Genomic DNA, 56514 nt, shown 5'->3' with positions numbered 1-56514 from the left:
AATGTGGCGGAAGCGTAGAGATTCGAACTCTAGGATAGTTGCCCATCGACGGTTTTCAAGACCGTTGCCTTAAACCACTCGGCCACGCTTCCAGCTGTTTTGCGGCGGCAATAATACCTTAATGTAACAAGCTGTCAAACTCTCTGTGTCGCGGCTTGCGACAGCTCTGATATGCTCTGCACTATACGTTCCACTACCGCAGGTCTCGGACCGCGGTCTCACCCCAAAGGAGTGCGCCATGCGCGAACAGGATTACGCCGTCCAACACGGCCAGCAGGTCGAGCAGCAGGAGGTCAGCAAGGTCCTGCGCAACACGTACAGCCTGCTGGCCCTTACCCTCGCCTTCAGCGGCATCATGGCCTTCGTCGCCCAGCAGATGCGTGTCGGCTACCCGAACATCTTCGTGGTGCTGATCGGCTTCTACGGCCTGTTCTTCCTCACCAACAAGCTGCGTGACTCGGCCTGGGGCCTGGTGTCCACCTTCGCCCTCACCGGCTTCATGGGCTTCATCCTCGGCCCGATCCTCAACCGCTACCTGGGCATGGCCGGTGGCGCCGAAGTGGTCAGCTCGGCCTTCGCCATGACCGCCCTGGTGTTCGGCGGCCTGTCGGCCTACGTGCTGATCACCCGCAAGGACATGAGCTTCCTCAGCGGCTTCATCACCGCCGGCTTCTTCGTCCTGCTGGGTGCCGTGGTGGCCAGCTTCTTCTTCCAGATCAGCGGCCTGCAACTGGCGATCAGCGCTGGCTTCGTGCTGTTCTCGTCGGTCTGCATCCTGTTCCAGACCAGCGCCATCATCCATGGCGGCGAGCGCAACTACATCATGGCTACCATCAGCCTGTACGTGTCGATCTACAACCTGTTCGTCAGCCTGCTGCAACTGTTTGGCATCATGGGCCGCGACGACTGATCGAATCGGTTGCCAGCGCCACAGGAAAAGCCCGCTTCGGCGGGCTTTTTCGTGCCCGCTGAACCGCGGCGGGCACCTCACAAACATTGACTCAAAAGTCAGCTTATTAGCGCCTTCCTCCGCGATTGTGCGCCCATCGTGCTTGCCTCTACCGCAATGGCCGTTCTGCCCGTAGAATGCGCTCCTTTTTCCTTCCGGGGCGGCATTTTCCCATGAGTTCACACGAACACGGCCCAGGCGCGGCGTCGCCTGCCAATGAACTGGTCCTTGGCCTGGAGGACAAGCCTCGCCTGCTGATCGGCCTGCTGGCGGCTCTGCAGCACTTGCTGGCGATCATCGTGCCGATCGTCACGCCGGGCTTGCTGATCTGTCAGGCGCTAGGCGTGTCGGCGCGTGATACCAACCTGATCGTGTCGATGTCGCTGGTGATCTCGGGCATCGCCACCTTTGTCCAGTGCAAGCGTTTTGGGCCGTTCGGCGCCGGGCTGCTGATCGTGCAGGGCACCAGCTTCAACTTCGTCGGCCCGCTGATCGCCGGCGGCGCGCTGATGGTCAAGCAGGGCACGCCAGTTGAAGGCGTGATGGCGGCGATCTTCGGCGTGGTCATCGCCGGTTCGTTCGTGGAAATGGGCGTGTCGCGCATCCTGCCCTTCGTCAAGCGCCTGATCACGCCGCTGGTGACCGGCATCGTCGTACTGATGATTGGCCTGACCTTGATCAAGGTCGGCTTGATCAGCATGGGCGGCGGCTTTGGCGCCATGGCCAACGGTACCTTCGCCGATGGCGAGAACCTGCTGCTGTCGGGAGTGGTGCTGGCGATCATCGTCATCCTCAACCGTGTCCCGGTGGTATGGATGCGCAGCTGCGCCATCGTCATCGCCCTGGCGGTGGGCTACGCCCTGGCCGGCTACCTGGGCCGCCTGGACTTCACCGGCATGCACCAGGCCGCGCTGTTCCAGGTGCCGACGCCGCTGCACTTCGGCCTGGGCTTCTCCTGGTCGCTGTTCATCCCGATGCTGGTCATCTACTTGGTCACCTCGCTGGAGGCCATCGGTGACGTGACTGCGACCAGCAAGGTTTCGCGCCAGCCGGTCGAGGGCCCGGTATGGATGCAGCGGATCAAGGGCGGGGTGCTGGTCAACGGCGCCAATTCGCTGCTGGCGGGCCTGTTCAACACCTTCCCCAGCTCGATCTTCGCCCAGAACAACGGCGTGATTCAGCTGACCGGCATCGCCAGCCGCCATATCGGCATCTGGATCGCCGCCATGCTGATCCTGCTGGGCCTGTTCCCGTCGGTTGCCGGGGTGATCCAGGCAGTGCCGGAGCCGGTGCTCGGCGGCGCGGCCATGGTGATGTTCGGCGCCGTCGCGGCCTCGGGCATCAATATCCTCGCCAGCACCCGCCTCGACCGCCGTGCCCTGCTGATCATCGCCGTGTCGCTGTCGCTGGGCCTGGGCGTGGCCCAGGTACCGGAGTTCCTCGCGCATATGCCGGCGGCGCTGCGCAACGTGCTGGAGTCGGGTGTCGCCACCGGCGGCATCTGTGCCCTGGTGCTCAACTGGTTCCTGCCAGAAAGCAAAGACCAGGCCTGAGCCCCGCCAGCCAGAGCAGAAGCCCGTGCCCACCCGCACGGGCTTTTTGCTTTATCATGGCCGCATTCATTTGCTCGAGCCTTACATGAAATTCGCCATCGCGGTCTTTTCCCCGGCCCATGCGCCCTCCTCGCGCCGCGCCTTGCGCTTTGCCGAGGCGGTGCTGGCCGGCGGGCATGAAATTGCCCGGCTGTTCTTCTACCAGGACGGGGTACACAGTGCTTCGGCCAATATCGTCGCGCCCCAGGATGAGCTGGACGTGGCCGCGCAGTGGCGTGCCTTCGTCAGCGATCACCGGCTCGACGCCGTGGTGTGCATTGCCGCCGCCCTGCGTCGTGGGGTACTCGACGACACCGAGGCCAACCGCTACCAGCGCCCGGCGGTAAACCTGCCAATGCCGTGGGAGCTGTCCGGCCTGGGCCAGCTGCACGAAGCCGCGCAACTGGCCGACCGCCTGGTCTGCTTCGGAGGTGATTGAAATGGCCAAGTCCCTGCTGATCATCAGCCGCCAGGCGCCGTGGAGCGGCCCGTCCGCTCGCGAAGCGCTGGATATCGCCCTGGCCGGCGGCGCCTTCGATTTGCCGCTGGGCATGCTGTTCCTCGATGACGGCGTGTTCCAGCTCGCCGCCGCACAGCAGCCAGACGCCGTGCAACAGAAGAACCTGGCCGCCAATCTCCAGGCCCTGCCTATGTTCGGTGTGGAGGAGTTGTTCGCCTGTGGTCACAGCCTCGCCCGCCGAGGGCTGGACAACGACGCCCTGTCACTGCCGGTGGAAGTGCTCGACAACGCCGCGCTGACCGCACTGATTGCCCGTTTCGACCAGGTGGTGACGCTCTGATGACGACCCTGCATGTAATCGCCCATTCGCCCTTCGGTGACGAGCGCCTGGCCAGTTGCCTGCGTCTACTCGGCCCGCAGGACGCGCTGCTGCTGTGCGGTGACGCCACCTACGCGCTCCAGGCCGGCACCGAGCCCTTCGCTGCCCTGCAGGCCGCCAATCTCGGCGAGCGCCTGTTCGCCCTCGCCGAAGACCTGCAGGCCCGCGCCCTCGACAGCCAATTGGCCAAGGTAGTGGACTACCCCGCCTTTGTCGAGCTCACCCTGCACCACGACAAGGTCAACAGCTGGCTATGAGTACCCTGACTGTCGGCGATCGTAACATCGCCCTGGACAAGGACGGCTTCCTGGTCGAGCTGCAGGACTGGTCCCGCGAAGTCGCCGAGGCCCTCGCCACGCGGGAAAGCATCGCCCTGACCGCAGACCACTGGGAAATCCTCGAGCTGTTGCGCCAGTTCTACCAGGAGTACCAGCTGTCACCGGCCACCCGCCCGCTGATCAAGTACACCGCGCTCAAGCTCGGCGCCGAGAAAGGCAACAGCCCACACCTCAACCGCCTGTTCAACGGCACCCCCGCCAAACTTGCCGCCAAGCTGGCGGGCCTGCCCAAGCCGACCAACTGCATATGACCGAGCCACAGCTGAACGAAGCACGCCCTTTGACCCTGGAAACCCCGGCCGAACACCCGTTCGCCGAGTTCGTACGCATCCTCGGCAAGGGCAAGCGTGGCGCCCGCGGCCTGACCCGCGAGGAAGCCCGCGCCGCGATGACCCTGCTGCTCGAGGGCAAGGTCGAGGACACCCAGCTGGGCGCCTTCCTGATGCTGCTGCGGCATAAAGAGGAAAGCGCCGAAGAGCTGGCCGGCTTCACCGAGGCCCTGCGCGCCCATCTGCACGCGCCCCAGATCACCGTCGACCTCGACTGGCCCAGCTACGCCGGCAAGAAGCGCCATCTGCCATGGTACCTGCTGGCGGCCAAGTGCCTGGCGGGCAACGGTTTGCGGATCCTGATGCACGGCGGCGGCGCCCATACGGCGGGCAGGCTGTACACCGAGCAACTGCTCGACCTGCTGGGTATCCCGCTGTGTCGCAACTGGACGGTCGTGGAGCAAGCCCTGGACAGTCGTCGACTGGCCTTCTTCCCGTTGCAGGACTGGGCGCCACAGCTTCAGCGCATGATCGACCTGCGCAACACCCTGGGCCTGCGCTCGCCCATCCACTCCCTGGCCCGGGTGCTCAACCCGCTCGGCGCCCGCTGCGGCCTGCAGAGCATCTTCCACCCCGGCTACCAGGCGGTGCACCGCGAGGCCAGCCGCTTGCTCGGCGACCACACAGTGGTGATCAAAGGTGACGGCGGCGAGATCGAGGTCAACCCGGATGTCATCAGCCACCTGTACGGCACCTCGGCCGGCGAGGCCTGGGACGAGGAGTGGCCGGCCCTCAGCGCCCAGCGCCATGTGAAGCCGGCCAGCCTGCAGCCCGAGCACCTGCTGGCGGTATGGCGTGGCGAGGCACAGGACAGCTATGGCGAGCTGGCCGTGGTCGCGACCATGGCCCTAGCCCTGCGCGGGCTGGGCCAGGACCGCGAGCAGGCGTTCAGCCGCGCTCGCGACTACTGGACCAACCGCAGAAGCATCGAATAAGCCGATAGATAGGGCGCAGTCTTTGCGCTATTTATTCGAACGCTTTTCACTAGACTGAGCTCCAACGACAAACGACTTTGTTCCGAGGAGCTTTGCAATGGGCCTTTTGATCGATGGCCGCTGGCATGACCAGTGGTACCAGACCAGCCAGGATGGCGCGTTCAAGCGCGAGAACGCTCAACGCCGCAATCAACTGCCCGCCGCCGAGGCCGGCCGTTATCACCTGTACGTGTCACTGGCCTGCCCCTGGGCGCATCGCACCCTGATCTTCCGCGCCATCAAGGGCCTGGAACCGCTGATCGACGTCTCCGTGGTCAGCTGGCTGATGGGCGAGCACGGCTGGACCTTCGACCAGCAGCAGGGCTCCAGCGGCGATCATCTGGACGCATTGCAGTACCTGCACCAGCGCTACACCCAGGACGACCCGCACTACACCGGGCGCGTAACCGTGCCGGTGCTGTGGGACAAGCAAGAGAAGCGCATCGTCAACAACGAGTCTGCCGAGATCATTCGTATCTTCAACAGCGCATTCAACGAACTGACCGGTAACACCCTGGACCTTTACCCCGAGCCGCTGCGCGCTACCATCGATGGGCTCAACGAACGTATCTACCCGGCCGTGAACAACGGCGTGTACCGCGCAGGCTTCGCCACCTCGCAGGAAGCTTACGAGGCCGCCTTCGACGATGTCTTCAACGAACTGGACCACCTGGAAGAGCTACTGGGCCGCCAGCGTTACCTGGCCGGTGAGTACCTGACCGAAGCCGATGTGCGGTTGTTCACCACGCTGGTGCGTTTCGATGCGGTGTACCACGGGCACTTCAAGTGCAACCTGCGCCGCTTGAGCGACTACCCGAACCTGTCCAACTGGCTGCGCGAGCTGTACCAGTGGCCGGGCGTGGCGGGCACGGTGAACATGGAGCATATCCAGAAGCACTACTACATGAGCCACAAGACCATCAACCCGAACGGCATCGTGCCCAAGGGGCCGTTGCAGGATTTCGGCTTGCCGCATGACCGGGAGCGGTTAATGGGCAAAGGGATCTGGAAGGCTTGATAAAGCTGGGGCTGCTTTACAGCCCACCGTCGGCAAGCCGGCTCCCACAGGGGCTTGTATGATCCTGTGCGAGCCGGCTTATCGTGGCGATGGGCCGCAAGGCGGCCCCAGTCATTTCAGGCGTCTTGCGCGCCTTCGAACCACGCCAGCTTCTCGCGCAACTGCACCACTTCCCCGACGATCACCAGGGTCGGCGCATGCACTTCGTGGCGTGCCACCAACGCTGGCAGGTCGGCCAGGGTGCCGGTGAACACCCGCTGGTTGCGGGTGGTGCCCTGCTGCACCAGCGCAGCCGGCGTACTCGCCGCACGGCCATGGCGGATCAACTCGGCGCAGATGGTCGGCAAGCCGACCAGGCCCATGTAGAACACCAGGGTCTGGGCCGGAGCCACCAGGTCATTCCAGGGCAGGTTGCTGGTGCCATCCTTCAGGTGGCCGGTAACGAAGCGCACCGACTGGGCATAGTCGCGGTGGGTCAGTGGAATCCCGCCATAGGCCGAACAACCACTGGCTGCCGTGATGCCCGGTACCACCTGGAACGGAATACCTTCGTCGGCCAGCTCCTCGATCTCCTCGCCACCCCGGCCAAAGATGAACGGATCGCCACCTTTGAGCCGCAGCACGCGCTTGCCCTGGCGAGCGAGGTCGACCAGCAGGCGATTGATCTTGTCCTGCGGCACGGCATGATCGGCGCGGCGCTTGCCGACATAGATGCGCTCGGCGTCACGCCGACACATATCGATGATGGCAGGAGCCACCAGGCGGTCGTACAGCACCACGTCGGCCTGCTGCATCAGGCGCAGGGCGCGGAAGGTCAGCAGGTCCGGATCGCCCGGCCCCGCGCCCACCAGGTACACCTCGCCGCCCTGCTGCACCGGCGCGCCATCGACCATCGCCTGCAACAGGCGCTCGGCCTCGGCGCCCTGCCCGGCCAGCTGGCGCTCTGCGATCGGCCCCTGGAACACGGTTTCCCAAAAGCCACGACGCTGGTTCACGTCAGGGTACAAGGCCTTGACCTTGTGACGGAAGCGCGCCGCCAGCCCAGCCAACTCGCCGTAGGCGGAAGGGATCCAGGCCTCCAGCCTGGCGCGGATCAGGCGCGCCAACACTGGAGCGTCGCCGCCGCTGGAAACCGCCACCACCAACGGTGAACGGTCGACGATGGCCGGAAAGATCACCGTACACAGGGCCGGCGCATCCACCACGTTGACTGGCAGGCTGCGCGCCTGGGCCTCGGCCGAGACCTGGGCGTTGAGCGCCGAGTCGTCGGTCGCCGCGATCACTAGCCGACAACCGTCCAGGTCCGGGGCCTGGTAGCCACGCACCAGGACTTCGCCCCCGCCCTCTCGGGCCATTGCGGCGAGCTGGCTGTCGACCTCAGGCGCTACCACCCGCAGCGCGGCGCCAGCATCGGCCAGCAGGCGCGCCTTGCGCAAGGCGACCTCGCCGCCGCCGACGACCAGCACACGGCCACCCTGCAGCTTGTGGAACAGCGGCAGGTAGTCCATTCAGCGAATGACCTCGACGCCACCCATGTACGGTTTGAGCACCTCAGGCACACGGATCGAACCGTCGGCTTGCTGGTAGTTCTCCAGCACGGCGACCAAGGTACGACCGACGGCCAGGCCCGACCCATTGAGGGTGTGCACCAGCTCCGGCTTGCCGGTTTCCGGGTTGCGCCAGCGGGCTTGCATGCGGCGCGCCTGGAAGTCGCCGCAGTTGGAGCAGGAGCTGATCTCGCGGTACTTGTCCTGGCTTGGCACCCAGACCTCCAGGTCGTAGGTCTTCACCGCGCCAAAGCCCATGTCGCCGGTGCACAGCGCCAGTACGCGGTACGGCAGCTCCAGCAGCTGGAGCACGCGCTCGGCGTTGGCGGTCAGGCCTTCCAGCGCTTCCATCGACTTGGACGGCTCGACCACCTGGACCATCTCGACCTTGTCGAACTGGTGCTGGCGGATCATGCCGCGGGTGTCACGGCCCGAGGCACCGGCCTCGCTGCGGAAGCACGGGGTGTGGGCGACCAGCTTCAGCGGCAGCTGCTTGGCGTCGAGGATCTCACCCGCCACCAGGTTGGTCAGCGACACTTCGGCGGTCGGGATCAGGTAGAAGTCAGCCTCGCCTTCGCGGGTGATCTTGAACAGGTCTTCCTCGAACTTCGGCAGCTGGCCGGTGCCCTGCAGGGCCGGGGCCTGCACCAGGTACGGGGTGTAGTGCTCTTCGTAGCCGTGCTCGCCGGTGTGCAGGTTGATCATGAACTGCGCCAGGGCGCGGTGCAGGCGGGCCACCGGGCCACGCAGCACGGCAAAGCGGGCGCCGGACAGCTTGGCCGCGGCCTCGAAGTCCAGGCCACCGCTGACCTCGCCCAGGGCGACGTGGTCCTTGATTTCGAAATCGAAGGCCTTCGGCGTGCCCCAGCGGCGCACTTCGACGTTGTCGTCTTCGCTGGCGCCGACCGGCACGCTGGCGTCCGGCAGGTTGGGGATGGTCAGCAGGATGCCGTCCAGTTCCGCCTGGATGCCATCCAGCTCGGTCTTGCCGGCGGCCAGCTCGTTGGCCATGCGCTCGACGTCGGCCATCAGCGGGGCGATGTCCTCGCCCTTGGCCTTGGCCTGGCCGATGGACTTGGAGCGGGCGTTACGCTCGGCCTGCAGCTGCTCGGTGCGGGTCTGCACGGCCTTGCGACGCTCTTCCAGCGATTCGATGCGCGCGACATCCAGGCTGAAGCCACGGGAGGCCAGGCGGTCAGCCACTTCCTGAAGTTGGCCGCGTAACAGTTTGGAATCGAGCATATCGTTCTCTCGTTATAAGTAGGTGTTGGTTCAGAATCGGGTCAGGGACAGGCCAGCCCAGGTCGCGAGCAGGCCGCCCACCACGCTGATAATGGTATAGCCCAAGGCCAGCGGGACCTGCCCGCTTTCCATCAGGCGCACGGTATCGAGCGAGAAGGAGGAAAAGGTGGTCAGGCCGCCGAGAAAGCCGACGATCAGCCCGGCGCGCAGCTCGACCGGCACCAGCGGCTTGTGCAGGAACAGCCCGTACAATAGGCCGATCAGCAGGCAGCCAACCAGGTTGACCGCCAGCGTACCGGCATAGAAGTGTCGCGGCCAGTGGGCCGTGACCCAGTTGGCAGTGGCGAAACGCAACAGCGTGCCGGCGATGCCGCCGGCGCTGACTGCGGCAATCAGTGCAATCACGGTTTTCTCCGCTGGCGGGGGCTGGCGCGATCGAGCTCGGCCAGGTGCTTGAGTTTCTCGCCGATCTTCAGTTCCAGGCCACGGGGCACTGGCTGATAGTACTGGCGCGGTTCGAGCTGCTCGGGGAAATAGTCCTCGCCGGCGGCATAGGCGTCCGGCTCGTCGTGGGCATAGCGGTACTCCTCGCCATAGCCCAGTTGCTTCATCAGTTTGGTCGGCGCGTTGCGCAGGTGCAGCGGCACCTCCAGCGAGCCGTGCTCGGCGGCCTCACGCATCGCCGCCTTGAAGCCCATGTAAACGGCGTTGCTCTTCGGCGCGCAGGCGATGTAGGTGATGGCCTGGGCCACCGCCAGCTCGCCCTCGGGGCTACCCAGGCGCTCCTGCACGTCCCAGGCTGCCAGGCACAGGCTCAGGGCGCGGGGGTCGGCGTTGCCGATATCCTCGCTGGCCATGCGCACCACGCGCCGGGCGATGTACAGCGGGTCGCAGCCGCCGTCGAGCATGCGCGCATACCAATACAACGCACCGTCGGGGTTGGAGCCGCGCACCGACTTGTGCAGTGCCGAGATCTGGTCGTAGAACGCCTCGCCACCCTTGTCGAAGCGGCGGCGGCTGTCACCGAGCAGGCTCTGCAGCAGCTCGACGCCGATCTCGCCGCCATCTTCGGCCAGGTCCGAGGCGTTCTCGAGGAAGTTGAGCATGCGCCGGCCATCGCCGTCGGCGGCGGCCATGAGCATCTTGAAGGCTTCGTCACCCACCCGCAGGTTGCGCTTGCCCAGGCCGCGCTCCTCGCTCAGGGCGCGATCGACCAACTTGCGCAGCGCGGCCTCGTCCAGGCTCTTGAGCACATAGACCCGTGCCCGCGAAAGCAGCGCGTTGTTCAGTTCGAAGGACGGGTTCTCGGTGGTCGCGCCGATGAAGATCAGCGTGCCGTCCTCCACGTAGGGCAGGAAGGCGTCCTGTTGCGACTTGTTGAAACGATGCACTTCATCGACGAACAGGATGGTGCGCCGGCCATACTGTCCGGCCTGCTGCTTGGCCACCTCGACGGCCTGGCGGATCTCCTTGACCCCGGCCAGCACCGCCGACACCGTTTCGAAGTGGGCGTCGCAGAACTGCGCCAGCAGCCGCGCCAGGGTGGTCTTGCCCACCCCGGGCGGGCCCCAGAAGATCATCGAGTGCAGCGCACCCTGCTCCAGCGCCTCGCGCAGCGGCTTGCCGCGCGCCAGCAGGTGCTCCTGGCCGACGTACTCGTCCAGATTCGACGGGCGCAGGCGGGCGGCCAGGGGCTGGGCGACGGGTTCGCTTCGAAACAGGTCCATCACGGGCTCCGCTTACTCCTTGATGACGTCCGCGCCCTTGGGGATGTCGAACTGGAACTTGCTGTCCGGCACCGCCTGGTTGGCCTTGACGCCATTGAACAGGATGTTGGTGCGCTGGCCGACGCTGTCGATCAGCTGCATGTCATTGATCAGCCCCCGGCGGAACGACACGCGCAGCGAGTCGAACAGGGTGTCCTTGGTCTTGGGCTTCAAGGTGAAGTCCATGACCTCACCCTGCTCCTTGGAGGTGATGTCGAAGCTCTGGCTGATCTTCGACACATCGCCGGACAGCAGTAGCGCCGGGGTCTGGTTCAGGCGCACGTCGAGCTTCTTGACGGTGGCCTGCTCCAGGTCCGGGTCCCACAGGGTGACGTTCTTGCCGTCCGACACCACCACCTGCTCCTGGGGCGCGTCGGTGTGCCAGTAGAACAGGCCCGGGCGCTTGACGGTCATCTTGCCGTTGGTCTCCTGCAGGCTGGTGCCGCTGGCATCCAGGGTCAGCTGGGAGAAATTGGCCTCGATGGTCTGCGACTTCTCCAGCAATTGCGTCAGGCGCTGGACGTCCTGTTCGCCGGCGTGGGCCGACAGGCTGGCCGCAGCCAGGGCAGAAACCAACAGCATGCGAATCGCGCGCATGGAAATCCTCATTGCACAGTGAAGGGGCCGGGCGCCGTCTATGGCGCCCGGCAGGTTGTTCATCAATCGCGTGGGCCGCCCGGGGCAATCACTTCCCGCGAGCCGTTGCTGTTCATCGGCGTGACCACACCGGCCATTTCCATCGCCTCGATCATGCGCGCGGCGCGGTTGTAGCCGATCTTGAGCTTGCGCTGCACCGCCGAGATCGACGCCCGGCGGCTTTCCAGCACAAACTGCACGGCTTCGTCGTACAGGGCGTCGCTTTCCGAGTCTTCGCCATCGCCGCCGCCACCGCCACCGCCGTCGAAGCCGCTGCCGGCCTCTTCGACGCCATTGAGGATGTCGTCGTTGTAGTCCGGCGCGCCGCGCAGCTTCCATGCTTCGACCGTGCGGTGCACTTCGTCGTCGGAGACGAAGGCGCCATGCACGCGGATCGGCAGGCTGGTGCCCGGCGGCATATAGAGCATGTCACCGTGGCCGAGCAGCTGTTCGGCGCCGCCCTGGTCGATGATGGTCCGCGAGTCGATCTTGCTCGACACCTGGAACGCCATGCGGGTCGGGATGTTGGCCTTGATCAGGCCGGTGATCACGTCCACCGACGGGCGCTGGGTGGCGAGGATCAGGTGGATACCGGCGGCACGGGCCTTCTGGGCGATACGCGCGATCAGTTCCTCGACCTTCTTGCCGACGATCATCATCATGTCGGCGAATTCGTCGACCACCACCACGATGGTCGGCAGGGTCTTCAACGTCGGCGGCTCGTCGTCCATGCTCTCGCGACGGTACAACGGGTCATGGATGACTTCGCCGGCTTCCTGGGCGTCCTTGATCTTGCGGTTGAAGCCCGCCAGGTTGCGCACGCCCATGGCCGCCATCAGCTTGTAGCGCCGCTCCATTTCGGCGACGCTCCAGCGCAGGGCGTTGGCGGCATCCTTCATGTCGGTGACCACCGGGCACAGCAGGTGCGGGATGCCTTCGTAGATCGACAGTTCGAGCATCTTCGGGTCGATCATGATCAGCCGCGCGTCTTCCGGGCCGGACTTGAACAGGATCGACAGAATCATCGCGTTCACCCCCACCGACTTACCGGAGCCGGTGGTACCTGCCACCAGCAGGTGGGGCATCTTGGCCAGGTCGGTGATCACCGGCTTGCCGCCGATGTCGTGGCCCAGGGCCAGGGTGACCGGCGACTTGTTCTCGTCGAACTGCGGCGACGACAACACTTCGGAGAAGCGCACCATCTGGCGGTTCTCGTTGGGGATCTCGATGCCCACGGTAGTCTTGCCGGGGATCACCTCGACCACGCGCACGCTGGTCACTGCCAGCGAACGCGCCAGGTCCTTGGCCAGGTTGGCGATGCGGCTGACCTTCACGCCCGCGGCCGGCTGGATTTCGTAACGGGTGATCACCGGCCCCGGGTGGATCGAGTCCACCGCGACTTCCACGCCGAATTCCTTGAGCTTGATCTCCAGCAACTGGCCGACACCGGCCAGGGACTCAGGCGAGTACTCGATCTTCTTCTGCTCGGCAGGGTCGAGGATGGAAATGGACGGCAAGGTACCTTCCACCGCGCTGTCGATGAACAGCGGCGCCTGTTTTTCCTTCATGACCCGCTTGCTAGGTTCCGGCGCCTTGTCCGCGGTCGGCGGGATGATCACCGGGGCGGCGGGCTGTGCGCGAGCTACCACGGTTTCGCGCGGCGCGGCCGATTCGCGGGCCACCGCAGCTTCGCGCGGCACCACCGGGCGGGCCGGCGGCTCGTCACGCGTCATCACAGGTTCGGCGCGCTCGCGCAGCTGCGCCTTGGCCGGCTCGCGCCTGTCGCCTTTGCCGCCCAGGTCAAAGACCGGGTCGTCGACTTCACGCAGCTGGGCTTCCAGGCGCTTGCGCTCATTACGCGCCTCCCACCAGCGGCTGGCTGCGCCTTGCACCAGTTCGAACAGGTCGAGGGTGATCTTGCCCGTCAGGTCCATCACCTTGAACCAGGACAGGTCGGTAAACACCGTCAGGCCGAACAGGAACAGGGCAATGAACATCAGCGTGCTGCCCTGCACGTTCAGCAGGTTGCGCGCCAGATCGCCCAGGCTTTCGCCCAGGGCACCGCCGGCGGAGAACGGGATGTTCGCCGAGGGGTGGAAGTGGATATGCGCCAGGGCCGCGCCCGACAGCACCAGGAACACCAGGCCGATCAGCCGCCAGGAGAACAGCCAGCCGCTCCACTGCCAGGGCTGGTGGCGCTCGCGGAAGATCTGCCAGGTCTTGATCGCCAGCAGCAGCGGGAAGATGTAGGCGAAGTAGCCGAGCACCATGAACAGGATGTCGGCGAAATAGGCCCCGGCGCGGCCGGCGGCGTTCTGCACCTGCTCGGCGTTGCTGGTGTGGCTGAAGCCCGGGTCGGCGGTGTCATAGGTGACCAGTGCCATCCACAGGTACAGGCACAGGGCGCCGACGGCAATCAGCGCACCTTCCTTCAGGCGATAGTGCAGCTGCTGCCGCCACAGGGGCACTGGCAAGGGGGCTGGGGTTGCGGTGGATTTCTTCAAAACGCGTCTATTCCTGCGCGTGCTGCGCGTCCAATAGTGATTGGCCGGTCACCGGCCAATGAACCACTACTTTTAACATTACTGCCCACCCGCCGCCATGGCGGCACGCTGTATGGCGCGTGAACGGGGCGACTTTCATATTGATGCAATTTGAGCATGCATTTTCTTTTGTGACAAAGGCTTATGCTGTGTTTTTGCACAGGTGTGACAGCAAATGTGCCAGATGGTGCCGGTGGCGGCTCGAATGGGTGGTTGATTGGCGGTAGATTCTGCCAGGTCCGGCCCTGTCGCGGGGCAAGTCGGGTCGCCGCATCGCTGCTCCCACGCGGACCGCGCCCGCGAGGACGGTCGTTGACCTCATCCACAAGCCACGCCATGCTGGAGGCCCTCCCCTCCCCCGCCGCTCAAGAACCCCATGCTCACCTGGCTGACCCGCGACTCGCTGACTTTCCCGCCCCTGGAAAAGGCCCTGCACGACCCCAACGGCCTGCTGGCCGCTGGTGGCGACCTGACCCCGGAGCGTCTGGTCGCAGCCTATCGCCACGGCTGCTTCCCCTGGTACCAGGACGGCCAGCCGATCCTCTGGTGGTCGCCCGACCCGCGCACCGTGCTGTTTCCGGACGAACTGCATGTCTCGCGCTCGCTGGCCAAGCTGATCCGCCAAGGCCGCTACCAGGTGAGCTTCGACAGCGACTTCGCGGCGGTGATTGCTGCCTGCGCCGCGCCCCGGGACTACGCCGATGGCACCTGGATCACCGACACCATGCGCGCCGCCTACTGCGAGCTGCATCGGCGCGGCATCGCCCACTCGGTCGAGGTACGCCGGGAGGGTGAACTGGTCGGCGGCCTGTATGGCCTGGCCATGGGCCGCCTGTTCTTTGGCGAATCGATGTTCAGCCGCGCCGACAATGCCTCCAAGGTGGGATTCGTGACACTGGTCGAACACCTGAAGCAGGCAGGCTTCGTGCTGATCGACTGCCAGATGCCCACCGATCACCTGCACAGCCTGGGCGCCCGCGCCATCAGCCGGGCCAGCTTCGCCGATTACCTGGCGCAACACCTGGATCAGCCCAGTGCGGCCAGCTGGGTTGCCTAGGCGAGTTCCCGGAGCTGGCTTACACTTAGATACAACGTCTCACCTAAGGGGTTGATCATGACAGAGCTGGCGCGGTTGAAGTTCTATGCCACTCAACCCCACTCCTGCAGCTACCTGCCGGATGAGCAGGCAACCACACTGTTTCTCGACCCTAGCCAGCCGATGGATGTGCATGTCTACGCCGACCTTTCGGAAATGGGCTTTCGTCGCAGCGGCGACCACCTCTATCGCCCGCATTGCCAGCAGTGCAACGCCTGCGTGCCGGCGCGCATTCCTGCTGCGCGCTTCATTCCCAACCGCCAGCAGCGACGCATCCTCAAACGTAACGCCGACCTGACCGTCACCGCCGCCCGTCCAGCGTACAAGGAAGAGTACTTCGACCTGTACCGGCGCTACATCGAGCAGCGCCACGCCGATGGCGACATGTATCCGCCAAGCCGCGACCAGTTCTCCACCTTCCTGGTGCGCGACCTGCCGTTCTGCTGGTTCTACGAGTTCCGCCTGGAAGGCCGACTGCTGGCCGTGGCGGTGTGCGATCTGCTGCCCAACGGCCTGTCAGCGGTCTACACCTTCTACGAGCCCGAGGAAGAGCGCCGCAGCCTCGGCCGCTACGCGATCCTCTGGCAGATCACCGAAGCCCTGCGCCAAAACCTCGAGGCCGTTTACCTTGGCTACTGGATCAAGAACTGCAAGAAGATGAACTACAAGACCCAGTATCGCCCCATTGAACTGCTGATCAATCAGCGCTGGGTCACCCTCAACTGAAAGGCATTGGCTTGAAACACAATTTTCGGGCATAATCCACGCCACTTTTTTGCCCGGTGCAGTCGTGCGTCGGGCCATCACTGGATACCGAGGGCTTTACTGCATGTCGAAAGAAGACAGCTTCGAAATGGAAGGCACTGTCGTCGACACCCTGCCCAACACCATGTTCCGCGTGGAGTTGGAAAACGGGCACGTCGTTACCGCGCACATCTCTGGCAAGATGCGCAAGAACTACATCCGTATTCTCACTGGCGACAAGGTCCGCGTCGAACTGACGCCGTACGACCTGAGCAAGGGCCGCATCACCTACCGTGCGCGCTAAGCTCAAGCCATGAAAAAGCCCGGCCATTGTGCCGGGCTTTTTTGTGGACGCTTAAAAGCATCGCGGGGCCAGCCCGCTCCCACGTCAGTTTCTGCTGGCATGGGAGCGGGCTGGCCCCGCGATGGTCGTTACGCAACCTCGGCCGTGGTCTCGTAATCGAACACCAGCTCATCATCGCGCAGGTCGATGTGCACCACACCGCCATGCTCGGCCAGCTCACCGAACAGGATCTCTTCGGCCAGCGGCCGCTTGATCTTGTCCTGGATCAGCCGCGCCATTGGCCGCGCGCCCATCTGCACGTCGTAGCCCGAGGCCGCCAGCCAGCCGCGCGCGGCGTCGGTGACCTCCAGCAACACACGCTTGTCTTCCAGCTGAGCCTGCAGTTCGATAAGGAACTTGTCGACAATGCTCTTGATCGTCTCGTGGGACAGGCGGCCGAACTGGATGATGGTGTCCAGGCGGTTGCGGAACTCTGGCGTGAAGCTCTTGCGGATGACCTCCATGGCGTCGGAGGAGTGGTCCTGGTGGGTGAAGCCGATCGAGGCCCGCGCGGCAGTTTCGGCACCGGCGTTGGTGGTCATGATCAGGATCACGTTGCGGAAGTCCGCCTTGCGCCCGTTGTTGTCGGTCAGGGTCCCGTGGTCCATCACCTGCAGCAGCAGGTTGAAGACTTCCGGGTGGGCCTTCTCGATTTCATCGAGCAGCAGCACGCAGTGCGGCTGCTTGGTGATGGCCTCGGTCAGCAGGCCACCCTGGTCGAACCCGACGTAGCCGGGCGGCGCACCGATCAGCCGCGACACAGTGTGCCGCTCCATGTACTCGGACATGTCGAAGCGTACCAGCTCGACCCCCAGGGCCTTGGCCAGCTGCCGAGCAGCCTCGGTCTTGCCCACGCCGGTGGGGCCGGCGAACAGGAACGAGCCCACCGGCTTGTCCGGTGCCTTGAGGCCGGCACGGGACAGCTTGATGGCAGTGGCCAGCGAGTCGATCGCGGCATCCTGGCCGAACACGGTCAGCTTCAGGTCACGCTCAAGGTTGCGCAGCAGCTCCTTGTCGGAACTGGTGACATGCTTTGGCGGGATCCGCGCGATCTTGGCGACGATATCCTCGACCTGCGGCACGTCGATGCGCTTGACCCGGTTGGCTTCCGGCTGCAGGCGCTGATAGGCACCGGCTTCGTCGATCACGTCGATGGCCTTGTCCGGCATGTGCCGGTCATTGATGTAGCGCGAAGCCAGTTCGGCGGCGGCGCGCAGGGCCTCGTCGCTGTACTCGATGTTGTGGTGGCTTTCGAAGCGGCCTTTCAGGCCACGCAGGATGCCCACGGTGTCTTCCACCGACGGCTCGGTGACATCGACCTTCTGGAAGCGACGCGCCAGGGCACGATCCTTCTCGAAGATGCCGCGGAACTCCTGGAACGTGGTGGAGCCGATGCAACGGATCTCACCGGACGACAGCAACGGCTTGAGCAGGTTGGAGGCATCCATCACGCCCCCGGAAGCCGCGCCGGCACCGATGATGGTGTGGATCTCGTCGATGAACAGGATCGCCTGCGGCCGTTTGCGGAGCTCGCCGAGCAGCGCCTTGAAGCGCTTCTCGAAGTCGCCACGGTACTTGGTGCCAGCCAGCAGCGCGCCGAGGTCCAGGGAATAGACCACGCTCTGGGCCAGCAGGTCGGGCACCTGGCCATCGACGATGCGCTTGGCCAGGCCTTCGGCGATGGCTGTCTTGCCGACGCCGGCCTCGCCGACCAGCAACGGGTTGTTCTTGCGCCGACGAGCTAGGATCTGCGCGACGCGCTCGACCTCCTGCTCCCGGCCAACCAGCGGATCGATACGACCGGCACGGGCCAGTTCGTTGAGGTTGCTGGCGTAGGCGTCCAGCGGGTTGCTGGAAGAGGAAGCCTCGCCGCCCTCCTCATCCTGCATGTCCTGGTCGCTGTCGGTGTTCGGACCATGGCCCGGCACCTTGCTGATGCCATGGGCGATGTAGTTGACGACGTCGATACGCGCCACGCTCTGCTGCTTGAGCAGGAACACCGCCTGGCTTTCCTGTTCGCTGAAGATCGCCACCAGCACGTTGGCGCCGGTCACTTCGCGCTTGCCGGAGCTCTGCACGTGGAACACGGCACGCTGCAGCACGCGCTGGAAGCCCAGCGTCGGTTGCGTCTCGCGGTCCTCGTCATGCACGGGGATCAGCGGGGTGGTGGAATCGATGAACTCCTGCAGGTCGTGCTTGAGCTTGTCGAGATTGGCGCCACAGGCGCGCAGAACGGTCGCGGCAGCCTCATTGTCAAGGAGTGCCAGCAGCAGGTGTTCGACGGTCATGAACTCATGACGTTTCGAACGGGCCTCCTTGAAGGCCAGATTGAGGGTGACTTCGAGCTCGCGGTTTAACATAGCTTCACCTCATACCCAAGTGGTCGGCGATTAACCGTCCTTCTCGATTTCACAGAGTAGCGGATGCTGGCTTTCCCTGGCGTATTGGTTGACCTGCATGGCCTTTGTTTCGGCGATGTCACGGGTAAACAATCCGCACACTGCCCGCCCTTCGGTATGGACGGTCAGCATGATCTTGGTCGCCAGCTCGCGGTTCAGATTGAAGAACGTCTCGAGCACTTCGACGACGAAATCCATTGGCGTGTAGTCATCGTTGAACAAAACCACCTTGTACATCGGTGGCGCCTGCAGGATCGGCTTGGCCTCCTGGACGGCAAGGCCCGCGCCATCGTCCTCGTGCCCGTCCTCATGCGACTGCGGGCGATCCTGATTGAATGTTAGTCGAATCTCACTGAGTACATGCATGGAAAGAATTTCATCATGATCGACAGGTTAAGGTTGTGGGTTGACCGCGCAGGCCCCTCCCGGCGCGGGCGCCGGCTGACCTTGACTATCGGCAAAACGGTGTTACAACCAATAAGAACCCACCGTGGTCGATAAAGATCCGCGCAGTCAACCAGATTTTCTCGCAAGGTTCGTATGCGGATGAAGTGGATGATACTCCAGTGATGGAGTCCTTTGCAGAGGGACATAGGGATGGCAAGCGGTAAAGTCAAGTGGTTCAACAATGCCAAGGGCTACGGATTCATCAACGAGGACGGTAAGACCGATGATCTGTTCGCCCACTATTCAGCGATCCAGATGGACGGGTACAAGACGCTGAAAGCCGGCCAATCCGTGAACTTCGAGATCATCCAGGGCCCCAAAGGGCTTCACGCGACAGAGATCAAAAGCGCCACCAGCACGGTACAGGCCAGCGCCACGAACCCAGGCAGCACCGTCGAAGTCTGATCTCTGAGCTGTCTGCCGGTAAACGAAAAAACCGGTCGCCCCTTTAACAAAGAGGCGACCGGTTTTTTCACGCTTACATGTGCTTGATCAGCGCCTCGCCAAAGCCCGAGCTGCCGACCAGGGTCGCGCCCTCCATCAGGCGTTCGAAGTCGTAGGTCACGGTCTTGGCCGCAATGGCGCCATTGGTGCCCTTGATGATCAGGTCCGCGGCCTCGGTCCAACCCATGTGGCGTAGCATCATCTCGGCCGACAGGATCACCGACCCCGGATTGACCTGATCCTTGCCGGCGTACTTCGGCGCGGTGCCGTGGGTGGCCTCGAACATGGCCACGGTGTCAGACAGGTTGGCCCCCGGCGCGATGCCGATACCGCCCACCTCCGCCGCCAATGCGTCGGACAGGTAGTCGCCATTGAGGTTGAGCGTGGCGATCACATCGTACTCGGCCGGGCGCAGCAGGATCTGCTGGAGCATGGCGTCGGCGATGGCATCCTTGACGATCACCTCGCGGCCGGTCCGCGGGTTCTTGAACTTCATCCACGGGCCGCCATCGAGCAATTCGGCGCCGAACTCGTCGCGAGCCACCTCGTAGCCCCAGTCCTTGAAGGCACCTTCGGTGAACTTCATGATGTTGCCTTTGTGCACCAGGGTCAGCGACTTGCGGTCGTTATCAACGACATATTGCAGAGCCTTGCGCACCAAGCGCTTGGTGCCTTCCTTCGACACCGGCTTGACGCCGATGCCGCAGTCCTGGTCGAAGCGGATCTTGGTGACGCCCATTTCCTCCTTGAGGAACTTGATCACCTTGTTCGCCTCGGGCGAGCCGGCCTTCCACTCGATACCGGCATAGATGTCCTCGGAGTTCTCGCGGAAGATCACCATGTCGACGTCGCCTGGCTTTTTCACCGGGCTCGGCACGCCCTGGAACCACACCACCGGACGCAGGCACACATACAGGTCGAGTTGCTGGCGCAACGCCACGTTGAGCGAACGGATGCCGCCACCGACCGGTGTGGTCAGCGGCCCCTTGATCGACACCACGTAGTCTTTCACCGCATCCAGGGTTTCCTGGGGCAGCCAGGTGTCCTGGTCATAGACCTGGGTGGCCTTCTCGCCGGCATACACCTCCATCCAGGCGATCTTGCGCTTGCCGCCATAGGCCTTCTGCACGGCGGCATCGACCACCTTGATCATCACCGGCGAGACGTCCACGCCGATGCCGTCGCCTTCGATGTAGGGAATGATGGGGTTATCGGGAACATTGAGCGAATGGTCTGCATTGACGGTGATCTTGGCACCATCAGTCGGAACCTTGATTTTCTGGTATCCCATGCTGCACTACTCCGCTTTTCCTGGTGTGATTGGAAATCGTGCGATCCACTGAGCCTAAACCACATCCGCCGACCTGCAAGGCAGGAGCCCGCCAACACCGGCAAACAGGTGGCAAATGCCTGCGGCAACACGCCACATTGCCCCTACGTCTTTGGTCTTATAAATGCGCTGATACCACTTCGCCTTGCTGATTAGCCCAAAGGGTTTGATATACTCCGGCGCGACCATAGGGTCACCGGGGCGAACCCTAGGAAAATGCGGCTCGCCCTTGGTCATGAATGACCACAAAGCCTGGGTCGTTACCGCGGCCCAGCACTTGACGCTCGACTGATGCATCCACCATCACCGCTCGCAGCCTCTCGACTTTCCGCTCATGGCGTCGCCAGGGCGAAGCGCCTACCCTGCGCACCTCGAGACTCGAGTACGCTCAGCACATAGAGAGTTAACCCGCATGCCCACCCGTTCCAAGATCATCTACACCTTCACCGACGAAGCCCCCGCCCTCGCCACCTACTCGCTGCTGCCGATCGTCGAGGCCTTCACTGCCTGCGCCGACATCGCCGTCGAAACCCGCGACATCTCCCTGGCCGGCCGTATCCTCGCCGCCTTCCCGGAGCAACTGGGCAGCGAGAAGCAGGTAGGCGATCACCTGGCGGAACTGGGCCAGCTGGCCACCACCCCTGAAGCCAACATCATCAAGCTGCCGAACATTTCCGCTTCGGTTCCACAGCTGAAGGCCGCGATCAAGGAGCTGCAAGCCAAGGGCTTCAACATCCCCGACTACGCCGACGAGCCGGCCAGCGCCGAAGAGAAAGAATCGCGCGCCCGCTACGACCGCATCAAGGGCAGCGCCGTGAACCCTGTCCTGCGCGAAGGCAACTCCGACCGCCGCGCGCCGCTGTCGGTCAAGAACTACGCCCGCAAGCACCCGCACAAGATGGGCGCCTGGGCCGCCGACTCCAAGTCGCACGTTGCCCACATGACCCAGGGCGACTTCTACGGCAGCGAGAAGGCCGCGCTGATCGAGGCTGACGACAGCCTGCGCATCGAACTGGTCGGCAAGGACGGCAGCACCACCGTGCTGAAAGAAAAGACCGCCGTCAAAGCCGCCGAAGTGATCGACTGCGCCACCATGAGCCGCAAGGCCCTGAAAGCCTTCATCGCCGAGCAGATCGCCGATGCCAAGGCCTCCGGCGTGCTGCTGTCGGTGCACCTGAAAGCCACCATGATGAAGGTTTCCGACCCGATCATGTTCGGCGTGATCGTCGAAGAGTTCTACAACGACGTGCTCGTCAAGCACGCCGCCGCACTGGCCGAAGTGGGCTTCAACGCCAACAACGGCATCGGCGACCTGTACGCCCGCATCAAGGACCTGCCTGCTGAAAAGCAAGCCGAGATCGAAGCCGATATCCAGGCCCTGTACGCCGTTCGCCCGGCCCTGGCCATGGTCAACTCGGACAAGGGCATCACCAACCTGCACGTACCGAGCGACGTCATCGTCGACGCCTCGATGCCGGCGATGATCCGCGACTCGGGCAAGATGTGGAACACCGCAGGTGAGCTGCAGGACGCCAAGGCCGTGATCCCGGACCGCTGCTACGCCGGTATCTACCAGGCCACCATCGAAGACTGCAAGGCCAATGGCGCCTTCGACCCGACCACCATGGGCAGCGTGCCGAACGTTGGCCTGATGGCGCAGAAAGCCGAAGAGTACGGCTCCCATGACAAGACCTTCCAGATCAAGGCCGACGGCGTCGTGCGCGTGGTCGATGGCAAGGGCAAGGTCATCCTGGAGCAGAACGTCGAAGCCGGTGACATCTTCCGCATGTGCCAGACCAAGGACGCGCCGATCCAGGACTGGGTCAAGCTGGCCGTCAACCGCGCCCGCCTGAGCAACACCCCGGCGGTGTTCTGGCTGGACCCGGCCCGCGCCCACGACGGCGTGATGATCGAAAAGGTGCAGCAGTACCTGAAGGATCACGACACCGCCGGCCTGGATATCCGCATCCTGGCCCCGGTCGACGCCATCAAGTTCTCCCTGGCCCGCATCCGCGAAGGCAAGGACACCATCTCGGTGACCGGCAACGTGCTGCGCGACTACCTGACCGACCTGTTCCCGATCATGGAGCTGGGCACCAGCGCCAAGATGCTGTCGATCGTGCCGCTGATGAACGGCGGTGGCCTGTTCGAGACCGGCGCCGGTGGTTCGGCACCAAAGCACGTGCAGCAGCTGGTTGAAGAGAACTTCCTGCGTTGGGACTCGCTGGGTGAATTCCTGGCCCTGGCCGCTTCCCTGGAGCACTTGGGCAACACCTACGACAATCCGCGCGCCAAGGTCCTGGCCAACACCCTTGACCAGGCCACCGGCAAGTTCCTCGACACCAACAAGTCGCCTTCGCGCAAGGTTGGCGGTATCGACAACCGTGGCAGCCACTTCTACCTGACCCTGTACTGGGCAGAAGCACTGGCCGCCCAGTCCGACGACGCCGCCCTGCAGGCGCGCTTCGCCCCGCTGGCCAAGACCCTGAGCGAGAACGAAGCGACCATCGTCGCCGAGCTCAACGCCGTCCAGGGCAAGCCGGCCGACATCGGTGGCTACTACGCCCCGGATGCCGAGCTGACCGCCAAGGTGATGCGCCCAAGCCAGACCCTGAACAGCGCCATCGCCGCACTGTAAGGTTCGCTTGACGTAACAACACAAACCCCGGCCACGCACCGGGGTTTGTGCTTTCTGGGACTGGGTCTGCTGCGCAGCCCCCAGCATGCAAAAGGACAACCCCAATGACCTGGCAACCCCACATCACTGTCGCCACCGTCGTCGAACACGAGGGCAAGTTCCTTTTCGTCGAGGAGTTCAAGGCCGGCCAGCATGTCTTCAACCAGCCCGCCGGCCACCTCGAAGCCAATGAAACCATCACCCAGGCCGCCCTGCGCGAAACCCTCGAGGAAACCGCCTGGGAAGTCGAGCTCACCGGCGTGGTCGGTATCTACCTGTACACCGCCCCCAGCAACGGCGTCACCTACCAGCGCATCTGCTTCGCCGCCCGCCCCGTGCGCCACCACCAGGACCGCGCCCTGGACAGCGACATCGTCCGCGCCGTATGGCTGACCCGCGACGAACTGCTGGCCGAGCCGTCGCGCTGGCGCAGCGAGTTGGTGCCACGCTGCCTCGACGACTACCTCCAAGGCCCACTGCACAGCCTTGACCTGCTGCGCGACTGACGCCGGTTTGATAGAATCGGCGTTTTTCCCCTCTGATACACATCGGTAGCCATGACCAGCCCAGCACTCAAAGACCCCGCCAAGACCCGCGTCATCGTCGGCATGTCCGGCGGCGTGGACTCTTCCGTCTCCGCCCTTCTGCTCATGGAGCAGGGCTACCAGGTGGAAGGTCTGTTCATGAAGAACTGGGAAGAGGACGACGGCACCGAATACTGCACCGCCCGCGAAGACCTGGCCGACGCCCAGGCCGTGTGCGACCGCATCGGTATCAAGCTGCACACCGCCAACTTCGCCGCCGAATACTGGGACAACGTGTTCGAGCACTTCCTCGAGGAGTACAAGGCCGGCCGCACGCCGAACCCGGACATCCTCTGCAACCGCGAAATCAAGTTCAAGGCCTTCCTCGACTACGCCCTGTCCCTGGGCGCCGACCTGATCGCCACCGGCCACTATGTGCGCCGCCGCGACACGGGCGAGCTGACCGAGCTGCTCAAGGGCCTGGACCCGAACAAGGACCAGAGCTATTTCCTGCACGCCGTCGGCGGCAAGGAGATCGCCCGCACCCTGTTCCCGGTAGGCGAACTGGAAAAGCCCGAGGTACGCGCCATCGCCGAGAAACACGGCCTGGCCACCGCCAAGAAGAAGGACTCCACTGGTATCTGCTTCATCGGCGAGCGCCGTTTCAGCGACTTCCTCAAGCAGTACCTGCCGGCCCAGCCGGGCGAGATCCAGACCACCGAGGGTGAAGTGATCGGCCAGCACCACGGCCTGATGTACCACACCATCGGCCAGCGCCAGGGCCTGGGCATCGGCGGCCTGAAAGACGCCAGCGACGAGCCGTGGTACGTGCTGGAAAAGGACCTGTCGCGCAACGTGCTGGTGGTCGGCCAGGGCAACGAGCACCCGTGGCTGTTCTCCCGCGCCCTGCTGGCCTCGGAAATCTTCTGGGTCAACCCGATCGACCTGTCGAGCCCGCGCAAACTTACCGCCAAGGTGCGCTACCGCCAAGCCGACCAGCAGTGCACGCTGGAGCAGACCGCCAGCGGCTACCGCGCCGTGTTCGACGAGCCGCAGCGCGCCGTCACCCCGGGCCAGTCGGTAGTGTTCTATGACGGCGAGGTATGCCTGGGCGGCGGCGTGATCGAAGTCGCCGAGCCCTGGAGCCCGCGCCCATGAACAACCTCCAGGAGCAACTGATTGCCCTGGGCGGCGTGTTCCAGGCCGCCGTGCTGGTGGACCGCATCGCCCGCACCGGCCAGGCCAGCGAAGCCAATATCGGCTGCATGCTCGGCAGCCTGCTGGTGGTCGACCCCAAGGACACCCTGGAAGTGTTCGGCGGCGACGACATCAACCTGCGCGACGGCTACCGGGCGCTGGTCGGCGCCCTGGAGCGCGACCCCAGCAGCCTGCAACGCGAGCCGCTGCGCTACGCCCTGTCGATGCTGGGCCTCGAGCGCCAGCTGAACAAGCGTGGCGACATGCTCGATACCATCGGCAACCGCCTGCCGCAGATCCAGGCCCAGGCCGAGCATTTCGGCCTGGTTCATGAAAACGTCATCGCCTCGAGCGGAGCCTTGTACCAGGACACCCTGAGCACCCTGCGCCAGCGTATCCAGGTGCATGGCGACATGCGCTTCCTGCAGCAGGCCAGCAACGCCTCGAAGATCCGCGCCCTGCTGCTGGCCGGCATTCGCGCCGCGCGCCTGTGGCGCCAGCTGGGCGGGCACCGCTGGCAGCTGGTGTTCAGCCGGCGCAAGCTGCTCAACGAGCTGTACGGGATGATGCGTACCGCCGATTGAAATGAACCGTGGGAGCGGTGCGCCGCCGCTCCCACGCCAGATAACACACGCTTCGAAATGGCCCGACCTTTGGTCAGCCACCCGACCCGGGCGCGTTTTTCATGTATGATATGCGCCCTTCCAAAAGCCTGACTGTCCGAGAACACCCCATGCAGCTCTCCTCGCTCACTGCGGTTTCCCCTGTAGACGGCCGTTATGCCGGCAAAACCCAGGCCCTGCGCCCCATTTTCAGCGAATTCGGCCTGATCCGTTTCCGCGCCCTGGTCGAAGTGCGCTGGCTGCAGCGCCTGGCCGCCCACCCGCAGATCGGCGAAGTGCCGGCGTTCAGCGCCGAAGCCAACGCCGTGCTGGACAGCCTGGCCACCGATTTCAAACTCGAGCACGCCGAACGCGTCAAGGAAATCGAGCGCACCACCAACCACGACGTCAAGGCCATCGAGTACCTGCTCAAGGAGCAGGCCGCGCAGTTGCCTGAGTTGGCCAAGGTCAGCGAGTTCATCCACTTCGCCTGCACCAGCGAGGACATCAACAACCTGTCCCACGCACTGATGCTGCGCGCCGGCCGTGACGAAGTGCTGCTGCCACTGATGCGTCAGATCGCCGAAGCGATCCGCACCCTGGCCCACACCCACGCCGCCGTGCCGATGCTGTCGCGCACCCACGGCCAGCCGGCCTCGCCGACCACCCTGGGCAAGGAACTGGCCAACGTCGTCTACCGCCTGGAGCGCCAGATCGCGCAAGTGGCCGCCGTCCCGCTGCTGGGCAAGATCAACGGTGCCGTGGGCAACTACAACGCCCACCTGTCGGCCTACTCGCAGATCGACTGGGAAGCCAACGCCCGCGCCTTCATCGAAGACGAGCTGGGCCTGGTGTTCAACCCCTACACCACCCAGATCGAGCCGCACGACTACATCGCCGAGCTGTTCGACGCCATCGCCCGCTTCAACACCATCCTCATCGACTTCGACCGCGACGTCTGGGGCTACATCTCGCTGGGCTACTTCAAGCAGAAGACCGTTGCCGGCGAAATCGGCTCCTCGACCATGCCGCACAAGGTCAACCCGATCGACTTCGAAAACTCTGAAGGCAACTTAGGGATAGCCAACGCACTGTTCCAGCACTTGGCCAGCAAGCTGCCGATCTCGCGCTGGCAGCGTGACCTGACCGACTCCACCGTGCTGCGCAACCTGGGCGTGGGCTTCGCCCACAGCGTCATCGCCTACGAGGCCAGCCTGAAGGGCATCGGCAAGCTGGAAGTCAACGAAGCCCGTATCGCCGCCGACCTGGATGCCTGCTGGGAAGTCCTGGCCGAGCCGATCCAGACCGTGATGCGCCGCTTCAACATCGAAAACCCCTACGAGAAGCTCAAGGAGCTGACCCGTGGCAAGGGCATCACCCCTGACGCGCTGCTGACCTTCATCGACGGCCTGGACATGCCGGCCGAAGCCAAAGCCGAGCTCAAGCAGCTGACCCCGGCGACCTACATCGGCAACGCGGTGGCCCAGGCCAAACGCATCTAAGCTGACCGTCGCGTGCAACGCCCGGCCTGGCCGGGCGTTTTTATTCCCGTACGAAAATTACGTTTTTTCAATAGGTTGAACATGAATTCTGATACTCCACTGCAACTGTTGGGCGGCCTCACGGCCCGTGAATTCCTGCGCGACTACTGGCAGAAGAAGCCACTGCTGGTACGTCAGGCCTTCCCTGACTTCGTCAGCCCCATCGACGCCGACGAGCTGGCTGGCCTGGCCCTGGAAGAGGAAGTCGAGTCGCGCCTGGTGCTCGAGCACGGCGAGCGCCCGTGGGAGCTGCGCCGCGGCCCGTTCGCCGAGGACGCCTTCAGCGACCTGCCCGAGCGCGACTGGACCCTGCTGGTACAGGCCGTGGACCAGTTCGTCCCGGAAGTGGCCGAGCTGCTGGAGGAGTTCCGCTTCCTGCCCAGCTGGCGTATCGACGACGTGATGATCAGCTACGCCGCGCCTGGCGGCAGCGTCGGCCCGCACTTCGACAACTACGATGTATTCCTGCTGCAAGGCGACGGCACGCGTAACTGGAAAGTCGGCCAGATGTGCAACAGCGACAGCGCGCTGATCGACCACGCCGACCTGCGCATCCTCGCTGATTTCGAGCAGAGCGACGAGTGGACCCTGGAACCCGGCGACATGCTCTACCTGCCGCCTCGCCTGGCCCATTACGGCGTCGCCGAGAGCGAGTGCCTGACCTACTCGGTCGGTTTCCGCGCCCCGAGCGCCGCCGAAGTGCTGACCCACTTCACCGATTTCCTCGGCCAGTTCCTGCCGGATGAAGAGCGCTACAGCGATGCCGACGCCCAGCCGGTCAGCGACCCGCACCAGATCCAGCACGATGCCTTGGACCGCCTCAAGGCGCTGATCGACAAGCATATGTCCGACAAGGACCTGCTGCTGACCTGGTTCGGCCAGTTCATGACCGAGCCGCGCTACCCTGAGCAGGTTGTCGGTGAAGAGCTGAGCGAGCAGGAGCTGATCAACTACCTCGAACAGGGCGCCGTGCTGATCCGCAACCCAAGCGCACGCATGGCCTGGTCCGAGCTCAACGACGACCTGATGCTGTTCGCCAGCGGGCGCAGCTGCCCACTGCCGGCCAAACTGCGCGAACTGCTCAAGCTGGTGTGCGCCGCCGATGCCCTGCACATCGACAACCTTGGCCAGTGGCTGCAGGACGAAGACGGCCTGATGCTGGTACAACAGCTGGTCATGCAAGGCAGCCTGGGATTCGCCGATGAATAAGATCAGTGTTCGACTGGCCGACTGGCACAAGGACAATGCCGACATCCACCGCATCCGCAGCGCCGTGTTCGTCGCCGAGCAGCACGTGCCGCCGGAGCTGGAATTCGACGCAGAAGACCCGACCGCCGTGCACTTCCTGGCCCTGGAGGGCGACTACCCGATCGGTACTGCGCGCCTGCTGCCTGACGGCACCATCGGCCGGGTCTCGGTGCTCAGGGACTGGCGCGGCTTGAACGTGGGCGATGCATTGATGCGTGCGGTCATTGTCGAGGCGCAGAACCGCGACCTTACCAAGCAGATGCTCAGCGCCCAGGTACATGCCACTCCATTCTACGAGCGCCTGGGATTCCGCGTGGTCAGCGAGGAATTCCTGGAGGCAGGCATCCCGCACGTCGACATGGTGCGGGATTCGCGCGAAATCGCCTGAGCAGTGGGCCGGCTTGCGCCGGCCATCGCCGGCAAGCCGGCTCCCACACCGACCGCGCCCCTCTCAAGCCAAGCGCCGTCGCTGTGGGAGCCAACTTGTCGTGCCGACGAACCGCAGCCCCAGGATCAAGCAATCACGATCTGCCCATCCCCAACCCCCTGCCCCGCAATCCCCACCAGCGTCACGCTGTCCCCGCCGAACTTCAGCACCAGGTCATCCCCCACCTGGCTGGCATGGGCACGCCAGTCCGGCGCGGCGGTGCCGCCTTCCACGCCAATGAATACCAGCCGGTCCTGGCCTGTGAAGTCCAGCACCCGGTCCTGGCCGAAATGGCCGCTGAACAGGAAGGTGTCGCGCCCGCCGCCACCCATCAGCACATCGTTGCCCGAGCCACCGACCAGCACGTCATTGCCGGCGCCGCCCTGCAGACGGTCGTCACCGCCCAGGCCGAACAGCCACTGCCCCTGGTTGCCCGCCACCAACTGGTCGCTTGCCTGGGTGCCGTTGAGCGAGGACGCATAGGGGGTGATCTTGCCGCTTTCGAACAACCCCTGCGCCGCCACCGCGTGACTGACTTCCTTGCTGAAGATCAGCAGGCTGGACTCCTTGCTCACCAGGTTTTCGACATTGCGCACCAGGCTGATGCCGCCCTCGGCGTCACGCACGTACAGCGTGCCTTCGCCATCCCGGGCGATGCTCAGGTTGGCCAAGGCATCCTGCAGCTTCAGGGTGTCATGGCCGGCACCGCCGTCGATCAGGTTGAAACCGCCGTCATCGCGGAAGGTATCGTTGCCGGCCCGGCCTTCGAGGTAGTCGTTGCCGCGCCCACCATGGATCAGGTCGTCCTTGTCCGAGCCGATGATGAATGTGCTGCCCTTGTGCGGCTCGGCATTGCGGTTGAGGTCCTCGACCCAGGTCGAGCCACGGGTCACGTCCGATAGGTTGCTGACCAGGATGGTCGAGTCGCGGCTGGTCCACTGATAGAAGGAGGAGTCCAGCACACGCCCAAGGCCATCGGTGTAGGCCGTCGGCAGGTGCGACAGCCAGGTGGCGATGTTGCCGATGGAGAACGGCAGCAGGTTCCAGGCGTCGGACGCGTAGTGGTCATTGAAGTTGACGATGTTGTTGGTGGCCGAGGCCTTGGCGCCGTCGTGCACGCCCAGGGTGCCCCAGGTTGCCGAGGTGCCGTCGAGCACACGGAACACCGGGTCGTTCTCGTAGCCGATATTGAGCACCTTGCTGGCGTCGGCGGCCTGGGTTGGCGAGGCGAAGGCCACGTAGCGCGCATCCTGGTAGAAACCGCCCCAGCGCGAGCCGCTCAGGTCGGCCAGGCTGTTGACTGCCAGGCCGCCGAGGCTGTGACCACTGACGGTGATATCCGCGCCGCTCAGGCCGTTGGCCTTGGCAAAGGCCGCCACATCGGCGAGCAACTGCCCGAATGCGTTGCCGGCGTAATCACGGGCATAACCTGCCGGGCCGATCGCCGCCAGCAGGTCGTTGATGGCGTCGCCGATGGTGTCGCCCAGCAGGTTCTCGCGTGGGCCGCTGGTGCCGCGAAAAGCGATACCGATAGCGCTGAGCTGGCCGGCGGCATCATAGCGGCCGAGGATCTCCACCTGCGCCGAGGTGTAGCCCGGCGCTTCGCCGTGGAAGGTGCCGCGGGCGTCGGTCTTGCCCTGGTAGCCCAGTTGCGCCGCGCTGATCGGCGACCAGCCGGCGGCCTTGACCTGGGCCAGGGCCCGGGCTTCGGAGTCGGGGTTCCAGGGGATACCGGGGATCACGCCCTGGCTGTCGGTGCCGCCGATCAGCGCCTTGACCAGCGTGGCCGGCAGGCCAAGGCCGAAGCCGTATTTCTGGTAGCCGGCGCTGAAGCCATCGTCGATGCCATGGTAGGCGTAGGTGGCCAGCGCCATGGCGTCCTTGTACAGCGCAGAGGAGGCAGTGCTGTCGAGCTGTCGGTAATCGAATACGGGCATTGGTTTACATCCCTGTTGTTCTTGTAGGAAGGACACCCCAGCGACATCGTCCGGTGACACGACTGACGGGCGAAAGGCAAAGCTGGCACGCATTTGCCACCTCGTCCAACCCGAAGGGATGACGTCCCTGCCAAAGATGCAGGCAAAAAACCTGTACATGCATACAGATAAAACTTGCCTGCACGCCCTGCCTTGCGCATCCTAGGGGGCAACTTTCACGATGAAGCGTTTTCGGCCATGCGCCTCTTTCTCTGCGAAAAGCCCTCCCAGGCAAAAGACATCGCCAAGGTCCTCGGCGCCCAGCGCCGCGGCGATGGCTGCTGGCAAGGCACCGATGTCTGCGTGACCTGGTGCATCGGCCACCTGCTGGAGACCGCCCCGCCGGACAGCTACGACGAGCGCTACAAACGCTGGACCCTAGAAGACCTGCCGATCATCCCGAAAAAATGGAAGATGACGGTCAAGCCCAAGACCGCCAGCCAGTACAAGGCGGTCAAGCGCCTGCTGGGCGAAGCCCGCGAACTGGTGATCGCCACCGATGCCGACCGCGAGGGCGAGATGATTGCCCGCGAACTGGTCGAGCACTGCCGTTACCGCGGGCCGATCCAGCGCCTGTGGCTGTCGGCGCTGGACGATGCCTCGATCCGCAAGGCCCTTGGGCGCCTGCTGCCCGGCCAGGAGACCTTCAGCCTCTACCATTCGGCCCTGGGCCGCTCGCGGGCCGACTGGCTGATCGGCATGAACATGAGCCGCCTGTTCACCCTGCTCGGCCGCCAGTCCGGCTATCAAGGCGTGCTGCCGGTGGGCCGGGTGCAGACTCCGACACTGCGCCTGGTAGTGGACCGCGACCGCAGCATCGCCGATTTCGTACCCGTGCCGTTCTGGGCCATCGACGTGCAGCTGGAAAGTGCGGGCGCCGTGTTCAACGCCCAATGGCGCGCCCCCGAGGACGCCTGCGACGATCAGGGCCGCTGCCTGAAACAGGACCTGGCGCAACAAGCCGCTGCCGCCATGCAGGCTGCCGGCAGCGCCCGGGTGCTGAAGATCGCCACCGAACGGGTGCGCGAAGCCGCGCCGCTGCCCTTCGACCTCGGCACCCTGCAGGAACTGTGTTCAAAGAAGCTCGGCCTCGGCGCCCAGGAAACCCTGGACATTGCCCAGGCCCTTTACGAAACCCACAAGCTCATCACCTACCCGCGCAGCGACAGTGGGTACCTGCCCCTCAGCCAGCATGGCGAGGCCGCAGCCATCCTCGCCGCCTTGCAGCGCGCCGACAGCAACCTCGCGCCACTGCGGGACCACCTGGACCCACAGCGCCGTTCACGGGCGTGGAACGACCAGAAGGTCAGCGCCCACCACGGCATCATCCCCACCGCCGCCGCCAGCGACCCGGCGCGCCTGCCACCCAAGTACAAGGCGGTGTACACCCTGATCCGCGCTCGCTACCTGGCGCAGTTCCTGCCCAACCATGAGTACGACCGCACCCAGGCCGAGTTCGATTGCGCCGGCCATGCGTTGCGGGCGGTGGGCAAGCAGATCGTCGAACCGGGCTGGCGCCGGGCATTGCCTGAGGCGCTGGCCCCGGCCAAGGGTCGCGAAGCGCCACTGGCCCAAGTGCTGCCGGCGTTGCGCGAAGGCCAGGACTGTTCAGTGCGGGATCTGCAATTGAAGGACCTGTGGACCCAGCCCCCCAAGCCTTTCACCGAAGGCGACCTGATCAAGGCGATGAAGAACGTCGCCAAGCTGGTGGACGACCCCAGGCTCAAGCAGAAGCTCAAGGAAACCACCGGCATCGGCACCGAGGCGACGCGCGCCAGCATCATCCAGGGCCTGCTCGACCGTGGCTACCTGGTCAAGAACGGCAAGGCCCTGTCGGCCACGCCTGCCGCCTTCAGCCTGATCGACGCCGTGCCCCGGGCCATCGCCGATCCTGGCACCACGGCGATCTGGGAGCAGGCGCTGGACATGGTGCAAAGCGGGGAAATGAGCCTGGAGGAGTTCGTCGCCCGGCAATCGGCGTGGATGGGCAAGCTGGTGCAACGCTGCAGCGGCATGCGCCTGACCATCAGCGGGCCGGCGGCGGGCAAAGCCGCGGCACCTTGGAAGAAGAAGCGCAAAAGCGCTGGCAAGGGCAAGTCAGCAGCCGGCAAACCCCGACAGCCGCGGCGCAAGGCAGCTACCTAGCACAATGACGCCATCTACTGGCGAAATGAAAATCCTCTGCTATTTTTTCATGAAAATAATCATAAAAAATTTCACGAGGCCCCGGCATGTTCAAGCAATCCGCCCAGCACGTCGCCAGCTACTACGCCCGCACCTACCCCGCCACCATCCCTTTGCGCCCCACCCTGCAGGGCGCCCACGACACCGACATCCTCATCGTCGGTGCCGGCTTCAGCGGCCTGCATACGGCCCTGCGCCTGACATTGGCCGGCCAGCGCGTGACCCTGCTGGAAGCCAGCCGGGTGGCCTGGGCCGCCTCGGGGCGCAACGGTGGCCAGGCACTGCTGGGCTGGTCGTGCGACATGCCCCCGCTGGAGCGAGCCCTGGGCCTGGAGCGCAGCCGGCGCCTGTGGGACAGCATGTGCTGGGCCGCCGGCGAGCTGCGCGAACTGCCCCTGCGCCATGGCTTCGACGTCGATTACCGCCTGGGCAGTCTGTGGACCGCCGTGTTGCCGCGCCGGGTAAAACTGCTGGAGGACGCCCGGCGTGAAGCACAGGAGAAGCTCGACTACGACTGCCTGCGCCTGATCGACCGCGAGGAACTGTCCGAGTGGGTCGACAGCCCCCGCTACCAGGCCGCGCTGTACGATCCCAATGGCGCCCACCTCAACCCGCTGAAGCTGGCCCAGGGCCTGGCCGCCGTGATCGAAGCGCATGGCGGGCGGATCTATGAGCAGAGCCAGGTGATGGGTTACCAGGAACACGCCGACGGCTTCGCCGCCCGAACCGATCAGGGCGAGGTGCGCAGTCGCGTAATGGTGCTGGCCTGCAACGCCTATATCGACCGCCTCGACCGCACGCTGTCGCGTCGTCTGCTGCCGGTGGGCTCATACCAGGTGGCCACGGCGCCGCTGGACGCCGACTTCGCCGCCTCGCTGCTGCCACGCAACAGTTGCGTGATCGACAACCAGTTCGTCCCCGACTATTTCCGCCTTACACCCGACCACCGCTTGCTGTTCGGCGGTGGCTGCACGTACCTCGGTGGCATCCCCAAGGACGTCGCCGGCGCCACCCGGCCGTACCTGGAACGGGTGTTCCCACAGTTGCAAGGGGTCGCCATCGAGCATGCCTGGGGCGGCCACATCGATTGCAGCATCCAGCGCACGCCGGATATCGGGCGCCAGGGCCAACGTTACTGGCTGCAGGGTTTTTCCGGCCACGGCGTACTGCCGACCCTGGCCGGTGCACGCGCGGTCAGCGACGCGATCCTCGGTGACGACGACCTGCTGAAGCTTTACCAGGGCATCGATAACGGCCGCTTCCCCGGTGGCGACCTGCTGGCCGCGCCGCTGGAGGCGGCGGCCAAGGCCTGGTACAGGATGCGCGATCATGTCTGACGATATCCAAACCCTCGCCCGCCAGGTCCGCGACCTGCGCAAGCATCGGGGGTTGACCCTCGACGAGCTGGCAACTCGCGTCAACCGCTCGCTGGGCTTCCTCTCCCAGGTCGAACGCGGCCTGTCGCGGCCGACGGTGGCCGACCTGACCGCCATCAGCGAAGCGCTGCGCGTACCGACCACCTATTTCTATCAGGCCGTGCCGCCCCGCGAGATCGACTGGGTGACCCGCCCCGGCGAGCGACGCACCCTGTACTACGCCGCCGGGGTCACCGACGTGCTGGTCTCGCCGACCCTCAATGGCCGCTTCGCCATGCTCGAAAGCCACCTGGCGCCCGGTGCCAGCAGTGGCGAGGGGCATCTGGACGACAGCTCGGAACAAGGCGGTTTCGTCCTCGAGGGCGAGCTGACCCTGTGGCTCGAGGGCCGCGACGACGCCGTCACCCTCAGGCCCAACGACAGCTTCCAGCTGCCACCCCACAGCCAGTTCCGCTACGCCAACCTGACCGCCCGAACGACCCGGGTTCTCTGGGTCTTCCGTTGAGAGCATGCCAATGACAAGTACAACAGGCTTCCCCGACCTGCTCAGCGAAGTGCGCGCCTTCCGCGCCCGACACCCCGACGTGCGCTACGTTGACCTGATCAGCCTGGACATCCCCGGGCATTTCTACGGCAAGCGCTACCCCATCGACATGCTGGAAAACGTCGCCGCCGGCAGCCCGCTCAAGCTGCCGCAGAACTGCGTACTGCTCGGCGTGCAGGGCGGGCTGTTCCCGATCGGCGACTACTGCTTCAACGACGGCGACCCGGACGCCCCGCGCCGCCTGGTACCCGGTACGCTCAAGCCGGTGAACTGGGAGCGAGAGCCGCTGGGGCAGATGCTGATCACCTCGGACGGCACTGCGGCGCCCATCGAATTCGAACCCCGCGAGGTGCTGGCCCGCGTCCTGCAACGCCTCGAAAGCCGAGGCATCCGCCCGGTGGTGGCGTTTGAACTGGAGTTCTACCTGTTCGACAGGACGCTGAAGGAGGGCCTTCCGCAGTTCCCCCGCGACCCGGCCAGTGGCGATGCCGACGACCAGCCGAACATGCATATCGAGCGCCTGTCGCGCTTTGCCGACGTACTGCGCGAAATGGTCGAGACCGCCAATGCCCAAGGAGTGGACGCCAATGTCATCACCGCCGAACTTGGCCCCGGCCAGTTCGAGATCAATTTCGGCCATTGCGACGATGGCCTGCGCGCCGCCGACTGGGCGGCGCTGTTCTGCCGCAGCACCCGGGGCGTGGCGCTCAAGCACGGGCTGCGCGCCTCGTTCATGAGCAAACCCTATCTGCACGCGCCGGGCAGCGGCATGCATGTGCATGTCAGCCTGTACGACCCGGCGGGCAACAACCTGTTGTCTGCCGATAACCAACGGCCGCTGCGTCATGCTGTGGCCGGTTGCCTGGCGTTGCTGCCGCATTGCATGCCGATATTCGCCGCCAACCATAATGCGTTTCGCCGCTACGGGGCCATGGTCAACGCCGCCAGCCGCGCCAGCTGGGGCTTCGAGGATCGCGACGCCTGTATCCGCATCCCTGAGTCGGATCCGCGCAACCTGCGGATCGAGCATCGGCTGGCCGGGGCGGATGCCAATCCGTACCTGGTGCTGGCGGCGATCCTGTGCGGCATGGAGCACGGGCTGGATGCCGCGCAGGAGCCCATCGCGCCGCTCAACGAGGACCGTGGCAGCGGGATCGATTTTCCCAAGGACATGCTCGGCGCGGTGGCGGCGATGCGTGGGCATCCGGCGGTCAACGAGGGGTTGGGCGCGGAGTTCGTGATGGTCTATTGCGAGAACAAGCGCCAGGACCAGCTGGCGTTTCTCCATGAGGTCAGCGCGCGGGAGTATCGCTGGTTCCTGTGACATCCCTCGCGGGGCAAGCCCGCTCCCACGCGCTACGAACAGACGTGGGCGCGGGCTTGCCCCGCGATGAGGCGGCACTGGCAACCCCTACCATCCGGGATTACCATGTGCCCCTCTAGCGCGGCCGTTTGCCGCACCCCGCCGTCCAGCCTGCCCGTGCCCTCATGCCCTTCGAACTCACCGTAGAACCGCTCACCCTGCTGATTCTCGCCCTGGTCGCCTTTGTTGCAGGTTTCATCGATGCCATCGCCGGTGGCGGCGGCCTGCTGACGACCCCGGCGCTGCTCACTGCCGGCATGCCGCCGCACCTGGTGCTGGGCACCAACAAGCTCAGCTCGACCTTCGGCGCGGCCACGGCCAGCATCACCTACTACCGGCGCAAGCTGTTCCATCCGGCGCAATGGCGCCTGGCGATCGTCGGTACCCTGGTAGGCGCGTTGATCGGCGCGGTGGTGGCTCACTACATGCCGGCCGAGTGGTTGAACAAGATGCTCCCGGTGATCGTGTTCGCCTGTGGCGTCTACCTGCTGTTCGGCGGAACACCGAAGGCGCCGGTGGATGCCGATGCGCCGATCAAAAGGAAGTGGCAGTTTCCGCAGGGCTTCACCCTGGGCTTCTACGACGGCGTGGCCGGGCCGGGTACCGGTGCTTTCTGGACCGTGAGCACGTTGCTGCTCTATCCCATCGACCTGGTTCGGGCCAGTGGTGTGGCGCGCAGCATGAACTTTGTCAGCAACATTGCGGCGTTGACGGTGTTTGTCATTTCCGGGCAGGTGGATTACATCGTTGGGTTGTGCATGGGGGTGTCGGTGATGGGCGGGGCGTTTTTTGGGGCGCGTACGGCGATCAGCGGGGGTAGCAAGTTCATTCGGCCGGTGTTTATTACTGTGGTGCTGGCGTTGACTGTGCGGTTGGCTTGGCAGCATTGGTTTGGGTAGGGATCAGAAATTTGGCTCTGGCCCTGGCTCGATTGTTTTGATTTTGCATACATCTTCTTGAAATGTATCGACATCTAGTCACCTTTTCGCCTTTACGGCGACCTACTTTTGCTCTTGGGCAAAAGTAGGCAAAAACCGCTGGCTCCATTCATACGGCCCCTACGCTGCGCTCCGGGGTTCCCTCGCTCCGTTCTTGCTCCCGTGGGTACCGCGCTGTACGCCCCATCCTGGGGCGCAGCGCTCGACGGCCATCCATGGCCGTCGCCCCACTACGCAAGAACTCCACTCGGCCTCCTGAAGTCGCAATTGGCGGCGCCTGGAATATTGCGCGCTTAGAAGCAGAGCAAGAGCAAGAGCAAGAGCAAGAGCAAGAGCAAGAGCAAGAGATGAAAATTCAAACCTAGTTAACTGACAGTTAGTTATATATTGGCTGCCCAGCGACAATCGACAGATCAACTAAGCTTCCAACTAGCGACAGCTGCGCCAGTCCAGGCGCCGCTCGTAACTTCGCGACTTCAGGAGGCCGAACGGAGGTCTTGCGCAGCGCTTGACGGGCATGGATGCCCGTCAAGCGCTGCGCCCCAGGATGGGGCGTTCAGCGCGGTCCTCCCGGGAGCAAGGCCGGAGTGAGGGAACCCCGGAGCGAAGCGTAGGGGCCGTATGAATGGAGCGAGCGGCTTTGCCTACTTTGGCCAAGACCAAAGTAGGCCGCCGTAAGGGCGGAAAGGTGAATAAGCGTCGCCATCACAAATGAATGCGCATACAACTTCCAAAACCAACCAACCCAACTAAAACCAGAAACCAGAAACCAGATATCAGGCAGGCAAAACCGGCTCAGACATCCCCAACCGCCGCGCCACATACAAATCAATCAAATACCGCGCAATCGACCGCCCCGCCGGTAAAGGTGGCAACTCATGCACATTGAACCACTGCGCATCCTCGATCTCATCCGCCTGCATGACAATCTCCCCTCCCGCATACTCAGCATGAAACCCGAGCATCATCGAATGCGGAAACGGCCAGCACTGGCTGCCGACGTACTGGATGTTCTTCACCTCGACCGCCACCTCCTCACGCACCTCGCGCACCAGGCAATCCTCGGCCGACTCCCCCGGCTCGGCGAACCCGGCCAGGGTGCTGTAGACCCCGGTGACAAAGCGTGGCGAACGGGCCAAAAGCACCTCGTCGCCGCGAGTAATCAACACGATCATGCTCGGTGAAATCCGCGGATAGCTGCGCAAATCGCACGGCTGGCAGTACATCGCCCGCTCCCAGTGGATCTGCGTCATCGGCTGACCACAGCTGCCGCAGAACCGGTGCTCGCGAGCCCAGGTACCGATCTGCGCGGCGTAACCGAGCACCTTGTACGTATCGAAGTCGCCTTCAAGCATGAACCGCCGCAGCCCCTGCCAGCCGCAACCCGACACTTCGCTGGCACTGCGCAGCTCCAGCAGGAACACCGGCTCGCCGTCCAGGTGACCAATGCCATGCTCGCACAACACGTCCAGGTCCTGGCGCTTGAGCCAGTCACGGGGGAACAGCGCGCCGTTGGCGTCCATCAGGAACCCGTCCGGGCTGCGGGCGACGGCCAGCCCCCCGGTGGTCTGCGGGTCGAGTACTGCGGTTGTCCAGCGTGCTGACATGGTTCGGGTCCCTAAATGGCGCCCGCCACTGTCAGTCAGTCGGCGAACGTCGGTTGCTGTTTGCTCATGTGGGCGGCCATGGCCACGCGCAAGTCTTCGGACTGCAGCATGGCGGCGTTCCAGGTGGCGATGTACTCCAGGCCATCGTCGATGCGATGGTCGCGCATGTAGCTGATCATCTCTTTGGTGCCGGCCACGGCGATCGGTGATTTTGCGGCAATCTCGCGGGCAATGGCAAAGACCCCGTCGAGCAACGCCGCCTGGTCATCATAGACGCGGTTGACCAGGCCGATGCGCAGTGCTTCCTGGGCATCGACCATTCGACCGGTGTAGGCCAGTTCGCGCATGATGCCGTCACCGATGATACGCGGCAAACGTTGCAGGGTGCCGACATCGGCGGCCATACCCATGTCGATCTCCTTGATCGAGAACTGCGCGTCGCTGGCGCAGTAGCGCATATCGCAGGCCGAGACCAGGTCGATGGCGCCACCGATGCAGTAGCCCTGGATCGCCGCCAGCACCGGCTTGCGGCAGTTGTCCACGGCGTTGAACGAACCCTGCAGGCGCAAGATGGTGCGGCGCATCACCCGGGCGTTGCGGCCGACATCCTTGCCCAGCTGTTGAGCCAACGCGGCCAGCATCATCAGGTCGATGCCCGAGGAAAAATGCTTGCCGGCGCCGCTGAGTACCACCACCCTCACCGCGTCGGTGTCGTCGATCCACTGGAAGATCTGGACCAGCTCCTCCCAGAAGGCGGCGTTCATCGCGTTGATCTTTTCCGGGCGGTTGATCTGCACGTGGGCGATGTTGTCGGTCAGTTCGACCTTGAACGCGGTGTATTCGGTCACGGACGGCACTCCTGTGGGGAAAGGATTCACAACGGCGGATCTTAGCGCACCCGCAAGGCGGTGCATGTGCCAAAAGCCGGACTGGACAACTTGCACCCTGACGCACGATCCGGCACCGTGCGCCACTGCTGAATCAAAAGGATACAAATTCATGTCCCGTTCCCTGACCGGTGCCCTCGCCCGCAGCTTCCTGGGCCAGTCGCCGCGTTGGTACAAGGCCGTCATCTGCCTGTTCCTGCTGCTCAATCCCTTGCTGCTGGCGACCCTCGGCCCGGTGGTCACCGGCTGGGTGCTGGTGATCCAGTTCATCTTCACCTTAGGGATGGCACTCAAGTGCTACCCGCTGATGCCCGGCGGCCTGCTGCTGGTCGAGGCGCTGCTGCTGCGCCTGACCACGCCCGAAGCCCTGTACGAGGAGTTGCAGCACAACTTCCCGGTGATCCTGCTGCTGATGTTCATGGTCGCCGGCATCCATTTCATGAAAGAGCTGCTGCTGTTCCTGTTTTCGCGGATCCTGCTCGGAGTGCGCTCCAAGGCGGTGCTAAGCCTGCTGTTCTGCGTGTTGTCGGCGTTTCTCTCGGCGTTCCTCGATGCCCTGACCGTGACCGCGGTGATCATCAGCGCCGCAGTCGGCTTCTATGCCGTCTACCACCGGGTCGCCTCGGGCGCCAATCCGCGCGAAGAGTCGGCGCTGGACAGCGACCATGAGGTCGAGCAGTTGCACCGCGAAGACCTCGAGCAGTTCCGCGCCTTCCTGCGCAGCCTGCTGATGCATGGCGCGGTGGGTACCGCGCTGGGTGGCGTCTGCACCTTGGTGGGCGAGCCGCAGAACCTGCTGATCGGCCATGAAATGGGTTGGCATTTCGCCGACTTCTTCCGCAAGGTCGCGCCGGTGTCGATGCCGGTTCTGGCGGCGGGCCTGGTGACCTGCGTACTGCTGGAGAAACTGCGGCTGTTCGGCTATGGCACGCTGATGCCCGAGCGCGTGCGCCAGGTGCTGGCCACCTACGCCGCCGAGGACGATGCCGCGCGCACCCAGGCACAACGGGTGGCACTGGTGGTCCAGGGTCTGGCCGCACTGATCCTGATTGTCTGCCTGGGGCTGCACATTGCCGAAGTGGGCCTGATCGGCCTGCTGGTCATCGTGTTGATCACCGCCTTCACCGGCATCACCGACGAACATCGCCTGGGCCGTGCGTTCCAGGACGCCATGCCGTTCACCTCGCTGCTGGTGGTGTTCTTCGCCGTGGTCGCGGTGATCCACCAGCAGCAACTGTTCAGCCCGCTGATCGCCTGGGTGCTGGCGCTGCCCAGCGAGCAGCAGCCGGGCATGCTGTACCTGGCCAATGGGCTGCTGTCGGCGATCAGCGACAACGTGTTCGTCGCCACCATCTACATCACCGAGGTCAAGCAGGCGTTCGTCAATGGCGCGATGAGCCGCGAGCACTTCGAGACCCTGGCGGTGGCGATCAACACCGGCACCAACCTGCCCAGCGTGGCCACGCCCAATGGCCAGGCGGCGTTCCTGTTCCTGCTGACCTCGGCGATTGCGCCGCTGATTCGCCTGTCGTATGGACGCATGGTGTGGATGGCGCTGCCCTATACCGTGGTCATGGGCGGCCTGGGCTGGTGGGCGGTGACCTTCTGGCTGTGAAACACGTGGGAGCGGCGCTGCGCCGCTCCTCACTGGCCGGGGCTGGGAACGGCTAACCCGCCCGGTCCCGATCGAACCGCTCGAGATCCGCAAAAGCCGGCAACCACGCTTCGCGCCTGATCACCCACAGTTCATAGGTCGGCGTGAAGCGATCCGGCGCGTCCAGTGCCCCAAGGTGCACCTCCACTTCATCACCGCTGCGCGCGAACACCGACGAGCCGCAATGCGGGCAGAAATACCTGTCGCCGTAGTTCGAGGCTTCCCCGCTGATACTCACGGTCTGCTCGGCGAACATCGCAGAAGCGCCGAACAACGCACCGTGATGCTTGCGGCAATCCAGGCAATGGCACAGCCCGACCCGTCGCGGCCGCCCCTGGGCTTCGATACGTAACTGGCCGCACAGGCAGCCGCCGGTAACCTTGTCCATCACTCACCTCCTCTGGTGGTCCCATGCAATGGTTGAACCTCCACTATCGTTCAAGGTTCCTGTCGATTCATGCCACCCCCGTTCGACTATCCAGCACACCCAAGAGGAGGTTCACCCCATGCGCAAGCTCATCGTCGCCGCCTTCGTCACCCTCGACGGCGTCATGCAGGCCCCCGGCGGGCCGGAGGAAGACACCAGCGGCGGCTTCACATTTGGTGGCTGGATCCCGCCCCTGGCCGACGAGGCCTTCGGCCAGGCCATGCAGACCTTGTTCAGCCAACCGTTCGAACTGCTGCTGGGAAGACGCACCTACGATATCTTCGCCGGGTTCTGGCCAAAGGTCGGGCCCGAGGCGCCGGACCGGCCCTTGGCCGACCTGTTCAATGGCGTGGCCAAGCATGTCGCCACGCACCATCCCGAATCCATCGACTGGCAAAACAGTTACCCGTTGGGCGCTGACGTGCCTGGAGCTGTCCGCGCTCTCAAACAACAGGACGGCCCGACGCTGCTGACCCAAGGCAGCGGCGAACTGGTACGCCAACTGCTAGCGGCGGGCCTGGTAGATGAGCTGCGGTTGCTGATCCACCCCTTGCTTCTTGGGCGTGGCAAGCGCCTGTTCGGTGACGATGCCCAGGCTGTGGCCTTCACATTGGTGGAGTCGAGCAGCACGCCCAAGGGTGTATTGCTCGCCCACTACGTGCGCAGCGGCGAGGTGCAAACGGGATCGTTCTGACCAGTCAGTCGAGCAGGCGGTTGATGGCGCTGGCGAGGCCTGCGTCCGTTTGCCCCGGCGCCTTGTTATCATCCAGGCTCAACCGGGAGGGAACCCATGCTCGACATACGCCGCGCCAGCCGTCACGACGCGCTGGACACGTACGCCATCCGCCGCCAGGCGATCCTGTGGCAGTGCACCGAAGCCTACGATGCCGCCCTGGCCCAGGCCTGGGCCGACGTACCTTTCACCGAAGGTTACGCGGCCCTGGTCGCCGAGCATTTCCACCTCGCCTGCATGGGCGACACGATCGTCGCCACCGGCATGCTCGACCTGGACAGCGGTGAACTGGGTGCCCTGTTCGTGCTGCCGGCGTTCATGGGCCGTGGCATCGCCCGGGCGATGGTCGAACACCTCGAAGGCATCGCCAGGGCCGAAGGTCTGGAGGCGGTCAACCTGGACTCGACCCTGAACGCAGCGGCGTTCTATCGCCGCTGCGGCTACACCGGCGATGCGCTGTCGGTCTACCAATCCCCATTCGGCCTCGAACTGTCCTGCATCCCCATGCGCAAGGTGCTGGTCGGGGTATAAGATCAGGGCCCCCTGCGCCCCGGAGACTCGCCCCATGCTGCCCACCGCCACCTCCCAGCACAGTGCCCGTCGGGTCCGCTTGCAGGCCCTGCGCGGGCGGGTCGGCCTAGGGCTGGTGGCCGGATTGTCGGTGCTGGCCGGCATGACTGACGCCATCGGCCTGCTGGCGCTGGGCGACTTCGTGTCGTTCATGAGCGGCAACACCACGCGCCTGGCGGTGGCCATCAGCCAGGCGGACTTTTCGCTGATGCTGCGCCTGGCCCTGGCGATTCTCAGTTTCGTGCTGGGCAACACCCTGGGCGTATTGCTGGCCCGCCGCTTGCGCCGCCGCGCCGCGCCCTTGCTGCTGATCGTCGCCAGCCTGCTGGCGTTTGCCACGGCCTGGCCTGCCGCCACCACGTTCCCTGCACTAATCGCGGCCACCCTGGCCATGGGCATGCTCAATGCCGTAGTCGAACAGGTGAACGGCCTGCCAATCGGCCTGACCTACGTCACTGGCGCGCTGTCGCGTTTCGGCCGTGGCCTGGGGCGTTGGTTGCTGGGTGAGCGGCGCCACGGCTGGCGGGTACAGCTGGTGCCCTGGAGCGGCATGTTGCTAGGTGCCGCGCTCGGGGCTTGGCTGCAGCAACGGCTGGGCTTGCAGGCGCTGGCGGCCAGTTGCGCCCTGGCATGCGTGCTGGCGCTGGTGACGCTGTTCATTCCGCGAGCCTGGCAACTGGGCTACATGCCGCGCTGAGGGCCTAGAGCTTGCGCTGAACAGCAGGCGCGCAGCCGTCGATAGTCACTATCGAGCACAGCGATTTCCATCGTGCCACTGTGGCCAATAACCTGGGTTCATCGATCCGACAGCCCCCGGAATCATCCCGATGAACACCACCGCCCGCTTCCTCCTCGCCGCTCTGGCCATCGCTGTGCTGAGCGGTTGCGCCAGCCATCCTGAGCTACGCCCCTACAGCGCCGAGGAAGCCCGTCAACTGCAACTCGAAGCATTGCAACGCCAGGGCCTGAGCCAGGAAGAGTACGAACGCCGCAAACTGGCCGTGGTGCGCGCCGATCACCAGCAAGCCATGACCAACGCCGCCAGGGCCACGACCGCGATCAGCGGTTGACCTCGACGTGGTTCAGGAGCGTGAGCAGGTGCTCCTCGGCCGCCACCGGTTTTTCTACGGGCACCTCGCTCCACGGCCTTTTACGGCAACCTTGACCTTATCGCGGCCCCGCTAAAGCTGTTAGCCTTGCCCTGTTCAGGTCACCACGGACAGCCCATGGCCAACCACAAGATCGAAATCCGCCGGCGCAATGTCGAAAAGATCCTGCAAGCCGCCGAGCAGGTGTTCGCCGACAAGGGCTACGCCGCCACCTCCATGGGCGATATCGCCGAACGGGCGCAACTGCCGCGCTCCAACCTGCACTACTACTTCAGCACCAAGGACGACCTGTACCGCGCCGTGCTGCAGGACCTGCTGGATGTCTGGAAGCAGGATGCCCTGTGCTTCGAGCACTTCGACGACCCGCGGGTGGTACTGACCAGCTACATCCGCGCCAAGATGGGCCACTCGCGCTCGCGGCCGCTGGGCTCGAAGATCTGGGCCGAGGAGATTCTCCACGGCGCCCCGCTGCTGAGCCCCAGCCTGGACGAGATCCTGGTGCCCTGGGCGCAGCTCAAGCAGGCGAAGATCCGCAGCTGGGTCGAGGACGGACGCATCCTGCCGGTGGAACCATCGGCGCTGCTGTACATGATCTGGGCGGCGACCCAGCACTACGCCGACTTCGGTTTCCAGGTGACCCTGCTCAATGACGGTGAGCCGCTGTCGGACATGGCGTTCGAGCAAGCTGTGCAGACGGTGACCGGCGTCATCCTGCGCGGCATCGGCCTGGAGCCCTGAGCGGCACCCTTAGCGCCCCAGGTGCTCGCACAAGAAATCGATGAACACCCGGGTCTTGCGCGGCACATGGTTGCTGTTCGGGTACACCACGCTGATCGGCTGCCTCGGCAGACTGTAGTCCGGCAGTACCCGCCGCAGGGTGCCGTCGGCCAGGTCCTGCTCGACCAGCCAGGCCGGCAGCACGGCCACGCCCAGGCCGGCGCAAGCCATCGCCCGGATGGCGTGCGACGCATTGGACTGGTAGGCCACCCGGCCGACGACGCTTGCACTCCCCGCCTGCGCGCTGTGCAAGGTCCAGGCGGTCGGGCCCTGTAGATTGCTGTTGGCAATCCAGGGTGTTTCCGTCAGTGCCTCGGGCCGTTCGATGGCATGGCGGGCGAGAAAGGCCGGGGCAGCCACCACCACAATGTCGTATTCGGCCAGCTGGCGACTGCGCAGGTTCGAATCCGGCAGCGCGCCAAGGCGCACCACCAGGTCGAGCCGTTCGGCAATCAGGTCGCTCAGCGACGAGTCGGTATCGTAGCTGAGTGACAACGCCGGATAGCGCGCGGCGAACAGCGGGATCAGCGGCAGGATGAAGCGCTCACCGTACTCCCCGGTGGTGCTGATGCGCAGCTTGCCCGATAGGCCGTTGTGCCGGTGCAGCACACTGGCGAAGGCGCCCTCGACATCGCTGACGATCACCTTGAAATCTTCATAGAAACTTTGGCCGGTTTCGGTCGGGGCGATAGCACGGGTGCTGCGCGCCAGCAGCGTCACCCCCAGAGCCTGCTCCAGCGCCTTGACGTGCTGGCTGGCCATGGCTTTGCTGATGCCGAGAAAGTCCGCCGCCTTGGTGAAGGAGCCGAAATCGACCACCGCCAGAAACGTCTGCACCCGGTTGAGCTGGGTGTGGAGGGCCGTGCGCGGCATTGTTCACTTCCATCAAACAGAGTTTCAAGGGTAGCGACATCGACAGGGACAGTCCACGACACCTACTCTGCGCGTCGAAAAGGAGTGGCAATGACGTACCGGTATCGCGTGGCAACGATCTTCCTGATGGGGTTCTTCATCGACTGCATCAACCTGTTCATGCCGACCGTGGCGTTGCCACGGATCGCCGCCGAGTTCGCCATTGGCAACGCCAGCAGCGCATGGGTTGGCAATGCCTACATGCTCGGGCTGACCCTGGCCGTGCCGGTGAGCACCTGGCTGGCCAATCGCTGGGGCGCACGGCGGCTGTTGAGCGCCGCCATGCTGGCGTTCAGCGTGGCGATGTGGGGCTGCGGCGAAGCGCAGAGCTTTGCTGCATTGATTACCTGGCGCCTGGTCCAGGGCATGGCCGGTGGCTTGCTGATCCCCGTAGGACAGGCGCTGACCTTCGAGCTCTTCCAGGGCCCGGAGCGCGCCCGCGTGTCCACCCTGGTGATGGCCGTTGCGCTGCTGGCGCCGGCGCTGTCACCCACCCTTGGCGGATTGATCGTCGACCATGGCCGCTGGCCGTGGGTCTTCCACAGCAACATTCCGCTGACCCTGGTGACGGCGGCGCTGGCCTGGGCCTGGCTTGACCAAGCGCCGGGACCGACAGCGCCACGCCCGGACTTCAAGGGATTGCTGCTGGTCAGCGCCGCCCTGGCCTGCCTGCTGCTGGGCCTGTCGCTGTATGGTGCCGGCCATGGCGCCCTGCTGGCCATCGCCTGCCTGCTGGCGGGTGTATCCTGCGCCCTGCTGTACCGCACCCACTACCAACGCGCGGCGACAGGCATCGTCGAACTCAAACTGCTAGCCAGCCCGCGCCTGCGGGTCTCGATGCAGGTGTACCATGCGATCCCCGGGGTCTTCACCGGGGTCAACCTGTTGAACATCTTCTATCTGCAGGATGTGCTGCAGCTGAGCGCCCAGGCCACCGGCCTGTTCATGCTGCTCTACGCGGCCGGGGCGTTCGCCGCCATGTTGCTGGCCGGCCGCCTGTACAACCGCGTCGGTGCCGCCCGCCTGTTGCTGCTCGGCATGCTCATGCACAGCCTGGGTATCTGCCTGCTGGTCATGGTCGAGACGCCGGCGGACAACGCCCTACTGATGGCGGCCTACGGCCTCATGGGCATCGGCGGCGGCATCGGCGCCAACACCGCCCAGACCACCGCGCTGCTCGACTTCGGCGGCGAGCGGATGCAGCAGGCCAGCGTGCTGTGGAACCTCAATCGACAGATGGCCTTCAGCGTCGGCGCCGCCTTGCTGCTGATGATCTTCAACCTGTTGCTAGCAGGCCTGAGCACGCCGGACGCCTATCACCTGACCTTCAGCCTGGCCGCGCTGCTGGGGCTGGCGCCACTGATGACACTGCACACACTACCCCCGGAGAACCCTCGCCATGCCTGACCACGCGATTGCCCGCGCCGAGCGCAGCATTCATCACGTCCATGAGCTGATCCACAGAATCTTCACCCGCCCAGCGGCCGAGACCCAGGCAGTGCTCGGCGGGCTGATGGCGGTGTTCGCCGATGATTTCAGCATGGTCGGCACGGCGGGCACGGTGGTGACCCGCGCCCAGGTGGAGCAACTGTTCAAGGGCGCGGCCGGCGCACGACCGGGCCTGGAGATCGAGATCAGCGAGGTGCGGGTGGTCTGGCAAGCTGGGGTGAACGTGGCGGTGCGCTACAAGGAAATCCACCGATTGCAGGGGATGGTTCAGGCTCGCTACTCACTGGCACTGTTGGAGTGCAGCAATCGCGGCGTGGTGTGGCGCTGCTTGCATGAAACCGCGACTGCCTAGGCGTTTGCGCTCCTGCGACCCCTCGTCAATCATCCAGACAAGGACTGCTCCACAGCGCCATGCGTGCGCTCGAACTGCAACGGCGTCACCGTGACATGGCCACGCGCCAGTTCCGCCATTTCGCTGCCGGGCTCATCCTCGGTGCGGTGATTGTTCAACTGCAGCCAGTGGTACTCGAAGTGCCGCGGGTCGACCTCGGTACGCACCGATATGCTGTTCAACGGCCCGACGCCCTGGCGCGTCACTTTCAACGGCCGTACGGCCTCCAGGGCACAGTCAGGGAAGTTGACGTTGAGACAGGCATCGGCCGGCCATGGCATGTCCAGCACACCGAGAATCACCTCGGGCGCCAGGTTCAGGCCGATGTTCCAAGGCACCGCTTCGCGGTCGCTGTAGGCCTGGCTCAGGGCGATCGAGCGCACGCCCAGCAGCAACCCGGTCATCGCCGCGCCGACCGTTCCGGAGAACACGGTTTCAGTGCCCAGGTTCGCCCCACGGTTGATTCCGGACAACACCAGGTCGGGCCTGGCGCCCTTGAGCAGGTGCCCCAGCGCCAGCGCCACGCAGTCGCCCGGCGTGCCGGTGACGGCGAAGCGCCGCTCGCCATGACTGCTCACTCGCAGCGGCGCGTGCAGGCTCAGCGAGTGGGAGGTGCCGCTCTGGTCGCGGTGGGGAGCCACCACCCACACCTCCCTGGCCAGCCCTGCCGCCACCTGTTCCAGCACGGCCAGGCCGGGCGCGTCGATGCCATCGTCGTTGGTCAGCAGAATGCGTTCGAATCGGTAGGTCATGGTTAATCCTGTGAAGTTGCCGGTCAAAGTTGCCCCGGCAACGATAGCTCAGACATGCTCCTCCACCCGTCCGACCGCACGCACGCCCTGCTTCCACTCGAGCCCATCGGCACAGCTGGCGGCGTGGCGGCCATTGATCTCCAGCGCGGAGGTGAAGAAGAACTGGCCCACTGTCAGTTCGCCCACCGCATGGATCTGCCGGGAGCTGCCGGTACGGCCCTGCACGCGATAGCTCGTCGGGTCGATGCAGATCCCCCCCTGTGGATGGCGGGTGACCGTGCCATTGTCCAGCAAGGCAGCCAGCAACGGCGAGTCCAGCAGGTCGACGTCGCGCGGGGAACCGATGGCATGAATCAGCCGGTCATAGACATGGCGCCAGCCGCTGCCCTGCAGGACCAGCCCGTCGCCGCCCGGCTGCGGCGCGGCGAACGGACCGGTGACGAACTCCAGCTGGCCACTGCGCAGATAGCTGAGGATCTTGCGCGCATTCTGCGCCGGGATGGAAACCCGATAGGCCATGAAGAAGCTGAAGTACTCGCGCAGGAAGCGCGCCTGCGCGGCATCATCCAGTGCCTGCCAGATGTCCTCGACGAATTCGTTGGTGGCATAGAGGATTGCCTGCCAGATACGCGGTGAGCGGGCGTTTTCGAGTTCCCCTTCGATGAAAGAGGCGATGTCGGCCGGCGGCGCGGGCATGGGGATGACCGCGCTGGCCTTGCCCGGGTCCTGGAAAGCCAGCTCCTTGCGGAACAGGCCGACCAGGTCGCTGATCTGCAAACGGCCGTTCTGTGCCACCAGCGCATGGACGCCTTCACGGGTCAGGTAGCGCAGCGTGACCGGCTCCTGGGTGCCCCGCACCACGGGAAAGTAACCACTGCGCGAATGCATGCGGATGGGGCCTCTATGCCCCCGTTCGATCAACGCGATGACGGTGTCGATGGCGCTCAGTCGCGCGCCGACCACCGCCACCCGCTCGTGGGGCGCCACCACGCGCAGCAGACGGGAAACTGGATACGGCGTGTCCAGCACCCGTGGATCGCCGGACAATTCTGGCTTTTTGCCCAGCGGGCCACAGCACAGCACGACCTTGCCGGTCGGCAAGCTGAGGCCGCAACGGGTGCGCAGGGTTTCCACGCCATCGATCAGGTCGATCGCGCAGACCTCTGCCTGCAACTGCACCAGCTGGCAGCCCAGGGTCGCGCCACGCAATACGATCTGCTTGAGCTGATGCTGCAGATAGATACCAAACAGCGCCCGAGGCGCGAACCCGTCCGCCTCGGGGCGGAAATCGGGGTACGCGCGGCGCCAGGCCTGCGGGCTCTGCTGCAACCACTGCAGGAAATGCCCTGGCAGATGCGGGTATGGCGTGATGAGACCGGTCCTGGTGTTGAGCAGGTTGCTCTCCAGGTCAGCCTCGTAAGCCGCGCCGCGGCCGAAGTCATCCCGTTTCTCGAACAGGTGGATGACGCCGGCCGGCGCGCTGCCGGCGGCCACACGATCCAGATGGCGCTGCAGGAAGGCGATGGCCGTCGCACCGCAGCCGACGATTGCAAAGGCGTTTTTCATCAACTTGCGTCCCTCTCCAGTATTGCTTCCCTGTCCACGGATTGCGTTCCAGCCTCAGGCGAACTCGCCCAGGAAAGTCTTGATGCGCTCGGCACCGGCCAGGACTTTTCCGGCGTCGCCGGAATACGACAGCCGGGCATGCCCCGCCGTGCCGAAGAAACTGCCAGGGATCAGGGCAACGCCGAACTCCTTGAGCAGCACGTCGCAGAACGACTCGTCATCACCGATCATCTGGCCGCGGAACGACCGGCCCAGCGCCTGGCCGATGTCGAGAAACAGGTAGAACGCTCCGGCAGGCTCGCAGAAGCGCAGCAACGGCGCACCGCGCAACACTTCGAGCAAGGCCTCACGCTGCCCGGCCAGACGCTGCCGGGCGGCAATGGAGAAAGCCTGGTCACCCTCCAGTGCCGCTGTCGCCGCCGCAGCAGCGGGGGCCGGCAGGTTGGAGATCGAGTTGGAATTCAGCGTGGTGACCGCATCGGCGATGCGTCGATCCGCCGCCAGCAAGCCGACCCGCCACCCCGGCATGCCGTAGAGCTTGGAAACGCTGTCGATCTTGATGATGCGCCCGGCAAGATCCGGCGCCACCGTCAGCAGGTCGGGACAGCTGTCCATGTCATAGATGAAGCGCTGGTAGACGTCATCGCAAATGATCCAGACGTCATGTTTGCGCAGGACTTGCGCCAGCCCCAGGAGCTCCTCGGCCGAATACACAGCGCCCGTAGGGTTCCCGGGGGAATTGAGCAGCACCACCCGCACCTGTTCGTCGAGGGCCTGTTCCAGCGCCTGGGGGGACATCTTGTAGCCGCTGTGCGCGGTGCAGCGCACATCGACGACATCCGCCCCGACCAGTTCGGCGATATCGAAATAGGTTGGCCAGCACGGGGTCGAGACCAGCAGTTTGTCCCCCGGTCGGATGATCGCCCGCAGCACGCTGAACAACAGGTGCTTGGCGCCGAGGCCCGCGACCAGGTTGCGCTCGTCGAAATGCGTATGGCCAAGGCGACGCAGGTAGCCAAGGTAAGCCTTGAGCAACGCCGGGTCGCCACGACTGGCGCCATAGCCACCGGTGTCCTCGTGGGCCGCCCGCACCGCCGCCTCGACGATATGGGGCGCCGGCAAGAAGCCAGGTACGCCGACCCCAAGGTCGATGACCGGTTGTGGCGCTTCACTGACCTTCTGCGCCACCCCGAGGATCGGACAGAATCGAGCGAATTCCAGATCTGGTGAAAGCGAAGGCATGCAGGATTCTCCAGAAATTCCGTTTCAAGCGGCGCGCACGGCAGAGCGACCACGCGCCATTAGCGCAGCCATGTGGGTGGCCGTCGCGGTGATGATGTCGAGATTGCCGGCACTCGGATCAAGGTAGTCCCCCGCCCCCTCGACCCGCACCATGGTGAACAGGCGGCCTTCGCTGTAGTGCAGGTCGACGATCACCTCGTAGCCCGGAACGGCCTCGCGCACCAGCGCCACGGCCCGCTCCACCTCGCGTCGGGTGGCGGCCAGGTCGACTTGGGCGATCAGTGCCGAGACCGCCGTCTGCATGTAGACATTGGGCTTGGCCGGGTTGATGTTAAGGATCGCCTTGACCTGAGTGCAGCCGGTGAAGCGACGCAGCGCCTGCTCGGTGGTGGTGATGTAGTTGCTCAGGTTGCGGCGGGTGGCGGGGCCTGCGCTTTCGGCGCTGATCGACGACACCACCTCGATATAGCGCACCCCAGGGTTGGCCCGGGCGATGGCGGCTGCCAGCGGGATCGAGGCCTGGCCACCACAGGTGATCATGTTGACGTTGCTCGCTCCGGTCAGCTCCAGGCCGTTGAGCGAAGGCACGCACAGTTGACCCAGGGCTGCCGGGGTGAGGTTGATGATCACCTTGCCGGCCTCGATCAGGCGCGGCGCATGGCGCTCATGGTCGGTGGCCGAGGTGGCGTCGAACACCAGGTCGAACTCGCCGATCCGGGCGAACAGACCTTCGATACCGTCGGCGGTGATGGCGACCCCGCGCTCACGGGCGAAGGCAAGGCCCGCTGAGTGTGGGGAGCGTCCGGCGACCAGCGTGCAGTCCAGGTCCGGATGGGCCAGGACCTTGCACAGGATGTCGCAACCGATGTTGCCGCTGCCGATGATGGCGGTTTTCAGGGACATGAACGCACTCCAGAGTCAGGCAACGGAAGGTTGCGAAAGGCGGCTGGCCACCGAGATGATCAGGTCTTCCTGGCCGGCTACCGCATTGCACTGGGCCAGGGCTTCGTAGATTCGCCGTGGTTCGACGCCGAACTCGCTGGCGGCGCGCGCGACATGTTTTTCGAAACCACTGCACACGCCGTACAGGCCACTGATCAGGTTGGCGGTCTTGACGACCGTGGGCGTGCTGACCGGGGCGATGCTCTCCAACTGCTCGATGGCGCGGCACAGGGCGAAAATGTCCACGCCGGTGGCGAAGCGGTAACGCTCAAGCACCGCGCACAGGGTCTCCAGCTGGGTGTTGCCGGCACCGGCACCGAAGCCGCGCATGCAGCCGTCGACGATCGTCGCCCCGGCCTGGACCGCGGCCAGCGAGTTGGCGATGGCCAGGCCCAGGTTGTTGTGGCCATGGAAGCCCACCGGAATCGAAAGTTCGCTGCTGAGCAAGGCAATCCGCTCACGGGTGCTGTCCGGATCGAGGTGGCCAGCCGAATCCATCAGCACGATGGCGTTGGCACCATAGCCCTGTTGTTTCGTCGCCTCCTCGAGCAACCGCTCGGGGCTGGCCATGTGGCACATCATCAGTACGCCATGCACATACGCGCCGTTGGCGCGCGCATGCTCGATATAGCTTTCGGTCACGCTCGCCTCGGTGCAATGGGAGGCGATGCGCAACACCTCGACACCGATCCGCAGCGCGGTATCGATATCGTCCAGCCTGGCGAAGCCTGGAATCATGTGGATGCCCAGGCGCGTGCGACTGAGGTTGGCGCGCGCGGTCTCGAGCATCTCGGTGTCGGCGTGGCGGGCCAGCCCCAACTGCAGGGACGATGCTCCCAGGCCATTGCCGTGGCCGACCTCGACCACGCTCAGGCCGCAGCTGTCGACTGCACGGCAATAGGCGGCGATATCTTCCAGGCTCAACGAATGGGAGACGGCATGGTTGCCGTCGCGCAGGGTCGGATCATGAATGGCGATTGCAGCGGTCATCGAGATCAGGTCCTTGTGATCGAAGGTTCAGTTGCGCGGTGCGTCGGTAACCGGTTCGGGCTGGAGCAACCGCTTGGGCAGGAACGCCGGAGAGATATGAATGATCGACATGCGCACCACGTGGTTGAGCATGACGAAGGCAGGATCGAGCTTGAGCAACAGGGCGGCCGCGGTCATCACCTCGACACCGCCCGGCACCCAGGACATGAACAGCGCCAGGAAAGGTTTGCCGGTGAGCTGGGCGGCGAGCGCGGCCACCAGCAAGGTGGTGCAAAACGTCAGCGTGGTCACCACCAGGCCAGCACGCACGTATCGCAGTACGTCTCCCAAGGTGATGTCGCGCAGGCGAATACCGATCAAGCCACCCAGCAGGATCAACGCCACCATCGCCACCGGGTCGGGCACGTGCAGGTTGACCGACGGCATGCCGATGTTGACGGCGGCCGCACAGACCAGGCCGGTAAGCATGTACGGCGCGGGCACATCGAAGCGCTCCAGCAGATAGCCGGCGGCGACCGCGACCAGCGCCACCGGGACGATCCGCAGGTAGTCGCCCAGGGTGCCGGTGGCCGGCACCGCACTGTCGCCATGCCCGCCTGCGATCAGCGTCACCACCAGCAACAGCGCCAATAATCGGACGATATGCACGAAGGCGATTCGGCCAGAGGCCGGTCCCTCCTCCCCCGACACCGTCATCACCGCCGCCATGGCGCCGGGAATGGCACTGAGCAGGCTTTCGATATGGCCCCACTTCTCCATGCGGCGCAGCCAGTTGTAGCCCACCAGGATCTGTGTGGTCATGCACACCAGCAGCCCGAGCAGAATGCTGAAGTCAGTGAGCTCGTGCATCATCGAGGCGGTGACCGTGGAGCCGACACTGATCCCCAACAGCAACTGCACGGTGGCCACGAACGGGAATGGCATGCGCATGCGCACGCCCCACTTGCTCAACGCCGTGACCGCGCAGATGGCGCCGATCAGTTCACCGAGCGGCAGCCCGCTGAGAAATCCCAGCCAGGCCCCCAGGGCCGCGACCGGAATGGGGATGAGGCTCTCGATCAAAGGTTTCATGGCATCGTCACCTGTCTGCAGGCATGACCGTCCCGACTGGCGGCACGGTCAGCAAAAGTGATTGAGGAACAGGACAGTCAAGCGGCTAGACGGCGGCCGCTTCGTTGCCCGCCCAGTCGCAGCTTTCGTGGAACCAGCGCTCGACTTCGCCAAGCCGCAGTTGCAGCTCACGCTCGTTGCGCCCGGCGACGATGGCATTGAGGATTTCCGAGTTGGTGAACTCCATCGACCGGTAGGCGGTCATCCTGCTCGCCGATATGCGGTACTCCAGCACGCCGTCGAGCGGGCAGTCGCTCGGCACCTCGCGCAACAGGCCGACTCGCGGTGGAATGCTGATGTGCCCGACCATCTGCCGCGGTTCGATCATGGACGCCGGACGATACGCGGGATCGCGCAGCGCGCGCAGGAAGGTCATGCGCGGGTCCAGGCCCCAGGCATGGCTGATCTCCTGGTTGAAGAACACCCCGCCCAGCCTCGAGGCGATTTCGCACAGGACAATCTCGCCCGTGTCGGTGACGAACAGTTCAAGGTGGAACAGCAGGGTCGGCTCGGAAGGCAGCACATCCTCGACCAGCGCACGGGCATAGCGCACCAGCTTGTCGCGCATCGGATTGCTGGCATCGAGCATGTGCAGGTCGTGGGCCTTGCCGCCGAGGAAGTCCAGCGCCGAGGTCATCACCCGCACAGGCGACACAAGGATCGGCTTGCCGTCGATGTAAAGGCCGTTGACGATGTAGTGGCTGCCCCGCACATAGCGCTCGATCATCAGGTTGTGGAAGGTGGTGGCGCCACGCGCAGCCAGCCACTGGCGAAGCTGCGACATGTCCCTGAGTACTTCCACGCCGTTCGAGCCACGACCATCGCGCGGTTTGACCACCACCGGGAAGCCGTGCTGCTCACTGAACTGGATCGCTGCGGTGGCATGGGTCAGCGGCGCCATGTCGGCGACGGCGAAACCACGGTCGCGGGCCCTCTGCTTCATGAAGAACTTGTCGCGATAGAACATCGCGCGCCCCTCGGCGCCCTGGCTGACACCCAGCCGGTCGTTGATGCGCGCCACCCGCAGCACATCGATCTCGGCCAGTGCCACGCACAACGGATCGCGCATCTCGCGGGCCATGTCATGGACATCCACCTCGACCAGCGCGTTGTCGTTGAAATAGTCGAACAACCGGTACACCACTTGATCGCCAAGATGCGCGGTGATTTCCTGGGCGCGGGAGTTGCAGCTCAGCAGCATGCCTCCCGGCCCTAGGGCGTCGGCCCAGCTTTGCGCGCTGTGCTGGAGAATGATCTTGGGTGGGCAGAAGACGATCAGCTGCATGAGGCGTTCCTTGCGTGCTTGCATAAGTCAGAAAGTGACCAGGCACCAGGGCCAGGCTCACCACTGATTCTGCTGAGGAGTCGGCGGCCGATGCCAATACCGATTCAGTCGTTATTGATACTCCCCACCTAGCCCATGCAGGTGGTTTGCAAGGCGTGCGAAAGCGCTGCCATGTCGGGGAACATGGCAGGCGTCTTTCAGGCGGGACTCAGCCGGTCAGATCAGGCAGGCGGCGCAGTCGCGCATCACCTCGGCCTTGCGCTGCAGGTATTGGGCAAAGACTTCACGGGCCGTAGCCCTGTCCACGGCGATGCCCATGGCCTTGACGAAGGCCTCGACCGCCTCGACCGCGTGGGCGAAATGATTGCTTTCGGTCCCCCCGGTGTGCACGGTGACCCAGGCCACAGTCTTGCGCACCTGCTCGGGCGGGACCCCCATGTCGCGCTCGAACCAGCGGGTGTACAACGGATGGATGTACTCCACCTCACCGTGGGTGTAGACCTCATGCACCAGCGTGGTCAGCAGGCCCTGGAGCAGGTCACGGTCACGCAGACGGCGGGTATCGGTCCAGTCCTTGAACGCCTGCGCCGACGGCAGGCAGTTTTCCTTGAGCAGCCACTGGTCGTCGCCACACAGTGGCGTGGCCATGTTGTAGAACAGGTCGGCATGCAAGATGTTGCCCAGCGCCCCCAGGTCCTCGTCGGTGATTCGCTGCAGGCTGCCGCACACCTGGTAGATCTGCTGCGCGGCGGCGCTGCCCTGCTCGGAACGCGCCAGCAGGGTCAAGCGATTGGCCAGGCCGGAGACGCTGGCGGCCGAGTTGTTGGTCTTCGACCAGCTGGCGAAGAACTTGCGTAACGCCGCGGCGTCATGGCGGCGCGAAGTCAGCACCTGGAACGCCTCCTCGATGTCGACCAGCGCGGCCTCCTGGTTGCGGA

The 56514-nt window shown here is 64.7% G+C and carries 54 protein-coding genes and 1 tRNA gene (1 of these 55 running past the window's edge); 32 read left to right on the top strand and 23 right to left on the bottom strand.

Features of this window, described 5'->3' with window-relative positions; translation table 11 throughout:
* Nucleotides 1-4: 4 nt before the first annotated feature.
* A tRNA-Ser gene (locus LU688_RS11090) sits at nucleotides 5-92 on the bottom strand.
* A 146-nt stretch (nucleotides 93-238) separates the two neighbouring features.
* Between LU688_RS11090 and LU688_RS11085 the strand changes: the two genes are divergently transcribed.
* From LU688_RS11085 to LU688_RS11050, 8 genes are all read left to right on the top strand, one after another.
* Nucleotides 239-910 (top strand): Bax inhibitor-1/YccA family protein, encoded by a 672-nt coding sequence (locus LU688_RS11085; RefSeq protein WP_028692373.1) that lies wholly within the window; start codon nucleotides 239-241, stop codon nucleotides 908-910.
* A 212-nt stretch (nucleotides 911-1122) separates the two neighbouring features.
* Nucleotides 1123-2502: a nucleobase:cation symporter-2 family protein gene (locus LU688_RS11080; RefSeq protein WP_094010419.1), complete on the top strand. Its 1380-nt coding sequence runs from the start codon at nucleotides 1123-1125 to the stop codon at nucleotides 2500-2502.
* 85 nt (nucleotides 2503-2587) lie between these two features.
* Nucleotides 2588-2980, top strand: a complete 393-nt coding sequence (tusD, locus tag LU688_RS11075) for a sulfurtransferase complex subunit TusD (protein WP_023632843.1) — start codon at nucleotides 2588-2590, stop codon at nucleotides 2978-2980.
* Nucleotide 2981: 1 nt separating this feature from the next.
* The gene (tusC, locus tag LU688_RS11070; RefSeq protein WP_094010420.1) at nucleotides 2982-3341 is read left to right on the top strand and encodes a sulfurtransferase complex subunit TusC; all 360 of its coding nucleotides are present in this window, start codon (nucleotides 2982-2984) and stop codon (nucleotides 3339-3341) included.
* A complete protein-coding gene (gene tusB, locus LU688_RS11065; protein ID WP_094010421.1) occupies nucleotides 3341-3637 on the top strand; it encodes a sulfurtransferase complex subunit TusB in 297 nt (98 codons plus the stop codon). Before tusC ends, tusB begins: the two co-directional genes overlap by 1 nt.
* A complete protein-coding gene (locus LU688_RS11060) occupies nucleotides 3634-3969 on the top strand; it encodes a TusE/DsrC/DsvC family sulfur relay protein (protein WP_023632846.1) in 336 nt (111 codons plus the stop codon). The genes tusB and LU688_RS11060 overlap by 4 nt, the downstream gene beginning before the upstream one ends.
* Nucleotides 3966-4982: a glycosyl transferase family protein gene (locus LU688_RS11055; protein WP_094010422.1), complete on the top strand. Its 1017-nt coding sequence runs from the start codon at nucleotides 3966-3968 to the stop codon at nucleotides 4980-4982. The genes LU688_RS11060 and LU688_RS11055 overlap by 4 nt, the downstream gene beginning before the upstream one ends.
* Nucleotides 4983-5079: 97 nt before the next feature.
* Nucleotides 5080-6039, top strand: a complete 960-nt coding sequence (locus LU688_RS11050) for a glutathione S-transferase family protein (protein ID WP_094010423.1) — start codon at nucleotides 5080-5082, stop codon at nucleotides 6037-6039.
* A gap of 116 nt (nucleotides 6040-6155) precedes the next feature.
* Here the strand turns inward: LU688_RS11050 and cysG are convergent, their stop codons facing one another.
* From cysG to LU688_RS11020, 6 genes are all read right to left on the bottom strand, one after another.
* Complete coding sequence (gene cysG / locus LU688_RS11045; RefSeq protein ID WP_094010424.1) at nucleotides 6156-7547, bottom strand: siroheme synthase CysG; 1392 nt, start codon at nucleotides 7545-7547, stop codon at nucleotides 6156-6158.
* Entirely contained in the window at nucleotides 7548-8828 is a 1281-nt protein-coding gene (gene serS, locus LU688_RS11040; RefSeq protein WP_038705845.1) for a serine--tRNA ligase, read from the bottom strand.
* Nucleotides 8829-8858: 30 nt separating this feature from the next.
* The gene (gene crcB / locus LU688_RS11035; protein WP_023630958.1) at nucleotides 8859-9233 is read right to left on the bottom strand and encodes a fluoride efflux transporter CrcB; all 375 of its coding nucleotides are present in this window, start codon (nucleotides 9231-9233) and stop codon (nucleotides 8859-8861) included.
* A complete protein-coding gene (locus LU688_RS11030) occupies nucleotides 9230-10555 on the bottom strand; it encodes a replication-associated recombination protein A (RefSeq protein ID WP_038705844.1) in 1326 nt (441 codons plus the stop codon). Before LU688_RS11030 ends, crcB begins: the two co-directional genes overlap by 4 nt.
* Nucleotides 10556-10567: 12 nt before the next feature.
* The gene (gene lolA, locus LU688_RS11025; RefSeq protein WP_031315274.1) at nucleotides 10568-11191 is read right to left on the bottom strand and encodes an outer membrane lipoprotein periplasmic chaperone LolA; all 624 of its coding nucleotides are present in this window, start codon (nucleotides 11189-11191) and stop codon (nucleotides 10568-10570) included.
* Between the two features lie 62 nt (nucleotides 11192-11253).
* Entirely contained in the window at nucleotides 11254-13734 is a 2481-nt protein-coding gene (locus tag LU688_RS11020; RefSeq protein WP_052062188.1) for a DNA translocase FtsK, read from the bottom strand.
* Between the two features lie 415 nt (nucleotides 13735-14149).
* On the opposite strand from LU688_RS11020, the gene aat reads away from it, so the two are divergent.
* From aat to infA, 3 genes are all read left to right on the top strand, one after another.
* Nucleotides 14150-14830 carry a leucyl/phenylalanyl-tRNA--protein transferase gene (aat, locus tag LU688_RS11015; protein ID WP_023630956.1) on the top strand — a complete coding sequence of 227 codons (681 nt, stop codon included), beginning with the start codon at nucleotides 14150-14152 and terminating at the stop codon, nucleotides 14828-14830.
* A gap of 57 nt (nucleotides 14831-14887) precedes the next feature.
* The gene (locus LU688_RS11010) at nucleotides 14888-15595 is read left to right on the top strand and encodes an arginyltransferase (RefSeq protein WP_023630955.1); all 708 of its coding nucleotides are present in this window, start codon (nucleotides 14888-14890) and stop codon (nucleotides 15593-15595) included.
* 103 nt (nucleotides 15596-15698) lie between these two features.
* Nucleotides 15699-15917, top strand: a complete 219-nt coding sequence (gene infA, locus LU688_RS11005; RefSeq protein WP_002553999.1) for a translation initiation factor IF-1 — start codon at nucleotides 15699-15701, stop codon at nucleotides 15915-15917.
* Between the two features lie 128 nt (nucleotides 15918-16045).
* On the opposite strand, the gene clpA is transcribed toward infA, so the two are convergent.
* Together clpA and clpS are read right to left on the bottom strand one after the other, a co-directional pair.
* A complete protein-coding gene (gene clpA, locus LU688_RS11000; protein ID WP_038705843.1) occupies nucleotides 16046-18316 on the bottom strand; it encodes an ATP-dependent Clp protease ATP-binding subunit ClpA in 2271 nt (756 codons plus the stop codon).
* Between the two features lie 30 nt (nucleotides 18317-18346).
* Nucleotides 18347-18721, bottom strand: coding sequence for an ATP-dependent Clp protease adapter ClpS (clpS, locus tag LU688_RS10995; RefSeq protein WP_023630410.1), 375 nt, complete (start codon nucleotides 18719-18721; stop codon nucleotides 18347-18349).
* A gap of 231 nt (nucleotides 18722-18952) precedes the next feature.
* Between clpS and cspD the strand changes: the two genes are divergently transcribed.
* The gene (gene cspD / locus LU688_RS10990; RefSeq protein ID WP_023630409.1) at nucleotides 18953-19207 is read left to right on the top strand and encodes a cold shock domain-containing protein CspD; all 255 of its coding nucleotides are present in this window, start codon (nucleotides 18953-18955) and stop codon (nucleotides 19205-19207) included.
* A gap of 73 nt (nucleotides 19208-19280) precedes the next feature.
* On the opposite strand, the gene icd is transcribed toward cspD, so the two are convergent.
* Nucleotides 19281-20537, bottom strand: a complete 1257-nt coding sequence (icd, locus tag LU688_RS10985) for an NADP-dependent isocitrate dehydrogenase (RefSeq protein WP_023630408.1) — start codon at nucleotides 20535-20537, stop codon at nucleotides 19281-19283.
* Between the two features lie 451 nt (nucleotides 20538-20988).
* Between icd and LU688_RS10980 the strand changes: the two genes are divergently transcribed.
* The 7 genes from LU688_RS10980 (at nucleotide 20989) to LU688_RS10950 (ending at nucleotide 28753) form a co-directional block, all read left to right on the top strand.
* Nucleotides 20989-23214, top strand: a complete 2226-nt coding sequence (locus LU688_RS10980; RefSeq protein WP_104444140.1) for an NADP-dependent isocitrate dehydrogenase — start codon at nucleotides 20989-20991, stop codon at nucleotides 23212-23214.
* Between the two features lie 104 nt (nucleotides 23215-23318).
* A complete protein-coding gene (locus LU688_RS10975; protein WP_094010427.1) occupies nucleotides 23319-23759 on the top strand; it encodes an NUDIX hydrolase in 441 nt (146 codons plus the stop codon).
* A gap of 51 nt (nucleotides 23760-23810) precedes the next feature.
* A complete protein-coding gene (gene mnmA, locus LU688_RS10970) occupies nucleotides 23811-24935 on the top strand; it encodes a tRNA 2-thiouridine(34) synthase MnmA (protein ID WP_023630404.1) in 1125 nt (374 codons plus the stop codon).
* Complete coding sequence (gene hflD / locus LU688_RS10965; protein ID WP_110605588.1) at nucleotides 24932-25558, top strand: high frequency lysogenization protein HflD; 627 nt, start codon at nucleotides 24932-24934, stop codon at nucleotides 25556-25558. The genes mnmA and hflD overlap by 4 nt, the downstream gene beginning before the upstream one ends.
* A 149-nt stretch (nucleotides 25559-25707) precedes the next feature.
* Nucleotides 25708-27078, top strand: a complete 1371-nt coding sequence (gene purB / locus LU688_RS10960) for an adenylosuccinate lyase (protein WP_046856178.1) — start codon at nucleotides 25708-25710, stop codon at nucleotides 27076-27078.
* Nucleotides 27079-27159: 81 nt separating this feature from the next.
* Nucleotides 27160-28326, top strand: coding sequence for a ribosomal protein uL16 3-hydroxylase (locus LU688_RS10955; protein ID WP_038705840.1), 1167 nt, complete (start codon nucleotides 27160-27162; stop codon nucleotides 28324-28326).
* Entirely contained in the window at nucleotides 28319-28753 is a 435-nt protein-coding gene (locus LU688_RS10950; RefSeq protein WP_023631510.1) for a GNAT family N-acetyltransferase, read from the top strand. Before LU688_RS10955 ends, LU688_RS10950 begins: the two co-directional genes overlap by 8 nt.
* Nucleotides 28754-28878: 125 nt before the next feature.
* On the opposite strand, the gene LU688_RS10945 is transcribed toward LU688_RS10950, so the two are convergent.
* Nucleotides 28879-30729: a polyurethane esterase gene (locus tag LU688_RS10945; RefSeq protein ID WP_160291149.1), complete on the bottom strand. Its 1851-nt coding sequence runs from the start codon at nucleotides 30727-30729 to the stop codon at nucleotides 28879-28881.
* Between the two features lie 237 nt (nucleotides 30730-30966).
* On the opposite strand from LU688_RS10945, the gene LU688_RS10940 reads away from it, so the two are divergent.
* The 5 genes from LU688_RS10940 to LU688_RS10920 all read left to right on the top strand — a co-directional run bounded on the left by LU688_RS10940 (nucleotide 30967) and on the right by LU688_RS10920 (nucleotide 37134).
* On the top strand, nucleotides 30967-32913 hold the full coding sequence (locus LU688_RS10940; protein ID WP_104444143.1) for a DNA topoisomerase III: 1947 nt from the start codon (nucleotides 30967-30969) through the stop codon (nucleotides 32911-32913).
* Nucleotides 32914-32999: 86 nt separating this feature from the next.
* Entirely contained in the window at nucleotides 33000-34289 is a 1290-nt protein-coding gene (locus tag LU688_RS10935; RefSeq protein WP_038705837.1) for an NAD(P)/FAD-dependent oxidoreductase, read from the top strand.
* A complete protein-coding gene (locus LU688_RS10930) occupies nucleotides 34282-34833 on the top strand; it encodes a helix-turn-helix domain-containing protein (protein ID WP_104444145.1) in 552 nt (183 codons plus the stop codon). The genes LU688_RS10935 and LU688_RS10930 overlap by 8 nt, the downstream gene beginning before the upstream one ends.
* A gap of 10 nt (nucleotides 34834-34843) precedes the next feature.
* Nucleotides 34844-36196, top strand: a complete 1353-nt coding sequence (locus tag LU688_RS10925) for a glutamine synthetase family protein (protein WP_023632200.1) — start codon at nucleotides 34844-34846, stop codon at nucleotides 36194-36196.
* A 164-nt stretch (nucleotides 36197-36360) separates the two neighbouring features.
* A complete protein-coding gene (locus LU688_RS10920; protein ID WP_104444146.1) occupies nucleotides 36361-37134 on the top strand; it encodes a TSUP family transporter in 774 nt (257 codons plus the stop codon).
* A gap of 815 nt (nucleotides 37135-37949) precedes the next feature.
* Here LU688_RS10920 and nudC read toward each other — a convergent pair.
* Both nudC and LU688_RS10910 read right to left on the bottom strand, forming a co-directional pair.
* Nucleotides 37950-38780, bottom strand: a complete 831-nt coding sequence (gene nudC, locus LU688_RS10915; protein ID WP_104444149.1) for an NAD(+) diphosphatase — start codon at nucleotides 38778-38780, stop codon at nucleotides 37950-37952.
* A 35-nt stretch (nucleotides 38781-38815) separates the two neighbouring features.
* Nucleotides 38816-39628 (bottom strand): crotonase/enoyl-CoA hydratase family protein, encoded by an 813-nt coding sequence (locus LU688_RS10910; RefSeq protein WP_023630716.1) that lies wholly within the window; start codon nucleotides 39626-39628, stop codon nucleotides 38816-38818.
* Between the two features lie 151 nt (nucleotides 39629-39779).
* Between LU688_RS10910 and nhaB the strand changes: the two genes are divergently transcribed.
* On the top strand, nucleotides 39780-41282 hold the full coding sequence (nhaB, locus tag LU688_RS10905) for a sodium/proton antiporter NhaB (protein WP_094010432.1): 1503 nt from the start codon (nucleotides 39780-39782) through the stop codon (nucleotides 41280-41282).
* Nucleotides 41283-41334: 52 nt separating this feature from the next.
* Here the strand turns inward: nhaB and LU688_RS10900 are convergent, their stop codons facing one another.
* Entirely contained in the window at nucleotides 41335-41709 is a 375-nt protein-coding gene (locus LU688_RS10900; RefSeq protein ID WP_094010433.1) for a GFA family protein, read from the bottom strand.
* A 118-nt stretch (nucleotides 41710-41827) separates the two neighbouring features.
* Between LU688_RS10900 and LU688_RS10895 the strand changes: the two genes are divergently transcribed.
* The 5 genes from LU688_RS10895 to LU688_RS10875 all read left to right on the top strand — a co-directional run bounded on the left by LU688_RS10895 (nucleotide 41828) and on the right by LU688_RS10875 (nucleotide 44898).
* Nucleotides 41828-42442 carry a dihydrofolate reductase family protein gene (locus LU688_RS10895; RefSeq protein WP_094010434.1) on the top strand — a complete coding sequence of 205 codons (615 nt, stop codon included), beginning with the start codon at nucleotides 41828-41830 and terminating at the stop codon, nucleotides 42440-42442.
* 96 nt (nucleotides 42443-42538) lie between these two features.
* Nucleotides 42539-43012 carry a GNAT family N-acetyltransferase gene (locus LU688_RS10890; RefSeq protein WP_094010435.1) on the top strand — a complete coding sequence of 158 codons (474 nt, stop codon included), beginning with the start codon at nucleotides 42539-42541 and terminating at the stop codon, nucleotides 43010-43012.
* Between the two features lie 34 nt (nucleotides 43013-43046).
* The gene (locus LU688_RS10885; protein WP_038705833.1) at nucleotides 43047-43748 is read left to right on the top strand and encodes a YoaK family protein; all 702 of its coding nucleotides are present in this window, start codon (nucleotides 43047-43049) and stop codon (nucleotides 43746-43748) included.
* A 130-nt stretch (nucleotides 43749-43878) separates the two neighbouring features.
* Nucleotides 43879-44121, top strand: a complete 243-nt coding sequence (locus LU688_RS10880; RefSeq protein ID WP_094010436.1) for a hypothetical protein — start codon at nucleotides 43879-43881, stop codon at nucleotides 44119-44121.
* A gap of 156 nt (nucleotides 44122-44277) precedes the next feature.
* Nucleotides 44278-44898 (top strand): TetR/AcrR family transcriptional regulator, encoded by a 621-nt coding sequence (locus LU688_RS10875; protein ID WP_023631488.1) that lies wholly within the window; start codon nucleotides 44278-44280, stop codon nucleotides 44896-44898.
* Between the two features lie 9 nt (nucleotides 44899-44907).
* Here LU688_RS10875 and LU688_RS10870 read toward each other — a convergent pair whose 3' ends face one another.
* Nucleotides 44908-45810 carry a LysR family transcriptional regulator gene (locus LU688_RS10870; RefSeq protein WP_094010437.1) on the bottom strand — a complete coding sequence of 301 codons (903 nt, stop codon included), beginning with the start codon at nucleotides 45808-45810 and terminating at the stop codon, nucleotides 44908-44910.
* Nucleotides 45811-45900: 90 nt separating this feature from the next.
* Between LU688_RS10870 and LU688_RS10865 the strand changes: the two genes are divergently transcribed.
* Both LU688_RS10865 and LU688_RS10860 read left to right on the top strand, forming a co-directional pair.
* Nucleotides 45901-47256, top strand: a complete 1356-nt coding sequence (locus LU688_RS10865) for an MFS transporter (protein WP_160290563.1) — start codon at nucleotides 45901-45903, stop codon at nucleotides 47254-47256.
* On the top strand, nucleotides 47249-47650 hold the full coding sequence (locus LU688_RS10860) for a DUF4440 domain-containing protein (protein WP_023631690.1): 402 nt from the start codon (nucleotides 47249-47251) through the stop codon (nucleotides 47648-47650). Before LU688_RS10865 ends, LU688_RS10860 begins: the two co-directional genes overlap by 8 nt.
* Nucleotides 47651-47679: 29 nt before the next feature.
* On the opposite strand, the gene surE is transcribed toward LU688_RS10860, so the two are convergent.
* From surE to LU688_RS10820, 8 genes are all read right to left on the bottom strand, one after another.
* On the bottom strand, nucleotides 47680-48441 hold the full coding sequence (gene surE, locus LU688_RS10855; RefSeq protein ID WP_094010439.1) for a 5'/3'-nucleotidase SurE: 762 nt from the start codon (nucleotides 48439-48441) through the stop codon (nucleotides 47680-47682).
* 48 nt (nucleotides 48442-48489) lie between these two features.
* Nucleotides 48490-50007, bottom strand: coding sequence for an FAD/NAD(P)-binding protein (locus LU688_RS10850; RefSeq protein WP_104444151.1), 1518 nt, complete (start codon nucleotides 50005-50007; stop codon nucleotides 48490-48492).
* A gap of 54 nt (nucleotides 50008-50061) precedes the next feature.
* A complete protein-coding gene (locus LU688_RS10845; protein WP_232887976.1) occupies nucleotides 50062-51249 on the bottom strand; it encodes a pyridoxal phosphate-dependent aminotransferase in 1188 nt (395 codons plus the stop codon).
* Nucleotides 51250-51273: 24 nt separating this feature from the next.
* Nucleotides 51274-52152, bottom strand: a complete 879-nt coding sequence (locus LU688_RS10840) for an acetaldehyde dehydrogenase (acetylating) (protein ID WP_023630165.1) — start codon at nucleotides 52150-52152, stop codon at nucleotides 51274-51276.
* 15 nt (nucleotides 52153-52167) lie between these two features.
* A complete protein-coding gene (gene dmpG, locus LU688_RS10835; protein ID WP_104444153.1) occupies nucleotides 52168-53181 on the bottom strand; it encodes a 4-hydroxy-2-oxovalerate aldolase in 1014 nt (337 codons plus the stop codon).
* Between the two features lie 27 nt (nucleotides 53182-53208).
* Nucleotides 53209-54252, bottom strand: coding sequence for an AbrB family transcriptional regulator (locus tag LU688_RS10830; protein WP_023630163.1), 1044 nt, complete (start codon nucleotides 54250-54252; stop codon nucleotides 53209-53211).
* An 85-nt stretch (nucleotides 54253-54337) separates the two neighbouring features.
* Nucleotides 54338-55576 carry an ATP-grasp domain-containing protein gene (locus LU688_RS10825; protein ID WP_094010443.1) on the bottom strand — a complete coding sequence of 413 codons (1239 nt, stop codon included), beginning with the start codon at nucleotides 55574-55576 and terminating at the stop codon, nucleotides 54338-54340.
* Nucleotides 55577-55792: 216 nt separating this feature from the next.
* Nucleotides 55793-56514 carry the 3' portion of a hypothetical protein gene (locus tag LU688_RS10820; protein WP_094010444.1) on the bottom strand. It continues 109 nt past the right edge of the window, so 722 of the gene's 831 nt are visible here — the last part of the coding sequence; the start codon falls outside the window, past its right edge — the gene reads right to left on this strand; the stop codon is at nucleotides 55793-55795.

The sequence above is a fragment of the Pseudomonas soli genome (genome assembly GCF_021283165.2).
GTDB lineage: Bacteria > Pseudomonadota > Gammaproteobacteria > Pseudomonadales > Pseudomonadaceae > Aquipseudomonas > Aquipseudomonas soli.
The sequence above is the reverse complement of the archived record's forward strand: the minus strand, read 5'-3'. Positions and strand labels throughout refer to the sequence as shown.

Bases quoted from the DNA above. Each gene is read 5' to 3' on its own strand.
- LU688_RS10945 (WP_160291149.1), bottom strand. From the start codon at position 30,729: ATGCCCGTATTCGATTACCGACAGCTCGACAGCACTGCCTCCTCTGCG.
- LU688_RS10850 (WP_104444151.1), bottom strand. From the start codon at position 50,007: ATGAAAAACGCCTTTGCAATCGTCGGCTGCGGTGCGACGGCCATCGCC.
- aat (WP_023630956.1), top strand. From the start codon at position 14,150: ATGCTCACCTGGCTGACCCGCGACTCGCTGACTTTCCCGCCCCTGGAA.
- LU688_RS11085 (WP_028692373.1), top strand. From the start codon at position 239: ATGCGCGAACAGGATTACGCCGTCCAACACGGCCAGCAGGTCGAGCAG.
- clpS (WP_023630410.1), bottom strand. From the start codon at position 18,721: ATGCATGTACTCAGTGAGATTCGACTAACATTCAATCAGGATCGCCCG.
- LU688_RS10950 (WP_023631510.1), top strand. From the start codon at position 28,319: ATGAATAAGATCAGTGTTCGACTGGCCGACTGGCACAAGGACAATGCC.
- nudC (WP_104444149.1), bottom strand. From the start codon at position 38,780: ATGTCAGCACGCTGGACAACCGCAGTACTCGACCCGCAGACCACCGGG.
- LU688_RS10980 (WP_104444140.1), top strand. From the start codon at position 20,989: ATGCCCACCCGTTCCAAGATCATCTACACCTTCACCGACGAAGCCCCC.
- purB (WP_046856178.1), top strand. From the start codon at position 25,708: ATGCAGCTCTCCTCGCTCACTGCGGTTTCCCCTGTAGACGGCCGTTAT.
- LU688_RS10875 (WP_023631488.1), top strand. From the start codon at position 44,278: ATGGCCAACCACAAGATCGAAATCCGCCGGCGCAATGTCGAAAAGATC.
- LU688_RS10895 (WP_094010434.1), top strand. From the start codon at position 41,828: ATGCGCAAGCTCATCGTCGCCGCCTTCGTCACCCTCGACGGCGTCATG.
- LU688_RS10935 (WP_038705837.1), top strand. From the start codon at position 33,000: ATGTTCAAGCAATCCGCCCAGCACGTCGCCAGCTACTACGCCCGCACC.
- LU688_RS10880 (WP_094010436.1), top strand. From the start codon at position 43,879: ATGAACACCACCGCCCGCTTCCTCCTCGCCGCTCTGGCCATCGCTGTG.
- LU688_RS10955 (WP_038705840.1), top strand. From the start codon at position 27,160: ATGAATTCTGATACTCCACTGCAACTGTTGGGCGGCCTCACGGCCCGT.
- LU688_RS10830 (WP_023630163.1), bottom strand. From the start codon at position 54,252: ATGAAACCTTTGATCGAGAGCCTCATCCCCATTCCGGTCGCGGCCCTG.
- tusD (WP_023632843.1), top strand. From the start codon at position 2,588: ATGAAATTCGCCATCGCGGTCTTTTCCCCGGCCCATGCGCCCTCCTCG.
- icd (WP_023630408.1), bottom strand. From the start codon at position 20,537: ATGGGATACCAGAAAATCAAGGTTCCGACTGATGGTGCCAAGATCACC.
- serS (WP_038705845.1), bottom strand. From the start codon at position 8,828: ATGCTCGATTCCAAACTGTTACGCGGCCAACTTCAGGAAGTGGCTGAC.
- LU688_RS10940 (WP_104444143.1), top strand. From the start codon at position 30,967: ATGCGCCTCTTTCTCTGCGAAAAGCCCTCCCAGGCAAAAGACATCGCC.
- cspD (WP_023630409.1), top strand. From the start codon at position 18,953: ATGGCAAGCGGTAAAGTCAAGTGGTTCAACAATGCCAAGGGCTACGGA.
- LU688_RS10840 (WP_023630165.1), bottom strand. From the start codon at position 52,152: ATGTCCCTGAAAACCGCCATCATCGGCAGCGGCAACATCGGTTGCGAC.
- LU688_RS10825 (WP_094010443.1), bottom strand. From the start codon at position 55,576: ATGCAGCTGATCGTCTTCTGCCCACCCAAGATCATTCTCCAGCACAGC.
- LU688_RS11030 (WP_038705844.1), bottom strand. From the start codon at position 10,555: ATGGACCTGTTTCGAAGCGAACCCGTCGCCCAGCCCCTGGCCGCCCGC.
- LU688_RS11010 (WP_023630955.1), top strand. From the start codon at position 14,888: ATGACAGAGCTGGCGCGGTTGAAGTTCTATGCCACTCAACCCCACTCC.
- LU688_RS10890 (WP_094010435.1), top strand. From the start codon at position 42,539: ATGCTCGACATACGCCGCGCCAGCCGTCACGACGCGCTGGACACGTAC.
- lolA (WP_031315274.1), bottom strand. From the start codon at position 11,191: ATGCGCGCGATTCGCATGCTGTTGGTTTCTGCCCTGGCTGCGGCCAGC.
- LU688_RS10930 (WP_104444145.1), top strand. From the start codon at position 34,282: ATGTCTGACGATATCCAAACCCTCGCCCGCCAGGTCCGCGACCTGCGC.
- LU688_RS11050 (WP_094010423.1), top strand. From the start codon at position 5,080: ATGGGCCTTTTGATCGATGGCCGCTGGCATGACCAGTGGTACCAGACC.
- LU688_RS10900 (WP_094010433.1), bottom strand. From the start codon at position 41,709: ATGGACAAGGTTACCGGCGGCTGCCTGTGCGGCCAGTTACGTATCGAA.
- hflD (WP_110605588.1), top strand. From the start codon at position 24,932: ATGAACAACCTCCAGGAGCAACTGATTGCCCTGGGCGGCGTGTTCCAG.
- nhaB (WP_094010432.1), top strand. From the start codon at position 39,780: ATGTCCCGTTCCCTGACCGGTGCCCTCGCCCGCAGCTTCCTGGGCCAG.
- clpA (WP_038705843.1), bottom strand. From the start codon at position 18,316: ATGTTAAACCGCGAGCTCGAAGTCACCCTCAATCTGGCCTTCAAGGAG.
- tusC (WP_094010420.1), top strand. From the start codon at position 2,982: ATGGCCAAGTCCCTGCTGATCATCAGCCGCCAGGCGCCGTGGAGCGGC.
- dmpG (WP_104444153.1), bottom strand. From the start codon at position 53,181: ATGACCGCTGCAATCGCCATTCATGATCCGACCCTGCGCGACGGCAAC.
- LU688_RS11080 (WP_094010419.1), top strand. From the start codon at position 1,123: ATGAGTTCACACGAACACGGCCCAGGCGCGGCGTCGCCTGCCAATGAA.
- LU688_RS10870 (WP_094010437.1), bottom strand. From the start codon at position 45,810: ATGCCGCGCACGGCCCTCCACACCCAGCTCAACCGGGTGCAGACGTTT.
- LU688_RS10845 (WP_232887976.1), bottom strand. From the start codon at position 51,249: ATGCCTTCGCTTTCACCAGATCTGGAATTCGCTCGATTCTGTCCGATC.
- LU688_RS11060 (WP_023632846.1), top strand. From the start codon at position 3,634: ATGAGTACCCTGACTGTCGGCGATCGTAACATCGCCCTGGACAAGGAC.
- mnmA (WP_023630404.1), top strand. From the start codon at position 23,811: ATGACCAGCCCAGCACTCAAAGACCCCGCCAAGACCCGCGTCATCGTC.
- LU688_RS10925 (WP_023632200.1), top strand. From the start codon at position 34,844: ATGACAAGTACAACAGGCTTCCCCGACCTGCTCAGCGAAGTGCGCGCC.
- LU688_RS11055 (WP_094010422.1), top strand. From the start codon at position 3,966: ATGACCGAGCCACAGCTGAACGAAGCACGCCCTTTGACCCTGGAAACC.
- LU688_RS10860 (WP_023631690.1), top strand. From the start codon at position 47,249: ATGCCTGACCACGCGATTGCCCGCGCCGAGCGCAGCATTCATCACGTC.
- tusB (WP_094010421.1), top strand. From the start codon at position 3,341: ATGACGACCCTGCATGTAATCGCCCATTCGCCCTTCGGTGACGAGCGC.
- LU688_RS10975 (WP_094010427.1), top strand. From the start codon at position 23,319: ATGACCTGGCAACCCCACATCACTGTCGCCACCGTCGTCGAACACGAG.
- LU688_RS10865 (WP_160290563.1), top strand. From the start codon at position 45,901: ATGACGTACCGGTATCGCGTGGCAACGATCTTCCTGATGGGGTTCTTC.
- LU688_RS10920 (WP_104444146.1), top strand. From the start codon at position 36,361: ATGCCCTTCGAACTCACCGTAGAACCGCTCACCCTGCTGATTCTCGCC.
- infA (WP_002553999.1), top strand. From the start codon at position 15,699: ATGTCGAAAGAAGACAGCTTCGAAATGGAAGGCACTGTCGTCGACACC.
- LU688_RS10885 (WP_038705833.1), top strand. From the start codon at position 43,047: ATGCTGCCCACCGCCACCTCCCAGCACAGTGCCCGTCGGGTCCGCTTG.
- cysG (WP_094010424.1), bottom strand. From the start codon at position 7,547: ATGGACTACCTGCCGCTGTTCCACAAGCTGCAGGGTGGCCGTGTGCTG.
- surE (WP_094010439.1), bottom strand. From the start codon at position 48,441: ATGACCTACCGATTCGAACGCATTCTGCTGACCAACGACGATGGCATC.